This is a genomic window from Streptomyces sp. NPDC030840 (genome assembly GCF_055572015.1).
In genome coordinates, this window is record NZ_JBVIEE010000018.1 from 115,116 (window position 1) to 171,100 (window position 55,985).

Consider the following 55,985-nt stretch of genomic DNA (forward strand, 5'->3'; position numbering starts at 1 on the left):
ACGCGCGCGAACCGCAGGGCCTGCGCCCAGCCGTAGCCGATGCCCGCGACGACGGGGACACGCCCGTCGGCCGCCTCCACCGCGGCCGTGACGACCTGACGGTACTCGTCCTCGTCCAGCGCCGTGAACTCCCCGGTGCCGCAGGCGGGGAAGACCGCGCCCGGTTCGGCGGCGAGCTGGAGGGCGAGGTAGGAGCGGTACGCGTCCAGGTCCAGGGCACCGTCCTCGCGGAAGCTGGTGAGGGGGAAGGACAGAACGCCCCGGGCCATGCCCCGACCCAGGCGCCCGACGACGTCGGCTGTTTCCACCATGTTCACTCCATCGAATGCGGTCCTCATATGAAGACGTCGTCTACATATGAGGACGGAGGCTAGATGCATGGACGCGTCAGGTCAATGGGTGCGCGGGCGCTGATCGCGATCGGACGGCAAGGAGGTGGAGGGAGTGGCGTCGCGAGAATGCTATCGTTAGCACAGACATAGGGCTCCCTCGCGACGTCGGCGGGAAGCCGGACGCCGTTTCCAGGGAGCTTGAAGGCAGGGAGTGCCGCGATGGAGCTGCGCTGGCTGACGTCGTACGTGGCGGTCGCCGAGGACCTGCACTTCGGGCGCGCCGCCGACCGGCTGCATCTCGCCCCGTCCACGCTCAGCGCGCAGATCAAGGCACTGGAGACCGAGCTCGGCGTGCGGCTCATCGACCGCGGCCGCCGCTCCCGGCCGCGGCTGACCGCCGCCGGCGAGCTGTTCCTGGAAGAGGCCCGGCTCACCCTGGCGCAGGTGGCGAGGGCGGAGGCCGTGGACCGCAGGGCGGGTCGCGGCGAACTCGGCGGGGCGGAGATCGCCTACGTGGCCTCCGCCGCCTTCTCCGGTGTCCTCACCCGGGTCCTGGCCGACTGCGCGCGGCACGACGAGGACGTGACGATCAGGGTGCGGGAGCTGGAGACCCCGGCCCAGCTGGAGGCGCTGGCCTCCGGCCGGGTCGACGTGGGATTCCTGCGCTGGCGGCCGGAGTACCCGCCGGACCTCACGGCGGTCGGCCTGCTGCTGGAGGACATGGTCCTCGCCCTCCCGGAGGAGCACCGGCTGGCCGGGCTCGACGCCGTACCGGCGGCCGAGCTGGCCGAGGGCACGCACGGCACTTCGCGCACTACGCGATCGCGGGCGGGCAGGTCCTCGACGTCGTCGCCGTCGCCCGTGCCGGGGGCCTCGTCGAAAAGTCCCGGAGTGCCACGGCCACGGTCGAAGTTCCACGCCGAATTCGCCGGCTGTGTCGCGCGGCTGATGACCCCGGCTCCACCGGCGCAGAGGCGCCCGGTCCGGCAGCGCACCCTTGCTGAGCACCGGCCGGCCTTGTGACCACCACACCGAGGAGTTCCTCCTGGCCGCTTGGACGGTGCTCCGCCCAACTCCGGTCACGGGCAGGGACAGCCGCCGAGCGACTGACGAGCCACCTCGGCTCTCGCTGACACACCACACCGCTTGCGCGGCCGGGGCACGCCCGACCCCGTCCCCCCACGTGACCTTCGCTGCCTCAAGGTCGATACTGCCGACAGCAGCGCTTCAACCCACCGATGTCCACACAGCAGGGGATCGTGACGATCCGTCACCGAAGTCAGCGACAGGTCGGGCGCCCCTACCGCCGAAATCGTTTCCGAACCACCACCGAAACGTCAAGATCGAGAACTGGCCCCGCCCACTCTGACCAGCGATAATAGGGGCCAGTGGGCCATCTGCCACTCTCCCCAGGAGGTACCCATGAAGATGCTCATCAACGTCGCGGAGACGGTCGTCGCGGACGCGCTCCGCGGGCTGGCGGCGGCGCACCCCGAGCTGACCGTGGATGTCGACAACCGGGTGATCGTGCGACGGGACGCTCCGGTGGCCGGGAAGGTGGCGCTGGTCTCGGGTGGAGGCTCGGGACACGAGCCGTTGCACGGTGGGTTCGTGGGGCCGGGCATGCTGTCCGCGGCTTGCCCCGGTGAGGTGTTCACCTCGCCCGTGCCGGACCAGATGGTGCGGGCGGCGGCCGCGGTGGACAGCGGCGCGGGCGTGCTGTTCATCGTGAAGAACTACACCGGTGACGTACTCAACTTCGACATGGCGGCGGAGCTCGCCGAGGACGAGGGCATCCAGATCGCCAAGGTGCTCGTCAACGACGACGTCGCCGTGACCGACAGTCTCTACACCGCGGGACGGCGCGGCACCGGTGCCACCCTGTACGTGGAGAAGATCGCCGGAGCCGCCGCCGAGGAGGGGCAGCCCCTGGAGCGCGTCGAGTCGCTGGCACGCCAGGTCAACGAGAACTCCCGCACCTTCGGTGTCGCACTCAGCGCCTGTACGACCCCCGCCAAGGGCAGCCCCACCTTCGACCTCCCCGCCGGAGAACTGGAGTTGGGCATCGGCATCCACGGCGAGCCGGGGCGCGAGCGGCGCGCGATGATGACCTCCGGCGAGATCGCCGACTTCGCGGTGAACGCCATCCTGGAGGACATGAACCCGCGCAACCCGGTGTTGCTCCTCGTCAACGGAATGGGCGCCACCCCGCTGCTGGAGCTGTACGGCTTCAACGCCGAGGTACAGCGCGCGCTCACCGAGCGCGGAGTGGCCGTGGCGCGCACCCTCGTCGGCAACTACGTCACCTCGCTCGACATGGCGGGCGCGTCGGTGACGTTGTGTCAGGTCGACGAGGAGTTGCTGCGGTTGTACGACGCGCCGGTGAAGACGCCGGGGCTGCGGTGGGGTGTCTGAGCGGCGCCCACGCAGCCGCCGGCAGTCGCGCCCCAACTCGTTCAGCGCATCAGCTTTCATAAGGCAAGGAGATTCCGTGCTCGACGCCGACTTCTTCCGCCGTTGGATGACGGCCACCGCGGCTGCCGTGGACCGCGAGGCCGAGCGGCTCACCGCCCTCGACTCGCCGATCGGGGACGCCGACCACGGCAGCAATCTGCAGCGCGGGTTCACCGCCGTGGTGGCCGCACTGGAGAAGGAGTCCCCCGGGACGCCGGGCGCGGTCCTGGTGCTCGCCGGGCGGCAGCTGATCTCGACGGTGGGCGGCGCCTCCGGCCCGCTGTACGGCACGCTGCTGCGCCGTACCGGCAAGGCGCTCGGGGACGCTGCCGAGGTCACCGAGGAGCAGCTCACGGACGCGCTGCGCACGGGTGTCGACGCGGTGATGTCGCTCGGCGGTGCCGCCCCCGGCGACAAGACCATGGTCGACGCGCTGGTGCCGGCCGTCGACGCGCTCAGCGAGTCGTTCGCCGCGGCGCGGGCCGCCGCGGAGCAGGGGGCCGAGGCGACGACACCGCTGCAGGCCCGCAAGGGCCGGGCCAGCTACCTGGGTGAGCGGAGCATCGGGCATCAGGATCCCGGTGCCACGTCCAGTGCGCTGCTGATCGCGACACTCGTCGAGGCGGCGGAGGCTGCCGGTGAGTGACGCCATGGACGCCACGGACGCCGCGGGCACTCTGGTCGGCATCGTTCTCGTCTCGCACAGCGCCGCCGTCGCGTCCTCGGTCGCCGAGCTGGCGAAGGGCCTCGCGGGCGGCGGCCCCACCGCCCCCGTCGCCCCGGCGGGCGGCACCCCGGACGGCGGACTGGGCACGAGCCCCGAGCTGGTGTCGGCGGCGGCCGCCGCCGTGGACCGCGGCGCCGGAGTCGCGGTCCTGACCGACCTCGGCAGCGCCGTCCTCACCGTGAAGGCCCTGCTCGCCGAGGGCGACGAGCTGCCCGCGGGCACGCGCCTGATCGACGCCCCCTTCGTCGAGGGCGCGGTCGCCGCGGTCGTCACGGCCTCTGCGGGCGCGGACCTCGCGACCGTGGAGGCGGCGGCCACGGAGGCGTACTCGTACCGGAAGGAGTGACCCGGCCCGTGTGCGTGCCGGAGCCGCCGAGGGCGGGCTCCGGCGTCCGGCCGCGGCACGTCACCCTCCCCTGAACGCGCACGGCGTTTCGCCGCCGGGCGCACCCGGCTTCACTTCTGCCCCACCAGTTTCCGCACCAGCGCCTCCCCTCGGACTCGTCCAGCCTGCAACAGGTCGGTGACCCTGACCCCCTCGAACCCGACAAACGGCCGTGCGTGCGCCTCGGCGGACACCGTTCACGAGGGCGATCAGGGTGGCACCACCTAGGCCGGCACCAGCGACCGGGCACGCACGATGGGGCCCCTCGTCGGGGACATTGAAACGATCATCCGCACGCGGTGAAGCAAGGTCACGGCGCGAGGCGGTGCGGCGCGTCGGGATGAAGCACGGCCTCACCGTGGTGCACCCGTGCGGCCGAGCGCCCGGTCCGTTGCGGGCCGGGCGCTCGGCCACTGGCCTCGGCGCGGGATCAGCGACGACAGCGGGCCGCGCCGGGCAGCGTGAAGCGTCCTCGGACGAGGGCTAGTTCACGCCGCGTCAGAGCCTCAGCATACGTAGTCGTTGTCCCGATCCGGCGCAATGGTCGCGCGCGTGACCATCCGCCATCGGCCAGGTGAGCGACAGCTCGACGTCACAGCCCCCACTCCCTTGACGAGGACATGCAAAAGGCTGCCCAATAGGTACAGACCAATCCGCAGTCCGGGGAGGGCAGAGCCGTGCGTCGCGTTGCTGTGCTGGTGCTCTGTGGCTCGCTGTGCCTCGCCGTGGCGTGCACCCGGGACGAGGAGCCCGAAGGCCGCCCGCCCGGCGCGCCCGCCGGGGTCACCGCCGCGGCGGGCAGCGCCACCAGCGTGCACGTCATGTGGAACAGGGCGCCCGGGAAGCCGGAGGTCGCCGGGTACGAGGTGTATCGCGGCACCACGAAGGTGAAGGACGTGCCCGGCGGGGACCACATGGTGGACGTCACCGGACTCGAGCCGTCCACCACGTACGTGTTCACGGTCCGTGCGCGGGGCGGCGGAGGCGAGCTGGGACCGCCCAGCCCACGGGTGCGGGCCACGACGCCCGCCGCGGTCGCCGCCGACAGCAGGGCGCCGAGCCGGCCGGAGCGCCCGAGGGGCACGGTGGCCGGCAGCCGGGCGGTTCACCTGTCCTGGAGGAGGTCGGCGGACGACCGGGGTGTGGTCTCGTACGACATCCTGCAGGGCGGCTCGAAGGTGCACAGTGTGGGCGGTGCGCAGACCGCGACCGTGGTGACGGGGTTGCGGCCGGGCACGCGCTACGTGTTCTCCGTGCGGGCCAGGGACGCGGCGGACAACGTCTCGCCTGCGAGCGAGGCCGTGCGGCTCACGACCCCACCGGGAGCGGACGACGGCCGGGGCACGTCGCCCACCCGGTTCCGCGCGACGGCGCGGCGCACCGACGGGGCGTACTACATCGACCTGGCCTGGGTCCCGCCGCGTGCCGACGGGGTGATCACGGAGTACGAGGTCCACGTCGACGGGCAGGTCGCCACCTCGCTCGTCTGGGGTGGCACGGCGCCCCAGGACCGCGCCGAGTACGGCTTCTACGTGGGGCGCGAGGCCGGAGTGACGCACCGGGTGCGGATCAGGGCGAGACTTCCGGACGGAGAGTGGGGCGGCTTCTCGGCGGAGCGCACCGTGACCACGGGGCGATGAGTCCCTGAAGGCGCGCGGGGGCGGAGGTTCCCTCGGAGGAAGGAATCCGTCACCTGGCCGGGGGCGGTCCGCATGCGGCAGGGGCCGGGGGCACGTTGGCTGCCTCAGAGGGGGCACGGGGTTTCCCGATCCTCGGCGGCGCAAGGGACGTACCGCCAACCGTGCCGCCGGAGGGCAGTCCTATGCGCACCATTCAGCCACTCGTCCGCTCCTGCCTGACGGCGACCGCCGCCGCGGCGCTGCCGCTCGCCCTGGCCGCTCCGGCGCATGCCGCGCCGGGGATCTCGGTGAGCACCACCGGCTCCAACGTCACGGTCACCACCAGTGCGTGTCCCACCCAGGACGCCAACGGCGCGTTCGGCCGTGCCTCGCTGCTGGCCGGCGGACAGACGAGCTTCGCCCAGGGACGCCAGGCGACGCTGTCGGGGTCGAGTACCACCCAGTCCGCCGCCTGGGGCAACGTCAGTCCCGGCACCTACACCGTGATCGTGATCTGCAACAACGGCACCACGGCCGGCACGCAGTCCATCATCGTCTCCGGCACGCCCACGCCCACCCGCACACCCACGCCCACACCCACGCGCACCATCTCCGCGACGGCCTCACCCTCGCGCGGGGTCATGGGCGGTTTCGGCGGGGCCGCCAAGGACTACGGCACCCTCACGCTGGTGGGCGGCGGCGTCATGGTGGTCACGGGCCTGGGGGCGACGGTCTGGTACCTGCGCCGCCGGGCCAAGCCGCACCGCCTGTGACTCCTGGCGCGAACCTATGAGGAGCCCTCGGGCGCGAGCAGGCGCTCGAACTCCTCCAGGGCGTGGGTCAGCCACCGCGTCCAGAACGTCTCCAGGTCGATGCCCGCCCTCAGGATCAGATGCTGCAGACGGTCCTGCGGCGCGTCCCTGCCGGGTCCGAAGTCGCGCCGCTGGATCTCCTCGTACTCCTCCAACTGCCGTTTGTGCAGGGCAAGATGACGGCGCAGGTCGTGCTCGATGCCCGTTGTGCCGACCACTGCCGAGGCGCGCAGCCTCAGCAGCAGGGTGTCCCGCAGCGGCTTGGGGTCCTGGGAGGCGGCGGTCCAGCGGGCCAGCTCGGCACGGCCCGCGGGCAGCACCTCGTAACTCTTCTTCTGCCCGCGCGACGGCTGCTCGGCCGGAAGAGCCCGGATGTAGCCCTCGTTCTCCAGTCTTCCCAGCTCGCGATAGATCTGCTGGTGCGTCGCCGACCAGAAGTAGCCGATCGACCTGTCGAACCGTCGGGTCAACTCGAGCCCCGACGACGGCTTCTCGAGCAGAGCGGTGAGGATCGCGTGCGGGAGTGACATGAGCTCATCCTAGGTACGGCCGAGGGCGGCCCGAGGACGCCTAGAGCACCGCCGCCAGCTCGGTGCCCTGCTTGATGGCGCGCTTGGCGTCCAGTTCGGCTACCACGTCCGCGCCGCCGATGAGATGCGCGCTGCGGCCCGCGGCGACCAGGGCCTCGTACAGGTCCCGTCGTGGCTCCTGCCCCGTGCAGAGCACGACCGTGTCGACGGGGAGGACCTGACGGACACCGTCGACCGTGACATGCAGTCCGGCGTCGTCGATCAGGTCGTACTGGACGCCCGGGACCATGACGACCCCGCGGTGCTTGAGCTCGGTGCGGTGGATCCAGCCCGTCGTCCTGCCCAGCCCGGCGCCGACCTTGGTGGTCTTGCGCTGCAGGAGGTGCACGGAGCGCGGCGGGGTGGGCCGCTCGGGGGCGGCGAGGCCGCCGGGTGCGCGGTAGTCCATGTCGACGCCCCACTGCCGGAAGTACGCCGCCGGGTCCTCGCTCGCCTTGTCCCCGCCGTCGGTGAGGTACTCGGCGACGTCGAAGCCGATGCCGCCCGCGCCGAGGACCGCGACCCGTTCGCCCACCGGCGCGCCGTCGCGCAGGACGTCGAGGTAGCCGAGGACGCTCGGGTGGTCGACGCCGGGAATGTCGGGCGTACGCGGGGTGACACCGGTGGCGACGACGACCTCGTCGTACGAGGTGAGGTCGTCCGCGGTGACGTAGGCGCCCAGCCGCACCTCCACACCGCGCAGTTCCAGCTGAGCCCGGAAGTACCGCAGCGTCTCGTCGAACTCCTGCTTGCCGGGAACCTTGCGCGCGACGTTCAGCTGGCCCCCGATCTCCTGCGCGCCGTCGAGGAGCGTGACGTCGTGGCCGCGTTCGGCGGCGGAGACCGCGCAGGCGAGTCCGGCGGGACCGGCGCCGACGACGGCGATCCGCTTGCGACGCCGGGTCGGGGAGAGGACCAGTTCCGTCTCGTGGCAGGCGCGCGGATTGACCAGGCAGGAGGTGATCTGCCCGCTGAAGGTGTGGTCGAGGCAGGCCTGGTTGCAGCCGATGCAGGTGTTGATGGTGTCGGAGCGGCCGTCACGCGCCTTGGCGACGAAGTCGGGGTCGGCGAGCATGGGCCGGGCCAGCGACACCATGTCGGCGTGTCCCTCGGCGAGCAACTGCTCGGCGAGTTCGGGGGTGTTGATGCGGTTGGTGGTGACGAGCGGGACCGAGACGGCGCCCATGACCTTCTTCGTCACCCAGGCGTAGGCACCGCGCGGAACGGACGTGGCGATGGTGGGGATACGGGCCTCGTGCCAGCCGATGCCCGTGTTGATGATCGTCGCCCCGGCGGCCTCCACGGCCCTGGCGAGCGTGATCACCTCTTCGAGCGTGGAGCCGCCGGGCACCAGATCGAGCATCGACAGGCGGTAGACGACGATGAAGTCCTCGCCGACCGCCTCGCGCACCCGGCGCACGATCTCGACGGGGAAGCGCGTGCGGTTCTCGTACGAGCCGCCCCAGCGGTCCTCGCGCTGATTGGTCTGCCGGGCGGTGAACTCGTTGATCAGATAGCCCTCGGAGCCCATGATCTCGACGCCGTCGTAACCGGCCCGCCGCGCGAGCCGGGCCGTCCGCGCGTAGTCGTCGATGGTCTGCTCCACCTCGGCGTCGGTGAGGGCATGCGGCACGTAGGGGCTGATCGGCGCCTGGAGGGCGCTCGGGGCGACCAGGTCGCGGTGGTAGGCGTAGCGCCCGAAGTGCAGGATCTGCAGCGCGATCCTGCCGCCTTCGCGGTGCACGGCATCGGTGATCCGCCGGTGCTGCTCGGCCTCCGCGTCGGTGGTGAGCTTGGCGCCGCCCTCGTACGGCCGGCCCGCCTCGTTGGGCGCGATACCGCCGGTGACGATGAGGCCCACTCCCCCGCGCGCCCGGGCCGCGTAGAACTCCGCCATGCGCTCGAAGCCCCGCTCCGCCTCCTCCAGACCGATGTGCATGGAGCCCATGAGAACGCGGTTGGGCAGTGTGGTGAAGCCCAGGTCCAGGGGCTGAAGCAGGTGTGGGTAACGGTTCATCGGGCCCTCCGTGCGCGGCGTCGTCCGGACCGTTGTAGACGACGCCACGCGGTTTTTGCAATTAGTTGCACAATGGATGAGGGCAAGCCCACACCCGGCAGAGGGCGTCGCTAGCCGAGCCCCGGGGTTCTGGTGCCGATCACCACGTGGGCGTCCCACTCCTCCGACACCGCGAGGCGTGTGCTCAGCCCCCCGCGGGCGAGGGTCTCCACGGCGACGGGTGCCTGCCGTGCGCTCGTCTCGACGAGCAGGTGGCCGCCGGGCGCCAGCCAGCGGGACGCTTCGGCCGCGACCCGGCGCAGGATGTCGAGCCCGTCCGCACCCCCGTCCAGCGCGACCCACGGCTCGTGGTCGCGGGCCTCCGTCGGCAGGAGGGGGACCTCGCCGGTGGGGACGTACGGGACGTTCGCCGCGAGGAGGTCGACGCGGCCGAGCAGGGTGTCGGGCAGGGCGGCGAAGAGATCGCCCTCATGGACCTGCCCCCCGAAGGGGGCGACGTTGCGGCGGGCGCATCGCACCGCCGTCGGCTCGATGTCGGCGGCGTGCAGCACGGCGCCGTCGAGGGACGCGGCCAGCGCCGCCCCGACCGCGCCCGAGCCGCAGCACAGGTCCACGACGACGGACGCGCCGGGCGCCGCGGCCAGCGCCTGTTCGACGAGGAACTCGGTACGGCGGCGGGGTACGAACACGCCGGGTTCGACGGTGATGCGCAGCCCCCGGAACCGGGCCCAGCCGACGACGTGTTCGAGGGGGAGACCCGCGATGCGCCGTTCCAGCATGGCGGCGACCTCGTCGGGGGTGCGGGCGGTGGAAAGGATCAACTCCGCCTCGTCCTCTGCGAAGACGCAGCCCGCGGAGCGAAGCGCGGTGACGACGGCGGGAGTCGAGAGAAAACGCATGAAAGCCGAGAGCCTTTCGGTGGGCCGAAGGGTGCTCTGGGCGGTGACCGGTGTCAGCGCACCGTGCCGCTTCGAGGTGAGAGCACCCGACCTGACACAGCGGTGATGATTCCCACCTCCCCCGAAGACGTGACGACTGGCCGTCCACAGTACCCCACGGGCGCCCACCACCACTCCCATTTGGCTGACGGCCCGTCACGCCTCACCTCCCGACCGCCACGCGCTCCTCCCGCCCTTCGGTCACGGGCACGCGCACCGCCCTGAAACGGGTGGTGCGACGCAGCCGGAAGCCCAGCGCCTCGTACAGCCGTATGGCGCCGGTGTTGTCCGCACCGGTGTGGAGGAACGGGCTCTCGCCGCGCTCGCGGATGCCCTGGGCCACGGCGCGGATCAGCCGGGTCGCGAGGCCCTCGCCGCGGAAGTCCGGGTCGGTGCACACCGCGCTGATCTCGGTCCAGCCGGGCGGGTGCAGCCTCTCCCCCGCCATCGCGACGAGAGCGCCGCCTCTGCGTATCCCGAGGTAGGTGCCGAGTTCGACGGTGCGGGGCAGGAACGGGCCGGGCCTCGTGCGTGCGACCAGGTCGAGCATGTCGGGTACGTCGGCGGGGCCGAGCCGTACGGCCTCCGGGTCGGGGGCGGCGTCGGCACCGTCGCCGACGAGCTGGACACCGTCGAGGCTGAACGTCACGTCCCAGCCGTCCGGCAGCGCCCCGTGGAAGCCGGCCAGCGCGACCTCCGCGCCGGGGCCCGCCAGCGCCGCCACGTCCGCCCAGTCGGCGGCGTCGGGCTCGTCGGGCAGGGCCAGCCACGGGGACACGTCGGCGGGGTAGCGCAGGATCCGTCCGCGCCGCTCGGCGAAACGGGCGTGGGGGCCGGTCAGAGCGGTCAGTGCGGGGTTGTCCAGGACATGGGTCGCGGGGGCCGCGCCCGTACGGCCCATACCGCCCATATGACTCCGACTCATACGGCTCATGCGCCGACCTCGATCACGATCTTGCCCCGGGCGTGGCCCTCCTCGACCGTGCGCAGTGCTTCGGCGGCCCTGTCGAGGGGGAACGTCCGCGTCACGTGGGGCCGCAGACTGCCGCCGGTGACCAGTTTCGCCACCTCGTCCAGCACGGCGGCCGTACGGGCACGGGCGACGGGCGCCCCACCGAGCCGTCCCACGATGTCCTTGCCCCCAGCGGTGATCAGCTTGGTGCGGTCGCCCAACAACGCGGCCGCCGACTCCAGGACCGCGCCGCCGACCAGGTCGTAGACCGCGTCCACGCCGTCCGGCGCCGCGGCGCGTACGCCCGTCACGAAGCCGGGACCCGAGGCCACGTGCACGGCGCCCAGGGACTCGACGAACACCTTCTTGCCCTCGCTCGCCACACCGATGACCTTCGCTCCGAAGGCCCGGGCGATCTGCACGGCGGCCACGCCTACGCCGCCGCCCGCGCCGGTGACGACGAGGGTGGCACCGGCGGGCAGGTCCAGCTGGCGGACGCCGTCGTAGGCGGTCGCCGCCGCGACGGGCAGGGCGGCGGCGTCCGTGAAGGAGATCTCCGCCGGCTTGTGGGCGGTCACGGCGACGGGCAGCAGCGCGTACTCGGCGTATCCGCCGGCGACCGGGTTGCCGAACACCTCGTCACCGACAGCGAATCCCGTCACGTCCGGACCCACCCGCTCCACGACCCCGGCGACCTCGTTGCCGAACACGGCCGGCAGCTCCCGGGCGCTCTGGCCGGGACGGGCGTAGCCGCCGCGCTGCTTGAAGTCGACGGGGTTGACGCCGGCCGCGCGCACCGCGACGAGCAGTTCCCCGGGGCCGGGGCTCGGCTTGTCCTGCTCGACCAGGGCCTCCACCTCCGGGCCTCCGTACCGCGTGAAGACGTACGCCTTGGGCATGGGTTCGCACACTCTCCTTCACTGTCACCGGGTCACCGGTCGCGCCGCGGGCCACCGGGCCCGCACCTTGCGCCAAGGAAGATCGCGCGCCGGCTATTCCCGCGGGCCGGAGGGCCACGCCCCGCAAACGGTCAGCGTGGGACGTGTACGCCGAAGCGTGAGGTCAGTCGTACGGCACCACCGCTACGGGGCACGCGACGTGCTGGATCACGGAGCGCGCAGCGCGGCCCAGGCCCGCCCCGGTGGGCGGACGGCGGCCGATGACCAGGAGCCCGGCCCCGGCGCAGGCCCGCAGGAGGTGCGGGCCGGGATGCGCCTGGACCACCTCTTCGGAGACGGGTGTCGCGGGGTACTTCTCCCGCCACGGCTGGAGGATGCCGGTCAGGACCCGGCGCCGGTCGGCGGCGTGCTGCGCCGTGTCCCCGGGCAGCGGGACCGCCGGTGTGCGGCCGCCGACCGGCGGTGACGTCCAGGCGTGGACCACGTGCAGGGGTGCCGAGCGGATGGCGGCCGCGTCGAAGGCGTACGCGATGAGGTCGTCGGCCGGGCGGTCCGGGGCAGGGCCCCCGCCCCGTCCCGGGGCCCGGTCCACCTCCAGGCCAAGGTCCAGGCCGAGGACGACCGGCAGGTAGGGGGCCTGGTGCGGTGGGGTGCCGTCGAGCGCGGGCTGTCGTTCGTCCTCCGGCTGCCCTCCGGCGCGCACCACCACGACCGGTCGTTCGGCGCGCGACGCGACGGCCAGGGCGACCGACCCGGTGAGGAACCCGGTGATGCCGGTGGATGCGCGGGAGCCGAGGACCAGCGCCTGCGCCTCCGCGGCCGCCTCGATCAGCGCCGGGACGGCGGGGGCAGCGGTGCGGCGGACGACGATGGGCAACGCCGGGTGGGCGAAGGCCAGTTGGACGGCCGCGTGGTCCAGCACGGACGGATCGCTCCCCGCGTGCAGCAGCCGCAGCGGGAGACGGCGGCGCCCGGCCTCGCGGGCGGCCCAGTCGGCGGCTTGGAGGCCCTCGGCCGAGCCGTCGACGCCCGCGGTGATGGGACGGGTGCCCGGGTTCATGACTTCTGCCTTTCGCGTGGCCGGCGCATGCCTCGCGCGTGGTCCCGCCGGCCGTCGAGGGCTCGCGGGACCGCTACGGGTCCGCGTTTCGGGGGAACGCGGCTGGGAACTCCGGCGGCAGAGGAGAACCGCGGGAGCTGCCGTTGTCGGACGGCCGTGCTCCCGTCGGCGTACAGGCCCGGGTGCCGGGCCGCCCCCGGCCGGGGTGCGACGGCCTGTGAACCGGTGCGTGCCGGGCCGGGGCCGCGCGATCACGGGTCATGAGGGCTCCTCCTCGGTTCACCGGATGGAGGGCGAGTTCCACAGGGGGTGCGGATCAGTCGCTGGAGGGGTGCTCGGCCGGTCGTAGGAGGCCGTCGGCAGAAGGAGATGGAGATGCGAACCCGGGTGCGCGGCTGGCGCTGGCGCCCCAATCCGCTGCGCCGGCGCTCGGACGTGGTCGAGGCGTGGACGGCTCTCGTCGTCGCGGTCCTGCTCGTCGTGGGCGCGCCCCTGGCCGGGGTGGCCGCGGGTTCCTGGGCCCATGCCACCGCGCGGGCCGAAGCCGCGGATCAGCGGGCGGGGCTGCACCGGGTGCGTGCCGTACTGGTGGCGGACGCCCCGGCCGCCGCCCCCACCGCGCACGGCGGCAGGCAGCCCACCTACGCCGTGAAGGCCCGCTGGACGGATCCGCGTGAGGGCACCCGGACCGGGCCGGCGCGGGTGTCGGCGGGCGCCCGGAGCGGGGAATCCGCTCATGTGTGGCTGGACGGCCGCGGCCGCAGCGTCGACCCTCCGCCGACGAGCGAGGCGATCTGGCAGCACGCGACGGCGTTCGGGGCGTGCACCACGGCCGGCGCAGTCGCCCTCGTTCTCGCCGCGAACCTGCTGGTCCGCCGGATCGCCCTGCGGCACCGGCTGGCCGAGTGGGAGCGGGAGTGGGCACGCACCGGACCCGAGTGGGGGCGTCGCCGGGCCTGAGCCCGAGGCCTTCGCCAGGCCTGGGACGGGGACCGTCGCCGGGCCTGGGACCGAGGCTTTCGCAAGGCCGGGGACCGGGACCGTGGGCGGACCGGCGGAAAGCGGGCCGAGGCCGGTTCCCTGATCTCCGCGCCCTCCCAACTCACCTTGGGTGGACGGCGGTTGCTGGCGATCACGACTGTCCGTACGCTGTGGGTCACGCTGACGGCACCGAGGACGCCATCCGTCTTCTCGGAACAGCCATGGGTCACGCGCTTTCGGGTGCTCCAACGTCCGTATCTGAAGAGGCGCGTTTTCCATTCAGCGAGGCTGTTGATACTTGAATGGCCGCACTGCCATACTCCGGTTTCCCCCTCCCCCCCACGATCCGCACGAATACGTGGCGCCGCAGGCAGTCGGGACCCCACGCGGGCTTTTCCCGGCGCGGCGGAGTCACGTGCGTGACATAAGGCAGCGAAGAAGGTGCTTGTGTCCCAACACCACCCACCCCATGGTGGTTATGCCCCGCCTCCTCCCACTCCCCCCACCGGCTGGGAACCGACCGGCCCGCAGGCAATTCACCACGACCCGGAATTCGGCTCACTGCGGCGCGCATATCGCTCGTTCGGCGCGACAGCGGTCCTGCTGTCGGTTGGCGGATTTCTTTCGTACGTCCTGTTGTCGAGTTTCGCTCCGTCCCTGATGAACCAGCGGTTGCTGGGTGAACTCACCGTCGGACTGACGCTCGGACTCGTCCAGTTCGTTGTCATGGGTGTCGCGGCGTGGCGCCATGTGCTGCACATGCGTGACCGGGTCGACCCGATCGTCATCCGGCTGCGCGCCCAGCAGCGCGAGCGTGAGCGCGAGCAGCGGCAGACCCGTGCCACGGCCGGAAGGCGGTTCCGCGCATGGTGACGCAACTGGCGGCCGTCGTCGACCAGTTCAGCCTGCGGCTGACCTTCATCCTGTTCGTGTCCGTGGTCGTGGTCACCCTTTTCACGGCCTTGCTGACGGCCCCGCAGCGCGACGAGATCAGCGAGTTCTACCTCGGCAACCGCGACATGACGCCGTTGCGCAACGGGCTCGCGATGTGCGGTGCCTACCTGTCGGCCGCGACGCTGCTGGGCAGTACGGGACGAGTCGCGCTGAACGGGTACGACGGCCTGCTCTACCTGGGCGGCACGGTGGTCGCCTGGATGATGGTGCTCCTGGTCATCGCCGAACCCCTGCGCAACTCCGGCAAGTACACCCTGGGCGACACGCTGGCTCTGCGACTGCCGGACGGACAGCGGCAGGTCCGGCTGGCGCTCTCCCTGTGCACGCTCGCCGTGTGCCTTCTCTACCTGGTGGCCCAACTCGTGGGCAGCATCGCCCTGTTGACGCAGTTCATCGGCGATCCCACCGGGACGACGCGTACGATGTGCGTGGTGGTCATCGGCTCCATGGTCGTGGTGTACGCGGCGATCGGCGGCATGCCGGGCGCCACGTTCCTCCAGATCGTCAAGGCCGTGATGCTGGTCGCCGGGGTGGCGGTCACCGCCGTCATGGTGCTGCATCACTTCAGCTGGAACATCGACGACCTGCTGTCGGCCGCCGCCGACAACAGCGCCCTGGGCGGGCGCTTCCTTGAGCCCGGTCTGCAGTACGGCGGGACCACCACCAACAAGCTGGACTTCTTCAGTCTGCAACTGGCCATCGTGCTCGGGCTCGCCGCGCTGCCGCACGTCATGATGCGCCTGCTCGCCCCGCGCACCAACCGCGTCCTGCGCGGCTCGGTGGTGTGGTCCGTGGGGCTGGTCGGCTTCGTCTGCCTGATGGCGGGCGTGCTGGGCCTGGGCGCCACCGCGATCGTGGGCCGCGAGAACATCGCGGAGATCGACCCCAGGGGCGACGCGACCGTCCTGCTGCTCTCGCACAAGCTCGGCGGCGCCGTGCTCGAAGCGCTCCTGTCCAGCCTCGCCTTCATCACGCTGCTCGCCGTGGCGGCCGGACTCACGCTCGCGGCGGCCACCTCGCTGGCTCACGACCTCTACGGCGAAGTGATCCGCAAGGGGAAGGCGAAGCAGACGGAGGAGCTGGGTGTCGCCCGGCTCGCAGCGGTCGTCATCGGTGTCATGGGCATGCTGCTGGCCCTGCTGTCGTGGGGAACGAGCACGGCCACGCTGGCGTTCCTCGCCTTCGCGATCGCCGCCTCCGCCATCCTGCCGACGATCGTCTACGGCCTCTTCTGGCGCGGCTTCACCGCACGCGGCGCGCTGCTCAGCCTGTACGGCGGGCTGCTCTGCTCGGTGCTCCTCGTGGTGTTCTCCCCGATCATCTCCTCCCAGCCCACCTCGGTCTATCCGGACGCCGACTTCGCCTGGTTCCCGCTGCAGAACCCCGGCATCGTGTCCATCCCCGCGGGCTTCCTGCTGGGCTGGATCGGCTCCCTGGCCGACGGGCGCACACCCGCCACGGCCACCGACACCACGTTCGAGGAGTTCGAGGTCCGCGCTCTGGTCGGCACCGACCAGAAGTGACCGGACAGCGGCGATGACCCGAGGTCAGGGGTGACCGGAACGGATCGCCCGGCCCTGGCGGCCCGCGGCGATCACATCGTACGGTGTGATCAACCGCACCCCTGACCTCGAAGGTGGTCATACATGGCCCTGTTCGACCTGCCCCTGGACGAGCTTCGTGGTTATCGAAGCGCTTCACCGGAGCCGGAGGACTTCGACGCGTTCTGGGCGAAAACGCTCCAGGAGGCACGCGCCCACGACCTCGGCGCACGCTTCGAACCGGTCGAGACCCATCTGAAGACGGTCAAGGTGTACGACGTCACCTTCGCCGGGTTCGGCGGGCACCCGGTGAAGGGCTGGCTGGTCCTGCCGGCGGGGGCGGACACCCCTCTTCCCGCGGTCGTCGAGTTCATCGGGTACGGCGGCGGCCGGGGTCTCGCCCACACGCACCTGCTGTGGGCCTCGGCGGGCTACGCGCACTTCGTGATGGACACCCGCGGCCAGGGCAGCGGATGGGGCGGGGGCGGCGACACTCCCGACCCGGTGGGCGGCGCCCCCTCGTACCCCGGTTTCATGACGCGGGGGATCGACGCTCCCGAGAACTACTACTACCGGCGGGTGTACACGGACGCCGTTCGCGCCGTGGAGACGGCCCGGTCCCACCCGCTGGTCGACGCCGCGAGGACGGCGGTCTCCGGCGGCAGCCAGGGCGGCGGCATCTCCATCGCGGTCGGCGGCCTGGTGCCCGATCTGGCCGCCGTCGCCCCCGACGTGCCCTTCCTGTGCGACTTCCCGCGCTCGACGACGCTGACGGACCGTGACCCGTACCGGGAAGTCGGCAACTACCTCAAGACCCACCGCGGCCGCACCGAGCAGGTCCAGCGCACGCTCTCCTACTTCGACGGCGTCCACTTCGCCGCGCGCGGCCGGGCGCCCGCCCTGTTCTCGGCGGCCCTGGAGGACCAGACCTGCCCGCCGTCGACGGTCTTCGCGGCCTTCAACGCCTGGGCGCACAGCGACAGGCACATCGAGGTGTACGACTTCAACGACCATGAGGGCGGCGGCCCTTACCAGGAAGCGGCCAAGCTGGAGTGGCTGGCCTCACGCCTCTGAGGGACACGGGCACCGCACACGGACGGCCGGGGCCGCTCGCCCGGCACTTCGTCCAGCGCGGCGAAAAGAGGATCAAGCCGGGTACGAGGAGCCGTCCCGGCGCGTCGCCACGACCATCCGGCAGCGCGGGCTCCCGTCACGCCGCCGCCCGAACTCGGGCAGCGCGTACAGCTCGACATCGAAACCGGCCCGTTCCAGCTCGCGCCGTACCTCCCCCAGCCGGAACGGCCGGTAGTACATGACGAACGGCGGGCGCCACACCGCGTTGCGCACCCGCATCGCCGTGTCGAAGCCCAGCAGGGCCCAGTACCAGGGGGAACTCGGCGGCGCGGGCGCCGGCAGCGGGAACGCGAAGCGTCCGCCCGGCCGCAGCACGGAGTGGACCTGCCCGAACAGCTCCGGGAACTCGCGCGGGAGGAAGTGCCCGAACGCCCCGAAGCTCACGACCAGGTCGAAGGCGGACCCGAAGGGCAGGGCCAGGGCGTCGCCGCGCACCCAGGCGACACGGGGCCCGGGCTCCGCGGGACGTGGTGTCCGCTCCCTCCCCACCGCCAGCATGCCCGCGCTGAAGTCGACCCCGGTCGCGCTCTCGCGGCACACCGCGCGCAGGACGCCCATGCCCGCGCCGGTGCCGCAGCACAGGTCGAGCCCGTGGTCGAACGGCCCCATGGCGGACAGCGCCCGCTCCACGGCGTCCAGGACCGAGTCCGGCGTACGGAAGGGGGTGTGATCGAACTTGGGCGCGAGCAGGTCGTATCCGCGCTCGACAGAGGAGAGCGCCTGAACAGCCAGTTCGCGGAGGCTGGGGCCCTGCGGAGTGAACATCGCCTTCAGCTTAGACGCCGGCGGCCTTCGGTTCAGGGGCAGCCCACGATCAGGGAGGCCACCTATCGTGACAGCATGACTTCGTTCCGTCCCGCCCCCGCCTGGCTGGCAGACGCCGTCTTCTACCAGATCTACCCGCAGTCGTTCGCCGACTCGAACGGCGACGGCGTCGGAGACTTCAACGGCATCGCCGAGCACCTGGACCATCTGGCCTGGCTGGGCGTCAACACCGTGTGGCTCAACCCGTGCTTCGTCTCGCCGTTCCGCGACGCCGGGTACGACGTCTCCGACTACCTGAACGTCGCGCCCCGCTACGGCTCGAACGACGACCTCGCCAAACTCGTCGACGAGGCCCGCCGCCACCGCATCCGCGTCCTGCTCGACCTCGTGGCAGGGCACACCTCCGACGCGCACCCGTGGTTCACGGCGTCCGCGAACGACCCTGACGACCACCGCTACATCTGGGCACCCGAGGGCTGCCCCGACGGCTTCGTCCCCTCCCCCGGCAGCCGGCCCGGCGCGTACCTGCCGAACTTCTTCGACTCGCAGCCGGCCCTCAACTTCGGCTACGCGCGCCATAACCCGGCCGAACCGTGGCGCCGGCCGGTGGACGACGACGGCCCGCGCGCGAACCGCGAGGCTCTCCGCTCGGTCATGGACCACTGGCTGCGCCTCGGTGTCTCGGGCTTCCGCGTCGACATGGCCGCCTCCCTCGTCAAGGACGACCCGGACCGCGGCGAGACCGCCAGGATCTGGTCGGAGCTGCGCCGGTGGCTGGACACCGCGCACCCGGAGGCCGTCCTGCTGTCGGAGTGGGGCGAGCCCGAGGTCTCCGTCCCGGCGGGATTCCACGCGGACTTCTTCCTCCAGTTCGGCGGGCCCACCGACGGCCTCGCCCTGCGCTCCCTGTGGAGCAACGGCGAGGGCACCGTCAACGAGGACTGGGACCCGCTCGACTGCTTCTTCGACCCCGGCGGCAGGGGCTCGCCCCGCCCGTTCGTCGAGGCGTGGCAGCAGGCGTCCACCGCCGTCGGCACCAGCGGGTTCATCTCCCTGCCGACCGCCAACCACGACTTCTCCCGCCTCCACTGCGGCCCGCGCACCGCGGAACAGCTCCCCGCCGCCTTCGCCTTCCAGCTCACCTGGCCCACGCTCCCGGCCATCTACTACGGCGACGAGATCGGCATGCGCTACCTCGAGCACCTGCCCGACAAGGAGGGCAGCGTCCTCGGCCCCCGCTACAACAGGGCCGGCTCGCGCACGCCGATGCAGTGGGACAACACCGAGAACGCCGGCTTCTCCACGGCTCCCGCCGACCGCCTCTACCTGCCGGTCGACCCGGCTCCCGACCGCCCGACCGTCGCCGCCCAGCACGCCGACGAGGGCTCCCTCCTCCACCTGGTCCGCCGCCTCGTCCACCTGCGCGGCACCACCCCCGAGCTGGGCTCCGGCGGCTCGGTGGAGGTGCTGCACGCGGGCTACCCGTTCGTGTACGTCCGGGGCGGGCGGTACCTGGTGGTGGTCAACCCGCAGCGGAACGAGGCGCGTTGGGCGTACGACCCCGCCGCCGCACGCCCCGTGGAGGTGTCGGGCGTGAACCTCGACCGCGGCGGGATCACCGCCCACGGCTTCGGGTACGGGATCTTCGAACTGGGCCAGTGAACGGGCGACCTGCGCGCGCACCAGGCGCCCGGGCAAGGACACGAGGTCACGGGGTGGCACCGTTCCGCGGGCCGTACGCCGTGAGGAAGCGGTCGCGGAAGCGGTCCATCCGCCACACGGGGGCCTCGTTCGTGGGCTTCAGCCCGTCCGTCCAGCCCCAGCCGGAGATCCGGTCGAGAACCTTCCGGTCGTGGGCGACGATGCTGATGGGTACGTCGTGGTCGGCGCCGTTTCCGCTGACGCGGGCCATGGGCTGGTGGTCGCCGAGGAAGACGAGCACGGTGTCCTTGCTGCCGTACCGCTCCACGAACTCGGTGAGGCTGCGCACCGAGTACTGGATGGACCTGCCGTACTCCTGCTTGACCTTGGTGCCGTCGGAGAAGACGTCCGCGGGATCCTTGCCCGCCTTCTGGATGGGCTTGTAGACCGAGCCGTCGCCGACCTGGTCCCAACCGATCATCCTGGGCAGGGGTGCCCACGGCTGGTGGCTGGACGTCAGGATGATCTGCGACATCAGCGGCTTGTCGCGCTTCTTGCCGTGCTCCAGACGCTGGAAGGCGGTCAGGGCGTACTGGTCGGGCATGGTCGACCAGCTGAACTTCGGGCCGCGGTAGCCGAGGTCGCGGGCGTCGTAGACCTGGTCGAGTCCGTAGAACCTGCCCTCGGGCCAGTTGTACTGGACGCCCGGCACGATGCCGACGGTGCGCCAGGCTCCCGTGCGGTGGAAGGCACCAGGGAGGGTCAGCCGCTCGCCGGCGGTGACGGTGCGGTAGCGATCCTGGTTGTCGATCCACAGACCGCTCAGGAACGTGGAGTGACCGAGCCAGCTGCTGCCGCCGTACGTCGCGGAGGTGAGCCAGCCGCTCTTCGCCGAGAACCCGGCCTTGCGCAGGCCGTCGGTGGCGGCGTCGAGGGTCGCGTCCACGCCGGGTGCGATGGCGGGGTCCTGGATGGCGGCGCGGCCGTAGCTCTCGACGAAGGCGAAGATGACGTCCTTGCCGCGCAGGCCGGTCAGCAGTTGGTCGGGCGGTACGTCGGCGAAGGCGTCCTTCCTGGCCTCCTTCGCGAACGCGGCCTCGTCCCGCAGGGTCGCCTTGACCCGTGCGGCGCGGTCCTGGAGCAGGCCGATCGTGTTGTTGGTGGCGACCGGTGTGGTGCCGATGAGCTGCAGGCCGAGGGCCGAGCAGGTGATCCACACGGTTCCGGCGACGATCGTGGCCCGGCTCGCCGTGTGCCGGTCGCGGTGCAGGAGGTCGACGAGCCGGACGACCGACAGCGTCATCACGGCGAGCAGGGCGAGAACGAGGGCCATTACCCCGATCACGGCGCCCAGCGCGCCCGCGCCGCCGAGCGTGTCCTTGAGGTACGACTCGGCGTCGTCGAACAGCCCCCAGTCGAGCACCACGTTGAATCCGCGCCCGAGGAACATGTTGAAACCGATGTCCAGCAGCTTGAGGATCACCAGCAACCCGAGCCCCACCCCGGTGAGCACCGCCACGACGCGTCTGGGCCGCCTTGGCAGCACCAGGAGCAGAGCCGAGAGGAGGATCGGCTCCACCGGTATCCGAAGGAAGCTCCTCGCCTCGAAGTACTTGAGGTTCCCCGGCAGCAGCAGTGCCAGGAACACGAGCGCGGCGGCCGCCAGGGTGACCGTCCACCACAGGACCCGTGCGGCTGCGGGGTACATGACCCGCCGGCCGCGAGGGGTGCGGGAGCCGGCTTCGCCGGAGGTCCCGGCCACAACCGCCTCGGCGGGAGCGTCGACGGTGAGCGGCTCTTCGAGCGAGCCGTCGCCGTCCGTGTCGCCCTCGCCGGCCTTGTCGGTCTTCTCGTTCCTGCCCGGCAGCTGGTGAAAGCGCGTGAAGAGCGACACCCCGAGTGTCCTTCCGGTGCGAAGCGCGGTGGTGGCGCGGCGGTCCGGGTCAGGCGCCCTGGCCGCCGCCCTCCCCTGTACGTCCCGCAAACGGCTCCGGTTCAACGCACACAACAAAGCCAGCCAGTGTTTTCTCGCAGGTCAAGTGCGGTCCAAGCCCGGTTCAAGCACCACCCATGTGCCGCCCGGCGGACGCCCGTCCGGCAGCTCCCACTGGTCGGGCCGTGCCCGCGGTGCTACAGTGCGAGCAGCACGTGTGTTCGCCCCGTCGTGGGCGCCGGTGCCGGTTCCACCTCCTTCTTCTTCTTTCTTCGTCATCCTTCGCAGCGTCACTTCTCGTCTCGCACGGTCCTGAGCCCGACCGCCGCCGTGTGCCCGACGACGTGGCGTCCGGCCGCACCCAGGCGTGACCACTCCGCCTCGCGGCAATCCCCCTCCCTCTCCCCGCACCTGTCCGCTGAGCCCGGCCCGGTTCGGTTCGGCTCGGCTCGGCCCAGTCCCGAAAGGACTCCCATGACCACCACACTCGAATCCCCTCCCACGCAGCGCCGGCTCCCGGCCCACGTCTGCGGTGTCCTCGACATGGCACCGGGCGGGCAGGGTCATCTGCGCTCCGAGAGCTGCCTGTCCACGCCCGGCGACCCCGAGGTTCCCGCCGCGCTGATCCGCCGGTACGGCCTGCGCAAGGGCGACACCGTCGAAGGCGTGCGCGGCGCTGGACGGGCCCTCACCGAGGTCGAGCGGATCAACGGCCGCGCCCCCGAGGAGCTGCGCGACCGACCGAGCTTCCACGACCTCACCCCACTGCACCCGCGGGACCGGCTTCGCCTCGAACACCGGGCGAGCGGCCTCACCGGACGTGTCGTCGACCTGATCGCCCCCGTCGGCAAGGGCCAGCGCGGCCTGATCGTGGCCCCGCCCAAGACCGGCAAGACCGTGCTGCTCCAGCAGCTGGCCGCCGCGATCGCCGGCAACCACCCCGAGTGCCACCTGATGGTGGTCCTGCTCGACGAGCGCCCCGAGGAGGTGACCGACATGCGGCGCTCCGTGCGGGGCGAGGTGTACGCGTCGACGTTCGACCGGACGCCGAAGCAGCACATCGCGCTCGCCGAACTCGTCGTGGAGCGCGCCAAGCGCCTCGTCGAGCAGGGCGAGGACGTCGTGATCCTCCTGGACTCGATGACCCGGCTGTGCAGGGCGCACAACAACGCGGCGGCGGCCGGTGGCCGCACCCTCAGCGGCGGTGTCGACGCCGCCGCGCTGCACGGACCCAAGCGGATCTTCGGCGCCGCACGCCGGACCGAGGAGCGCGGTTCGCTCACCATCCTCGCCACGGCCCTGGTGGAGACCGGGTCCCGCGCCGACGACTTCTTCTTCGAGGAGCTCAAGAGCACGGGCAACATGGAACTCCGCCTGGACCGAGCCCTCGCCGCCCGGCGTGTCTTCCCGGCCGTCGACATCATCCCGACCGGCACCCGGCGCGAGGAACTCCTGCTTTCGGCGGACGAGTTGACCGCCGTACGAGGTCTGCGGCGCGCCCTGCGGTCGCGGGACGGTCAGGACGGGGCGAACCTCGAGACGCTCCTGGACCGGTTGCGCGCCACGCCGGACAACGCGGCCTTCCTGCGTCAGATCCAGCCCACGCTTCCGGTTTCCTGAGACGGCACGCGTCCGCCTTCCGAAACGAGCGGCCAAACCCATCGGCGCGCGTCTTGGTGCATCCGGGTGTTCCCTCCGCCCGCCCGGCCCTGATGGCCCGGCGGGACACGGCGCCCGTTCCTACGTTGACGCTATGACCACCGGACTTTCCTCCCGCGCAGCCACCTCCTGCTCCGCCATCTGTGTGATCGGGATGCTGACCCTCGCCCCGGGCTCCACCGCCCCGCCGGGCGCGCACCCGGACGCCGCGCGTGCGACGGCCTCACCGGGTCGGCAGTCGGCGCTGCACCGTGCGGGCACGCAGGTGCGGCCACGGTCCGGTGCGCCGGAGGTTCCCGGGGACCTGTCCGCGCTGTCGTGGGTGGTGGCCGACGCCGACAGCGGTGACGTGCTCGCCGCGCACGACGCGCACCGCAGGCTGCCGCCCGCCAGCACCCTCAAGACGTTGTTCGCGCTCGCGGTGCTGCCGTCCGTGCCGGGCGGCATCCGGCACACCGTCAGACCCGAGGAACTGGCCGGCGTCGGCGAGGGCAGCAGTCTGGTCGGGGTCCAGGAGAACCGCACCTACCGCGTCGCCGACCTGTGGCGCGGGGTCTTCCTGAGCTCGGGCAACGACGCCGTGCGCGTCCTGGCCTCGCTCAACGGGGGCTGGCGCACCACCGCGGCGCAGATGCAGGCGAAGGCCCGCGCCCTGGGCGCCCTCGACACACGGGTCGTGTCGCCCGACGGGTACGACGCGCCGGGACAGGTCTCGTCGGCCTACGACCTGGCGGTGTTCGGGCGGGCCGGACTGCGCAACGAGGAGTTCGCCCGGTACTGTGCCACGGCCGAGGCGCGGTTCCCGGCGGACGGCGGGGCGTATCCCATCCGGAACACCAACCGCCTCCTCACGGGCGCGCAGGGCGTCGAACGGTACCCGGGCCTGATCGGCATCAAGAACGGCTACACCAGCAAGGCGGGCAACACGCTCATCGCGGCGGCCAAGCGGAACGGGCGCACTCTGGTCGTCACCGTGATGAACCCTCAGGCAGGTGGCGGCTTCACCGTGTATCAGGAGGCCCGTTCACTGCTCGACTGGGGTTTCAAGGCGGCCGGGCGCGTCGACCCGGTGGGCTCGCTGCTGCCGCCGCACTCCCCGGCACCGGCACCGCGGCCCTCGGCGAGGGCGGGTTCCGAGCCGCTGCCCGTCGCCGAGCAGGAGTCCTCGCGCCCCGGCTGGACGGTTGCGGGCGTGCTCGTGGGGGCCGCCGGGGTCAGCGCGGGCACCATCGCCCTGACCCTGTGGCTCAAGGGTCGGCGGCCTGCCGGGGACTGACCGGCGGGCAGTCCGAACAGCAGGCCCAGCGTGATCCACACGTACGTGTTGCTGCCGAGGAAGCCGTCCAGGCCGGACGCGTCGTCGAACCACAGCCACACGACGCTGCTGCACAGCACCGCGTACAGTCCGCCCGCGAGCCACAGCAGCCGGCGGTGCCGGAGCAGTACCGCGAACGACGGCAGCAGCCACACCAGATGGTGCACCCAGGTGATCGGACTGATCAGACACGCCGTCAGCCCGGTGAGGGCGAACGCCCCCGTCCAGTCGTCGGCCGCGACCGCCCGGTGTGTCCGCCGGGCCCACACGCACAGCACCGCCAGCACCACCAGCGCCCATGCGGCACGGCTCGGTTCGGCCGGTTCCGCGAGCCGGGCCAGCACGCCCTGCAACGACTGGTTGGAGACGTAGGCGAGGCGGCCGATCCGGTTGGTGTCCCACAGCGCCTCGGTCCAGTAGAAGCGGGAGGCACCGGGCGCCACCCAGGCCGCCGCCGCGGTGGCGGCCGCGGCGACGGCCGTCGCGAGCCCGGCGGCACGCCACCTCCGGGCGATCAGGAGCAGACCGATGAACAGCGCGGGCGTCAGCTTCACGGCCGCCGCGAGCCCGATGCCCACGCCCGCCCAGCGGCCCCGGCCCGTGGACAGCAGCCAGGCGTCGCCGAGCACGAGCGCCAGCAACAGCAGGTTGACCTGCCCGAAGCTGAAGGTGTCCCGCACCGGTTCGAGCAGCGCGAGGACGCAGACCGCCAGCGCGACGCCGAACCAGCCGTGCCGGCGCAGCAGCGGCCCGGCCAGGACGCACAGCACGGCCGCCAGCGCCACGAGGTTGAGCAGCAGGCAGAGCGCGATCGCCGTGTCCAGTCCGACGAGCGCCATCGGAAGCATGCCGACGGCGGCGAACGGCGGGTAGGTGAATCCGTACGTCGTCCCGGGCACCCGGTAGTCGTAGAGGTGACCGCCGTGGTGCACCCAGGTGTTGACGGCTCCGTAGTAGACGCGCAGGTCGAACCAGTCCCGCAGGAGCGGGACCGTGGCGGTGAAGACGGTGACCGCCGAGGCGAGTGCGAGCACCAGCAGGACCCGTCGGCGGTCGGTTCTCCCGTTGTCCGCCCTTTCGGTGTCCGCCTTCTCGGTGTCCGCCGTGTCGCTGTAGGGCAGCGCCGGTGTCATGCCGTGCGCTCCAGCACGGGTGCCCCGGCCGCCTGGTGGGCCTGCCAGAGCACGACCAGCGCCAGCGCCCCGCCCGACACGGCCAGCGCGACCTGGTCGGCGTCCGGCGGTCCGCCACTCGGCAGGGCGGCGAGGGCGAGCACTCCGCTGGCGGCGGCGACACGCGTGCGCACGGAGCCGCTGGGCGCCGCCGCGGCGATGAGGAACAGTCCCCACAGCGCGTACCAGGGCCTGATCGCCGGGCCCAGCACCGCCACCACGGCGAGGCTGAGGCCCAGCGCGTACACGGGGCCGGGGCGCAGCTTCAGCCATATGTAGAGGACGACAGCGCCGGTCGCGACGAGTCCGGCGGCGTGCCAGACCGGCAGGGCCAGGGGGGCGAGTTCACTTCCCAGGTCGTCCAGTACGGCGCCGGTGGCGCGGCCGAGGACGCTGGTGGGCGACCAGTTGTCCGGGGACACAGGAGTGCGCAGTGCGGCGATCCAGCCGTATCCCGTCCCGGTCAGGGCGGTGGTCACCGCGGTCGTGGCGAGGGCGACCGCCGCGGTCGTCGCCGTCGTCCGCACGGCACGCGTGCGCCCCCGCATCACGACGATCGCCACCAGGCCCAGTGCGGCAGGCGCCTTGACCAGCGCGGCGAACGTCACGAGGACGACTCCGAGGATGTACGCGCGGCCGCGTGCCACGACGAGTCCGACGCCGAGCAGCCCCAGCATGACGGCGTCGTTGTGGGCCCCGGCCACCAGGTGCAGCAGTACCAGCGGGTTCAGTGCGCCCAGCCACAGGGCCGGGGCCGGCTCGACGCCGCTGTGCCGGGCGAGGCGGGGCAGCGCCACGGCCATCAGTGCCACGCCGAGCAGGGCGACCAGGCGCATGCCGATCAGCCCGGCGGGCAGCCCGCCGCTGGTCAGGCCCGCGAGCCCGGAGGCTATGGCGAGGAAGACCGGGCCGTAGGGCGTGGCGGTGTGCTGCCAGACCGGAGCGACCTCGGCCGCGAGGGGCCCGCCGAGGCGGGCGGGGCCGTGGGCGTACACATCGATGTGCGCCTCGACCATGGCGCCCTGCGCCAGGTAGCTGTACACGTCCCGGCTGAACAGGGGCGGCGCGAGCAGCAGTGGCGCCGCCCAGACGACCAGAACGCCCAGCAGGGCCCGAGGAGTCGGCGGCCTCGGCCCGCGTACGACCCGGCCCAGCAGCGCCCACGCGGCGATCAGCAGGACGACGCCGAAGTACACGCAGACCAAGCCCAGCGCCGCGCGCGCCGACGCGGGCGCGAGCAGGTCACGCACCGGGAGGGCCCCGGCTGTCTCACCCCCCAGCGCGAGAACAGCGGAGCCGGCGAGACCCAGCGCCTGACAATGGCGGAGATCGACGGGGAAAGCCATGGCCAACACTCCGCCAGCGTGTCGCTGCCGGGTGGCCGGCAGGCGACGTGCCGTGCACCGTGCGGCGGCCCGTACATGACCGCCGTGTGATCGGCGTCCCCGGGCGCCGGGGGCCGTGAAGGGCTCTAGAACACCGACAGTCCCGTGAGCGTCGTGAAGCGGTCGAGAGCCGCCACCCCGGCCACCGAGTTGCCGCGCTGATCCAGGCCCGGACTCCACACGCACAGCGTGCACCGGCCCGGCACGACCGCGATGATCCCGCCGCCGACACCGCTCTTGCCGGGCAGGCCCACCCGGTAGGCGAAGTCGCCGGCCGCGTCGTACGTCCCGCAGGTCATCATCACCGCGTTGACCTGCTTGGCCTGACTGCGCGTCAGCAGGCGGGAGCCGTCGGCGCGGACGCCGTGGCGGGCGAGGAAACCGGTGGCGAGGGCGAGGTCGGCGCAGGACGCCTCGACGGAGCACTGTTGGAAGTACTGCTCGAGGAGCACCGGCACCGGGTTGCCGACGTTGCCGTAGGACGCCATGAAGTGGGCGAGGGCAGCGTTGCGGTCGCCGTGTGCGGCCTCGGAGGCGGCGACGTCCTGGTCGAAGGCGAGGTCCGGGTTGCCGCTCTCGGCGCGGAGGAAGGCGAGGAGCGTGCCCGCCGCGTCGCCGCTGCGTGTGTGGAGGCGGTCGGTGACCACGAGAGCCCCCGCGTTGATGAACGGGTTGCGCGGGATGCCGTTCTCGTACTCCAGCTGAACCAGCGAGTTGAAGGGGTTGCCCGACGGCTCGCGGCCCACGTGCTCCCACAGGACGTCGCCCTCGCGCGCCAGGTCCAGCGCGAGCGTGAACACCTTGGTGATGGACTGCGCGGAGAACGGCTGACGCCACTCCCCCACCCCGTACACCGCGCCGCCCAGTTCCGCGACGGCCATCCCGAACCGCCGGGGGTCACGTGCCGCGAGCGCCGGAATGTAGTCGGCGGACCGACCGCGCCCGGGTGTCTCCGCGATCTCGGCGGCGATGCGGTCGAGCACCGGCTGGAAGGTCGACGACGATGTCATGATCACCATTCTCCCTGTGCGCCGGACGGGACACTCGCCGTGCCTCGCACCGGGCGACGCTCCTGCGCGCCTCAGCGCCCCTCGATGGGGGGTCTGGACCCCGTACCAGCCGGGGCCCGGCCCCCACCGGAGGAAAAAGAGGAAGACGAACGGCTCAGACCGCCTGCGGCGCCCCACTGCCCGCGACGACCTCCGGCCGGAGCAGCGCCTCAAGCCGGTCTGCGGGCAACAGGCCCTTCTCCAGGACGAGTTCGGCGACGCCGCGCCCAGTGGCGAGGGCTTCCTTGGCGATGTCGGTGGCGGCCGTGTAGCCGATGTGCGGGTTGAGGGCGGTGACCAGGCCGATGGAGTTCTCCACGGTCGCGCGGAGCCTGTCGGTGTTGGCGGTGATGCCGTCCACGCAGCGCTCGGCCAGTGTCAGGCAGGCCGCCCGCAGGTGGGTGATGCTCTCCGAGAGCGAGTGCAGGATGACCGGCTCGAAGGCGTTGAGCTGGAGTTGTCCGGCCTCCGCGGCCATGGTGATGGTGACGTCGTTGCCGATGACCTCGAAGGCGACCTGGTTGACGACCTCGGGGATGACCGGGTTGACCTTGCCCGGCATGATGCTCGAACCCGCCTGCACGGGCGGCAGGTTGATCTCGCCCAGCCCGGCGCGCGGACCGGAGGACAGCAGGCGCAGGTCGTTGCAGCTCTTGGAGAGTTTGACCGCTATCCGCTTGAGCACGCCCGACATCTGCACGAACGCGCCGCAGTCCTGGGTCGCCTCCACCAGGTTGGCGGCGGTCACGAGGGGCAGCCCGGTGATCGCGGCGAGGTGCCGGCGGGCCGACTCCGCGTACCCGGCGGGCGCGTTGAGCCCGGTCCCGATCGCCGTGGCGCCCAGGTTGATCTCGTGGACCAGCTCAACCGCCTCGGCGAGCCGGCTGCGGTCCTCGTCCAGCATCACGGCGTACGCGGAGAACTCCTGCCCCAGCGTCATCGGCACCGCGTCCTGGAGCTGGGTGCGCCCCATCTTCAGCACGTCACGGAACTCGACGGCCTTGCGGGCGAAGGAGTCCTGAAGGGCCGTTATCGCCTTCAGCAGCTCGCGCACCGCGTAGACCGTCGCGATCTTCACGGCGGTCGGGTAGACGTCGTTGGTCGACTGGCCGAGGTTGACGTCCTCATTGGGGTGGAGGTACTCGTACTGGCCCTTCTCGCGGCCCAGCAGTTCCAGCGCCCGGTTCGCGACGACCTCGTTGGCGTTCATGTTGGTCGAGGTGCCGGCGCCGCCCTGGATCACGTCGACGACGAACTGGTCGTGGAGCTTGCCGGCGCGGATCTCCTGGCAGGCCGCGACGATGGCGGACGCCTTCTCGGAGTCGAGCAGGCCGAGTTCCTCGTTGGCGCGGGCGGCGGCCTCCTTGACGGCGGCGAGGGCGTCGATCAGGTGCGGGTAGGCGGAGATCGGCGTCCCCGTGATGGGGAAGTTCTCCGTGGCGCGCAGGGTGTGGACACCCCAGTACGCGTCGGCGGGGACCTCGCGGTCGCCGAGCAGGTCGTGTTCGCTGCGGTGGGTCGCGGCGGTCATGGCTGTGCGGGCCTTCTTTCGTACGGCTGTACGGGGTTGGTGGTTGCCGCCTACGAGCTCGGGACTTGTCGGCTGTGGGCGGGTGCGGGTTTGCTGTGGTTGCTCGCGCTCATGCGGCGGAGCCGCATATCGACGCAGCCCCGCGCCCCTTACAGGGCGCGGGCCGGGCGGATATGCCCGACCACCTCCCCGCCGCCGAGCAGCGGCGCGCCCGCGAACTCGTCGAGTGCCGTCCGGTCGACACCCGCGCGGACGAGCGCCGCCGCCGTGACCGGTACGCGGGCCCGGTCGGCGCCGTCTGCGATCTTGACGGCGACGGCCCTCCCGTCCGGCAGCGCCGCGACCTGGACGCCCTCGAAGCCGTCCTTGGCCAGCAGTCCGGGCACGGCCCGCATCATCGCGGCGACGTCGCGCCCGGAGCCGGAGGCCATCTCGGCGTGCTCGCGCATCGCGTCGGCGACCAGACGCTCGGGCGTTCCCTCCGCCGCGGTGGTGATCCGGGCCGCGGCGCGCGCGAGCCCGTGCAGCGAGACGGAGAACAGGGGCGCGCCGCAGCCGTCCACCGTCACCGCGGCGACGGACTGCCCGGTGAGGTCCTCGACGATCTCGGCGATGGCCTGCTGGAGCGGGTGCTTGGGATCGAGATAGTCCTCGAGGGACCAGCCATTGAGCTTGGCGGTGTAGAGCATCGCCGCGTGCTTGCCCGAGCAGTTCTGCGCGAGCCGCGACGGCAGCCGCCCCTGGCGCACCCAGGACTCGCGGACGACCGGGTCGAAGGGCAGGTCGGGCACGTTGAGGAGGTCGTCCTCCGTGAGCCCCGCCATTTCCAGGATCCGCCGGGTGCCCGCCAGGTGCCGTTCCTCGCCGGAGTGGCTGGCCGCGGTCAGCGACAGCAGCTCGCCGTCGAGCGGCAGCCCGGCCCGCACCATGGCCACGGCCTGCACGGGCTTGAGCGCCGAGCGGGGGTAGAAGGCCGCCTCGATGTCACCGATCTGGAGCTCGACGCCGCCGTCGGCTGCCAGGACGGCCACCGAACCGTAGTGGATGCCCTCGATGACGCCACCGCGTACGAGGTGGGCGACGGGGGCGTGGAGGGGCTCCCGGATCGCGGGAGCCGCGGCCACCGGCGCCGACGGGGCGTCGATGGCCGCTGAACTGCCGTACGTCACTTCTTGTTTCACGCTTCCGTTCCGGTCGAACGGCGGGCGACCCGGGCTCGTATCCCGAACCAGCCCGCCACCAAAGCTCCCACGATCAGCGGGAGGCACAGCACCGTCGTGCGGCCGGCGCCGCCGTCGGCGTACATCAGGACGAGGACCGAGGCGAGGAAGAACAGCGTCACGAGCTCGGTCCACGGAGAGCCGGGCAACTGGTAGCTCGGCCTGGACAGTTCGCCGTTCTGGGTCTTCCGCCAGAACAACAAGTGACAGACCATGATCATTCCCCAGGTGGCGAGGATGCCGATCGCGGCGAAGTTCAGCACGATCTCGAAGGCCTCGGCCGGAACCACGAAGTTCAGCCCGACGCCCAGGACACAGATACCGCTGGTGAGCAGGATGCCGCCGTACGGGACCTGGCTGCGGCTCATCACGCTCGTGAACTTCGGCGCGGAGCCGGACATCGCCATGGAGCGCAGGATGCGGCCCGTGGAGTACAGGCCCGAGTTGAGCGACGACATGGCCGCGGTCAGGACGACCAGGTTCATGATGCCGCCGGCCGCCGGGATGCCGATGTTGGACAGCACGGTGACGAAGGGGCTCTCGCCCGCCTTGTACGAGGACCAGGGCAGCAGCATCGACAGCAGGACGACAGAGCCGACGTAGAACAGGCCCACGCGCCACATGATCGAGTTGATCGCCTTCGGCATGATCTTCTCGGGGTTCTCGGTCTCGCCGGCCGCGACACCGACCAGCTCGACGGAGGCGTACGCGAAGACGACGCCCTGGACGATCAGCAGCATCGGCAGCAGGCCGTTGGGGAAGAGACCGCCGTTGTCGGTGATCAGGGACGGGCCGGGGGCGTGGCCGTCGACCTGGTGCTGGGTGACCAGCAGGAAGATACCGATGCACATGAAGACGACGAGCGCGCCGACCTTGATGATCGCGAACCAGAACTCCAGTTCGCCGAAGATCTTCACCGAGATGAGGTTCACGGTCAGGACCACCGCGAGCGCGATGAGCGCGAGCACCCACTGCGGGATGTCGGAGAACATGCCCCAGTAGTGGGTGTAGGTGGCCACCGCGGTGATGTCGGCGATGCCAGTGGTCGCCCAGTTGAGGAAGTACATCCAGCCCGCGGTGTAGGCGCCCTTCTCCCCCATGAACTCACGGGCGTAGGACACGAAGGCACCGGAGGAGGGCCGGTACAGGACGAGTTCGCCGAGGGCGCGCACGACGAGGAAGGCGAAGACTCCGCAGACCGCGTAGGCGATGAACAGGGACGGGCCCGCGTCGGCGAGCCGGCCGCCGGCGCCGAGGAAGAGGCCGGTGCCGATCGCGCCGCCGATGGCGATCATGTTGACGTGCCGGGACTTGAGGGACTTGCTGTAGCCCGCGTCGCCGGCGTCGACGTGCGCCGGTTTCTGTACGGCTTCCTGGAGTGACTCGCTCACGCGGGTCCGCCTTCCGTGGAACTGTCCGTGCGTGGGGCACGCACGATGTCTGTGAGGGTGGTTTCGACGCGGTCGAGGTGGTGGGACATGGCCTCCACCGCGTCGTGTTCGGAACCGTCGGTCAGCGCCTCGACGATGGCCCGGTGCTCGCGGTTGGACTGCTCGCGGCGGCCACCCAGTTCGTTGAGGAAGGCCGACTGGCGGGCCAGCGCGTCCCGGATCTCCTCGATGACCCGGCGGAACACCGGGTTCTGGGTGGCCTCGGCGACGGCCAGGTGGAACAGCGTGTCCATCGCGACCCACGCGGTCGTGTCGGTCTCGCGCTCCATCCGGTCCAGCAGGTGCGCCAGGTGGTCCAGGTTCTCCGGGGTGCGGCGCAGCGCCGCGTACCCGGCGACCGGGATCTCCACGTGCCGGCGCACCTCCAGCAGGTCGCTCGCCGTGAAGTCGCCGAAAGTGGGGTCCTCGACGGCATGGGCGATCACGAAGGTGCCCTTGCCGGTGCGGGACTGGGTCAGCCCCATCACCTGCAGGGCCCGCAGTGCCTCGCGCAGGACCGGCCGGCTCACTTCGAGCCGCCGGCACAGCTCCGCCTCGGAGGGGAGCTTGTCGCCGATGGCGTACTCGCCGCGCTCGATGGCGCCACGGAGGTGGGTGAGCACCGCTTCCATGGCGCTGATGCGCCGGGGCGCCGAGCCAGCTGTCTGGCTGTCTGACAGGTTCACGGTGGTGATCCTGGGGGTGACGTAAGGGTGCTGTCAAGGGGTGCCGAGCCGGCGGTCCGCCCTGCCACCTCCTCCCGGTGATCAGCTGAGGACGCCCGTGCCCAGCAGTCCGAACAGCAGCAGACCGATCGCGATCCGATAGATCACGAACGCGTTGAAGGAGTGTCTGGCCACGAACTTCAGCAGCCAGGCGATCGACGCGTACGCGACCGCGAACGACACGACGGTGCCGACGGCGAGCGACGCCGCGCCCACCCCGGCACCCAGGGCGTCCTTCAGCTCGTACAGGCCGGCACCCGTCAGGGCGGGAATTCCGAGAAAGAAGGAGAGCCGGGTGGCCGCGACGCGGTCCAGGTCGAGGATCAGCGCGGTCGACATGGTGGCGCCGGAGCGGGAGAAGCCGGGGAAGAGCAGGGCGAGGATCTGCGAGCCGCCCACCAGCATGGCGTCCCTGAACGAGGTGTCGTCCTCCCCCCGCTTGTGCCGCCCCATCTGGTCCGCCGCCCACATCACCCCGCTGCCGGCGATCAGCGAGGCCGCCACCACCCAGAGCGAGGCGAGCGGCCCCTCGATGAGCGGCTTCGCGGCGAGCCCCACGACGACGATCGGGACGGTCGCGGCGATCACCCACCAGGCGAACCGGTAGTCGTGGCGGTGCCGCTCCTCACGGTGGGTGAGCCCCCGGAACCAGGCGGAGACGATGCGTGCGATGTCCTGGCGGAAGTACACGAGCACGGCGGCGATGGCACCGACCTGGATGACCGCCGAGAACCCGACCACCGAGTCGTCGTCGACCGGGATCCCCATGAGCCCCTCGACGATCTTGAGGTGACCGGTCGACGACACCGGCAGGAACTCGGTCACCCCCTCGACGGCTCCGAGGACGACGGCCTGACCGAGGGAGATGGCGCTCATGTGGTCCTGTTCTGGTGGGCGTCGGGTTCGGCAGCGGTACGGGCATCGGATACCGCGCCGACAGTCGTACTACGACGAGGTAAGGACCCCTCTCACCGCAGCGCCCCTAGCCCCAGACAGCCCCGGCGAACGCCATCCCCGCGAAGGCGGCGCCCAGCCCCGCCACCACGCTCGCGACCACGTTGGCGACGGCGTAGAAGCGGGCGCCGTCCTGGGCGAGTCGCAGGGTCTCGTAGGAGAAGGTCGAGTACGTGGTCAGCGCGCCGCACAGCCCGGTGCCGATCAGCAGCTGGAGGTGGGAGCCCGCGGCTCCCGCGGCCACCGCCCCGGTGAGCAGACCGAGGACGAGCGACCCGGCGACGTTGACGGTGAAGGTGCCCCACGGGAAGACCGAGTCGTGCCGGGACTGTACGGCGCGGTCGGTGAGGTAGCGCAGGGGGGCACCGGCCATGCCGCCGACGATGACGAGCAGCCAGTTCACAACGACCTCTTACCCTCCGGGCCCGCCTCGCCGGGCGTGTCGTCCGTGCCGCCGTACCTGATGACCTCGCACGCGTCGAGGACCGCCAGCCCCTCGGTGACGAGCCCGTCGAGTTCCGGCAGGAAGGCGCGTACGCGGCTCTCGTCGTCCACGATGACGACGGCGACGGGCAGGTCCTCGCTCAGCGACAGCAGCCGCGAGGTGTGGACGATCGAGGAGGCGCCGAAGCCCTCGATGCCCCGGAACACACTCGCGCCCGCCAGGCCGGCGGCGTGAGCGCGGTGGACGATCTCGCTGTACAGGGGCCTGTGGTGCCAGGTGTCGTGTTCACCGACGAGCACGGTCAGGCGCAGGGCACGGCCCGTGAGCGGGGTGGTTCGCGTCATCGCTGCCTCACCGCCAGGATCCGGCGCGACACCGCCGCCGCGAGCCCCACCGAGGCGAGGGCCGCGAGAAGCGTGGCGGCGAGATAGGCGAGGCCGGTGCCGGGGCGGCCCGCGTCGGCCAGCCGCTCGATGTCGACGGCGTACGTCGAGAAGGTGGTGAAGCCGCCGAGCACCCCGGTGCCGAAGAAGGGCCGCACCAGCCGGTGGGCCGCCCACACGTCGGTGATCACCACCATGAAGACCCCGATCACGGCGCAGCCGACGACGTTCACCCAGAACGTCGTCCAGGGGAAGCCACCGGTCTGCGTGGGCCACAGCAGCGACGCGCCGTAGCGGGCGACGGCGCCGATGCCACCGCCGAGAGCGACCACGGCCACCACGGGCGCCTGGCCGTGCCGGAGGGACGGCCGACGGGCCGGGCGGCCGACGGGATCGGCGGCGCCGGGGACACCGAGTCTGTCGGGATGCGGAGCTGTCACATTGCTCAGAGTGCCATGCCGGGCGGTTCGCACACGGCGACCCCCCGTTCCCACAGGCTCCCCAGCACCAGTCGTCCGTCGGCCACGCAGGCGCTGGTGACCATGCGGAACCCGGAGCGCCGGCGCACCAGGTCGTGAACGATCTGTCCCGTGTCGTCCACCGCCACGACCCCGGCGAAGCCCTTCGGCCGGAAGGGGGCGCGCACGGCGATCCGGGCGGCGGCGCGCCGGGCGCCCCGGCCCAGGCGATGGATCGCCTCCAGGGGCGCGACACGCGGTCCGGCCAGCGCCACCCACATCAGCCCGTCCGGGCCGCGCCACATGTTGTCCGGCATACCGCGCAGGTTCTCGACGAACGGTTCGCTCGTCCCCGCGTCCGGCCCGGTGAGCCAGTAGCGGGTGAGCATGCGCCGGCCGGTCTCGGCGACGACGAGGAACGACTCGTCGGCGGAGGCCGCGACGCCGTTGGCGAACTGCAGCCCGTCCAGCAGCACTTCGGGCCGCTCACTCCCGGGTGCGAGACGCAGCAGCCGCCCCGTGCCGCTGTGTTCGACCACGTCGCCGATCCAGTTCTCCAGCGGATGGCTGCGGCTGGAGACGGTGAAGCAGATCGTGCCGTCGGTGAGCGCGACGACGTTGCTGCAGAAGCGCAGTGGTTCGCCGTCGACCGAGTCGGCGAGCACTCTCACGGTCCCGTCCGCGGTCGCGACCCGCAGCACTCCCATGCGGGCGTCGCACACCAACAGGTCGCCGTCCGGGAGGAGTTCGAGCCCGAGGGGGCGGCCTCCGGTCTCCGCGAGCACCTGGACGCGGGTGCGGGCCGCCGGGTCCGCGACGCCGTCCACACGCAGGATGCGCCCGTCCTCGACACCGGTCAGGACGCGGCCCCGCTCGTCGGCGACCACGTCCTCGGGCCCTCGCCCGCCGATTTCCACGTAGCGGAGCGGTGTGAGTCCCGTGTTCTTCGCCTTTTCCATGTCCGCCTCCCGTAGCCCGGCTCCGGCGGGCATCCTCGCGGGTACCCCTGGGGCCGGGGATGCTCACACGCGGCAGGGCCCGGCCGCCCACGGCGACCGGGCCCACGCCACAGGGGTGCTCAGCGGTGGCTGAACCACGACATCGACGAGAGCGCCCTGTCGTCGTAGCCGAACAGGGCCTGGTTCTCCCAGCCGTTCCCGGAGGACGCGTCGGTCGGGTCCCAGCCGTTGCCGGTCACCGCGGTCCAGGTCGCCTCCCAGTAGAAGACGCCGAGGCCACGGCCGTTCGGTACGGCCTCCACGATGCCCGCGACGGTGTTCATCCACGCCAGCTGGCCGGCCGCGGAGGCGGGGTAGCCGGAGACGAGCTCGCCGGTGGTGTCGATCTGGTTGGTGAGCGAGTCGTCGCTGTCGAGGCGGAACGGGTAGGACGTCTCGGCGACGAAGACGGGCTTGCCGTAGCGGGAGGCCGCGTCGTCGAGGGTGGTCTGGAAGTCGGACAGCGGCCCGTGCCAGTAGCCGTAGTACGACAGGCCGATGGCGTCGAACCTGACACCGTTGGACACCGCGTTGTCGAACCACCAGCGGGTGCCCGACAGGTCACCGCCCTTGGCGAGGTGCAGTGCCACGGCCGTGCCGGAGTTGACCGCCTTGGCCGCGTCGTAGCCGGAGTTGAGCAGCCCGGCGAGCTGCGACCAGTTGCTCGTGGAGCCCTCGTTCCACATCATGCCGCCGTTGATCTCGTTGCCGACCTGCACCATGTCGGCGGTGGTGCCCTGCGCCTTCAGGGCGTTCAGCACGTCGTACGTGTGGTTGTAGACGTCGGTCCTCAGCTGGCTGTATGAGTGCCCGGCCCAGGCGGCGGGCTTGTCCTGGCGGCCGGGGTCCGCCCAGAAGTCCGAGTAGTGGAAGTCGACCAGCAGCTTCATTCCGGCCGACTTGACGCGCTTGGCCATCGCCAGGACGCGCGTCTTGTTGTTGTAGCCGTCGGCCGGGTTGACCCAGACCTTCAGGCGGGCGTAGTTCATGCCGGCGTTCTTCAGGATGGTGACCGCGTCACCGGTGGTGCCGGAACTGGTCCTGTAGACACCGCCCTTGGCCTCGCTCTTCGCGAGGGAGGAGATGTCGGAGCCCTTGACGGCCAGGCCCGTCGAGCCCGAGGTGAAGGTCAGGTCGTCGACGTTGATCCAGTTCCCGGCGCCCGCGTCGGAGTTGATGCTGATGGTGCACTGGTTGTTCGTCACCGCGACGGACGTGACGAACCGGATCCAGCCGCTGGAGGAGACGGGGAGGTCGGTGCGTTGCTCCGCGCTGCCGCAGTTCTTCAGGGCGAGGTACGCGGACTTCTGGCCGCCGCCGGAGCGGACCCACGCGGTGAGCTTGTAGGTGCCGTTGGCCAGGCCGGACAGGTACTGGTACGTCTCCACCTTGTACGCGGAGGACGACCAGTGGGTCAGGCGGTAACCGCCGCTGTGGCCACCGGACTCGGTGAACGAGGCGGCGTTCTGTCCGCCCGCCGAGTACGTCGACCAGCCGGCCGCGGTGGCGGTCCCCGTGCCGTCGGACTCGAAGCCGCCGTTGGTGAGGGTGCTGGCGGCGTGGGCGCTCTGGGCGGGCAGGGTGGTGAGGGCCAGCCCGGCGGCGAGGGGCAGGAGCAGGGTGCGCAGTACGCGTCTGGGATGGAACATCGTCGTCCGTCGTCCCTTCGACGTGGTGTGGGTGTGGGGTGTTGATGTCCCCGGTGGGGTCCGGGGCAGGGGGTTCTCGCCCCCGCCGCCCCTACCCGTCCCATCCCTGGGGGCTGCGCCCCCAGACCCTCGCCTATCGGCCTGACGGCCTCGTCCTCAAACGCCGGGCGGGCTGGATATGCCTGGCCCCGGCCGGGAAGATTCAGCGCCGCCCGCACCATCCAGCCTCTCCGGCGTTTGAGGAGCGGGGTTCGGGGGCCTGCCTCCCGAAAACAGGGTCCGGGGCGGAGCCCCGGCGGGGTCGAAGGGGCGGAGCCCCTGGGGACGGGAACGGGTAGGGGCGGCGGGGGCCAAACCGACCAGCGCGGCTCAGCTGTCGAGTCGTACGACCCGCACGGCCCCCGCGGGCACCGCGAGGCGCCCCGCGGAGCGTTCCCCCGTCAGCAACTCGGTCCCGTGGCCGTCCACCGGCACCTTGACGTCCGAGGAGCTGTGGTTGATTGCGAACAGATAGGCACCCGACTCCCCCGCCCGCCGCACGACCTCGACGTCACGCGGCAGACCGGCCCGCGCCGGGATGCCCGCGTCGTCGGAGGCCCAGCCCAGCAACACGTCCAGCCCCTGGGCGTCCAGCCGCGTCGACACGTACCAGGCCGCGCCCTCGCCCAGCCGGTGCCGGGTCACCGCGGGGTGCCCCGCGGCCGGTCCGTCGTCGTACGTCCAGACGGTCTCGGCTTTGCGCGGCACCACGAACTCGGTCCACACGTCACCGGTGAGTTCGGAACCGTCGGGCCCGGTGACCCGGACGCTCTGGCCGGGCAGCAGCGGCGAGAACTCCTCGACGGTCAGGCCCAGCGCCTCCCGCAGGGCACCCGGGTACGCGCCCTCGTGCACGGCGTCGTGCTCGTCGACGATGCCGGAGAAGTACGAGACGACGAGGGTGCCGCCGTTCTCGACGTACGCGCGGACGTTGTTCCCGGCGGCTTCCGTCATCAGATACAGGGCGGGAACGACCACCAGGGGATAAGACGACAAGTCGGCTTCCGGGTGGGCGAAGTCGACCGTGAGGTGGCGGTCGTAGAGGGCCTCGTAGAAGGCGTCGGCCCGCTCACGGGCGTCGTGGTCCTCGCTGGGGCGCCACGCCAGGTTCTGCGCCCACCACGAGTGCCAGTCCCACAGGACGGCCACGTCGGCCTGTGTGCGGGTGCCGCGGATCGTGCTCAACGAGCCGAGGGACGCGCCGAGTTCGACGACCTCGCGCCACACGCGCGACTCGGTGCCCGCGTGCGGCACCATCGCCGAGTGGAACTTCTCGGCTCCGCGCCGGGACTGCCGCCACTGGAAGAACATGGCGCCGTCGGAGCCGCGCGCCACGTGCGCGAGGGAGTTGCGGGCCATCTGGCCGGGAGCCTTGGCCGGGTTGCGCGGCTGCCAGTTGATCCCGGACGTGGAGTGCTCAAGGAGCAGCCAGGGGGCGCCGCCCGCGACGGAGCGGGTGAGGTCGGCGGCCATGGCGAGGTTGACATGGGTGCGCCGGCCGTCGGTGATGAGGTAGTGGTCGTTGGTGACGAGGTCGACCTCACGGCCCCAGGCCCAGTAGTCGACCGAGTCGCACTGGCTGAGCGCGGTCATGAAGTTGGTGGTGACCGGGATGCCGGGGGCGAGACGGCGCAGGATGTCGCGCTCCGCCACGAAGTTCTCGCGCATGGTGGCGTCGGCGAACCGCTTGTAGTCGAGCGCCTGGCCGGGGTTGCCGACCGTGGGGGCCACCCGGGGCGGGTTGATCTGCTCGAAGTCCGTGTAGCGCTGGCCCCAGAAGGCCGTCCCCCAGGCTTCGTTGACCGCCTCGACCGTCTCGTACGTGGCCGCCAGCCAGCGGCGGAAGTGGGTGGCGCACGAGTCGCAGTAGCAGGCCGACACCGGGACGCCGTACTCGTTGTGCACGTGCCACAGGGCGAGGGCCGGGTGGCCGGCGTACCGCTCGGCGAGCTTGGTGGTGATGCTCGCGGCGGCCGCGCGGTAGTCGGCGTTGCTGTGACAGATGGCGCCGCGCGAGCCGAACTCGTAGCGCGTGCCGTCGGCGGCCACGGGCAGGGCCTCGGGGTGCTCGCGATAGAACCAGACGGGCGGTACGACGGTGGGAGTGCCCAGGTCGGCGCGTATGCCGTTGCCGTGAAGCAGGTCCAGCAGGCGGTCGAGCCAGCCGAAGTCGTACTCCCCCGGTGAGGGCTCCAACAGGGCCCAGGAGAAGATCCCGACGCTCACCATGGTGACGCCCGCCTCGCGCATCAGCCGGACGTCCTCGTGCCAGACGCTTTCCGGCCACTGCTCGGGGTTGTAGTCCCCACCGAAGGCGAGCCCGGTGAGGCCCGTGGGGGTGGTCTCCGGCATGGATTTCTCCCGTTGAGTCGGTCATCTGGGAACGTGCACACACGACGCCGGACGGCGCGGGCCCAACATAACCGCACAGCGACAACCATTGACAAGTGTCCTGGATGTTTCTCTACTGTGAACGCTCACAGAGCACAGCACCGCGCATGGCCGGTCTGCTGATCCAACGCCTTCAGGCCCTTGTCAGGGGAGAACAACCATGCAGTTCACGATGCGCCGCCGCCTCGTGGCCACCTCGATCGCCGTCGCCCTCGGCGCCACGACTCTCGCCGCGTGCAGCTCCGGCTCCGACGGCAAGGACACGGCAGACTCCGGGCCGGTCTCCCTGACCTACTGGGCCTGGGCGCCGGGCATGGACAAGGTCGCCGCCATCTGGAACAAGAAGAACCCCGACATCCAGGTCACGGTGAAGAAGCAGGCGTCCGGCGACGACCTGGTCACCAAGATCATCACCGCGGCCAAGGCCAAGAAGGCACCGGACCTGGTGCAGGCCGAGTACCAGGCGCTCCCCACGCTCGTCAGCAACAACGTCCTCGCCGACATAGCGGACGACGTCAAGGGCGCGGAGAAGGCGTTCGCCCCCGGCATCTGGCAGCAGACCACGCTCGGCACCGACGCCGTCTACGCGGTGCCACAGGACTCCGGGCCGATGATGTTCTACTACCGCGAGGACCTCTTCAAGAAGTACGGGCTGACCGTCCCGACCACCTGGGACGAGTTCGCCGAGACGGCCCGCGAGCTGAAGAAGAAGGACTCCTCCAAGGCGCTCACCACGTTCTCCTCCAACGACTCCGGTCTCTTCGCCGGTCTCGCCCAGCAGGCCGGCGCCAAGTGGTGGACCACCGAGGGCGACAAGTGGAAGGTCGGCATCGACGACGCGGCCACCAAGAAGGTCGCGGACTTCTGGGGCGGCCTGGTCGAGGAGGGCGCCATCGACAACCAGCCGATGTACACCCCGGCCTGGAACAAGGCGCTCAACACCGGCAAGCAGATCGCCTGGGTGAGCGCGGTCTGGGCGCCCGGCACCCTCGGCACCGCCGCGCCCGACACGGCGGGCAAGTGGGCGATGGCCCCGCTCCCCCAGTGGTCGAAGGGCGACAACGCCACCGGCAGCTGGGGCGGCTCCTCCACCGGCATCACCAACGACTCCCGGCACAAGGAGGCCGCGGCCAAGTTCGCCACCTGGCTGAACACGGACCAGGAGGCCCTCGCCGCGCTGGTGAAGGAGGGCGGCATCTACCCCGCCGCGACCGCCGCCCAGACCGGTGGCGCGCTGGCCACCGCGCCGGAGTTCTTCTCCAACCAGCCCGACTTCTACACGAAGGCCGCCGAGATCGCGAAGACCACCGCGCCCTCGGCCTGGGGCCCGAACGTCAACGTCGCGTACACCGCCTTCAAGGACGCCTTCGCCAAGGCCGCGAAGGCCAAGAGCGAGGCCGAGTTCGGCACCGCCCTCACCGCCATGCAGGACGCCACAGTCGCGGACCTCAAGAAGACGGGCTTCGAGGTCGCCGAGTAATGAGCACGGTCAATGACACCACCTCGGTGCAGGCGCGCGGCTCCGGTCGCGCGCCCCGCGCCCGTTCGACGAGCGGGCGGGTGCGCCGCGCCCCGTACGCGTTCCTCGCGCCCGCCGTCGTGCTCTTCCTGCTGTTCTTCGCGCTGCCCATCGGCTACGCGTGCTACCTGAGCCTGCGCAAGGTCGAGGTGAAGGGCCTGGGGCTGGGCGCCGGGGCCCGCGAGGAGGTCTGGGCGGGCCTGTCGAACTACACCGCCGCGCTCTCCGACTCGGAGCTGATCGACGGCGCCCTGCGCGTCCTCGGCTACGGGGCGATCGTCGTGCCGGTGATGCTCGGCTCGGCGCTGCTCCTCGCGCTGATGCTGGACACCGACCGGGTGCGGCTCACCTCCTTCACCCGGCTGGCGATCTTCCTGCCCTACGCCGTCCCGGGGGTGATCGCGGCCCTGCTGTGGGGCTTCCTGTACCTCCCGGACGTGAGCCCCTTCTACTTCGTGCTCGACAGGCTGGGGCTCCCGGAGCCGAACCTGCTGGACGGCGGGCCGCTGTTCCTCGCACTGTCCAACATCGCGATCTGGGGCGGCACCGGCTTCAACATGATCGTCATCTACACCTCGCTGAAGTCCATCCCGGTCGAGGTGCACGAGGCGGCGAGGCTGGACGGAGCCTCGCAGCTCCAGATCGCGCTGCGCGTCAAGATCCCGATGGTGGCGCCCTCGCTGGTGCTCACCTTCTTCTTCTCGATCATCGCCACACTCCAGGTGTTCGCCGAGCCGACCACCCTCAAACCGCTCACCAACTCCCTGTCCACCACCTGGAGTCCGCTGATGAAGGTGTACCAGGACGCCTTCGGCACCAACGACATCTACGCGGCCGCCGCGCAGGCCGTGATCATCGCCGTGGCCACCCTGGTGCTGTCCTTCGGCTTCCTGCGCGTCGCCAACTCCCGTTCCAGGCAGGAGGAGGCCCGATGAGTTCCCTCGCCGTCCGCAAGGCCGTGCCCGCCGCCGGGACCACCCCGGGGACCGCCCGGGGGCCTCGTGCGCGCCGCCGTGCCGCCCTCGCCCCGACGATCACGCTGCTGCTCGGGGCCGTCTACTGCCTGCTGCCCGTCGCCTGGGTGGTGATCGCCGCCACCAAGTCGGGGAGCGAACTGTTCTCGACGTTCACCTTCCTGCCAGGCACCGGCCTCGCGGAGAACCTGTCCGACCTGTCGGCGTACCGCGACGGCGTCTACTGGAAGTGGATGGCCAACTCGGCCTTCTACGCCGGGTTCGGCGCCCTGCTGTCGACGGCGGTCTCCGCCGTCTCCGGGTACGCGCTGGCGATCTACCGCTTCCGCGGCCGCGAGACGGTCTTCAACATCCTGCTGGCGGGTGTGCTGATGCCGCCGGTCATCATCGCCATCCCCCAGTACCTGCTGCTGGCCGAGGCGAACCTGACGGACTCGTACGCCTCGGTGCTGCTGCCGCTGGTCCTGTCCCCGTACGGGGTCTACCTCGCGCGGATCTACGCGGCCGCCTCCGTGCCGGCCGATGTGGTGGAGGCCGGGCGGATGGACGGGGCCGGCGAATGGCGGATCTTCACCCGGATCGGGCTGCCGATGATGGTGCCCGGACTGGTGACGATCTTCCTCTTCCAGTTCGTCGCGATCTGGAACAACTTCCTCCTGCCGTACATCATGCTCAGCGACGACGAGAAGTTCCCGATGACGGTGGGGCTGCACACCCTGCTGCTCCAGGGATCCAACCAGGCCTCGCTCTACACCCTCGTCATCACCGGCGCGCTGCTGGCGATCATCCCCCTCATCGCCTTGTTCCTGGTCATCCAGCGGTTCTGGAGCCTCGATCTGCTGTCCGGAGCCGTAAAGTCATGACCATGAGCAACACCGGCGGCCGGCGAAAACCGCCGACCATTCACGACGTGGCTCGCGTGGCGGGAGTCTCCCGCGGCACCGTGTCACGCGTTCTCAACGGCGGCCACTACGTCAGCCCGGCGGCCCAGGAAGCGGTCAACGCCGCGATCCGCAAGACGGGGTACGTCGTGAACCGGCACGCCCGCTCGCTGATCACGGGCCGCTCCGACTCGGTCGGCTTCCTGCTGACCGAACCGCAGGAGAAGCTGTTCGAGGACCCCAACTTCAACGTCCTGCTGCGCGGTTGCACCCAGGCGCTGGCCGCGCACGACATCCCGCTGCTGCTGATGGTGGCGGGCACTCAGGACGAGCGGCGCCGGATCACGCGGTACATCACGGCGGGCCACGTCGACGGAGTGCTGCTGGTGTCCAGCCACTCAGGGGACCCGGTCGCCGAGGAACTGCGCGAGGCGGGCGTGCCGCTCGTGCAGTGCGGCAAGCCCATGGGGCCCGGCTCGAAGGTGAGCTACGTGGCGGCCGACGACCGGGACGGCGCCCGTGACATGGTGCGCCACCTGCTGTCGCTGGGCCGCCGCCGTATCGGCCTGGTGACCGGTGCGCTGGACCTCCCGGGCGGTGTCGATCGCCTCGCCGGCTACAAGGAGGTGCTCACGGAGGCGGGCATGGAGATCGACGAGCGGCTCATCGTCACCGGCGACTACAGCCGGGCCAGTGGCGAGGCGGGCGCCGAACGGCTGCTGGCGCAGGCCCCGGACATGGACGCCCTGTTCGTGGCCTCCGACCTGATGGCCCAGGGCGCCCTGACAGCGCTGCGCCGGGCGGGCCGCCGGGTCCCGGAGGACGTGTCCCTGGGCGGCTTCGACGACTCCGCCGCGGCGACGGAGTCCACCCCCGCCCTCACCACGATCCGCCAGCCCTACGACCGCATCAGCGCCGAGATGGTGCGGGTGCTGCTGGCGCTGATCGGCGGCGACGACCCGGCCGCGGTGATCCTGCCGACGGAGCTGGTGCGCCGCGACTCGACCTGAGGGGCTCCGCTTCTTCGAGCGTGGCCGGTCCGCTGGTGGAGCACGCGCGGGTTCCCGTCGAACGATCGACGACCGCGAAGCCGCATCTCAGCAGGTAGATCACCACATCGGTCCGCCCTGACCTCCGAAACGAGATCTCCGCAGCAACTCGTAAAATCTGCGAGTCATCGCTGTAATATGCCGCCGTGCCGGAGCCCATCGCGAGCGAGGTGGGCACCTGGGTGAAAGTCATGCGCGAGCGGGCCGCCGCGAAGGCGAGCCCGCGGGTGCGACGGCATCCGCCATTACCTCACCGTCCTCCAGCCCACCCTCACCGCGTGGACCACGACAGCGGGCGTGAACTCACTGAGCGGTGTGCATCGTGAAGTCGCAGGTCGCGGGTCTGGTGTGAATGGCGAGTGGGGTACTCGTGCCGGTCGGCGGCGTCCGTGAGCAAGTCGGCACGCCGTGAGAACGCGGGAGGGCGCGGGGGATGCAGGAGCGGCAGTGGATCACCACCCGCCGGTGCGAACCTGGACGCCCTCGCCGAGGAGTCGGCCGAGCAACTCCAGGAGGTCGAAGCCGAGCGGGATGAACTGGCGATCGCGGAGCGGGTGTTGAACCGTCTGGCCGAGCAGGCCCTCGCCGGCGCCGCGACTGTCGCTCCGGTACCGGCGAAGGTGGCCGGGCGGGCAGTCCTGCTCATCCCGCACCGCAGCGACGCGGCCGAGAGGGCGCGCTGCCTGACGGCTACCGCAAGATCCTGGCGATCGTGCGGGAGGCCGACGGCCCGGTGCAGGTCAGGGCGGTCGGCGAGCGGCTGGGCCTGGACGCCTCGGTGCGCGGCAAGCTGGAACCTCTGCAGGCGAAGATGACCAGGCTCGCCGACCGCGGCCGGCTGCACAAGCGGGGCGACGGGCGGTTCACGGCACGTCCGTAGTCGCGCGGGGGGCGCCCATAACTGACGGGCCCCCGACGGCAGTTGAGTTTGGTGTGAAGAAAGACAACAGTTCCGTCGAGGGCCCTGACGGCCTTGTCTGCACCGCCCGCCTGCCGCTGTCGAGTGCCACCCTGAACTGGCTCGCCGACCTGATACGCGGCCACCTCGAGAAGATCGGCTCGCGGTGGCGCGCCCTGCCCGCGGGGAAGATCGCCACCATCGTGCTGGCAGTGCTGCGCTGTGACCAGCGGCCCGGCGACCTGGCCGGCGGCAACGGCATCCACCGCACCACCGTGACCCGATGGGTCCGGGAAGTCGTCAGCCTGCTCGCCGCCCACGCCCCACGCCTGGACCGGGCCCTGAAGAAGATCGCCCGAAAGGGTGGCAGCATCGTACTGCTGGACTGATCGGTGATCCGCACCCGGCGCAGAACCGGGAAGGAGAACCGGAAGAACTACTCCGGCAAGAACAAATGCCACGGCCTGCTCGCGATCGCCCTCACCGACGACCGGGGCCGACTGCTGTGGATATCGGCGGCCCGCCCCGGGCGCACCTCGGAGATCACCGCCTGCCGGCACGACAAGCGCACCCGTAAACTGCGGGAAGCCGGGCTCGGCGCCATCGCCGACCTGGGGTTCGTCGGCCTCGACGACGGCGGCCCGACGCCGACCCGGCGGTGATCACCGGCTACAAGACCGCCCACAACCGGCCCCTGACGCGAGGCCAGAAGCTGTCCAACACGGCACTGGCGGCCGTCCGGGCACCCGTCGAGCACGGCTTCGCCCACCTCGAGAACTGGTGCGTCCTCCGCAAGGTACGCACCGACCCCTCCTGGGCGACCGCCCTGGTCCGGGCCCTGCTGGTCCTCACGAACCGCGAGGAAGGCGCATCGCGCGGGCGTATATGGACTGATCCGGGTGCCGACGGCGAGCACCCGCGGCGGGCGGCCGGGGCGAGGCGGCCGCCCGGGGCGGGTGTGAAGCCTTCTTGCCGGGGCAGGTCGCCCCGGGCCCAGTCGTGGACGGTGGAGTAGGCGCCGCGGAAGCCGCGTGCGGAGATCTCGCGGTGGAGTTCGAGAATCGCCACCCGGCCCTCGGTCTCGGCCCGGCGTCGTTCGAGGTAGGGCTTGAAAGGGTCGAGTTTGCTGGGGCGTTGGCGCTTGTGCCCTTTGACCATCTCCTGCCGGCGGGCGGCGCGGGCGTACCGCTGGACAGTGTGGTGTCCCCAGCCCAGATGATGGGCTGCACCTACTCGTTCTGGAGGTTCAGCCAGTGCATCGCGTCCAGGGCGATGCCGACATTGGTGCCGTGCCGGTCCAGAGTGACGGGCAGGCGGTCTTCGGCGCGGCGAATGCGTTGCAGGATGGTGTTTCGGTGGGTGAACAGCAGCTCTGCTGTCCGGGATGCGTTGTACCGCTGGTGGATAAACATTCGCAGCGTGTCACGTAGGTCCTGTGGGCCTGAGGCCAACGGGCCGAGAGTCGCGTAGATGAATTCGCGTAGCCGGGCTTCATCTCGGGCCAGCAATATGACGGCGGCGACGTCGTCATAGAAGGCGACCCGGTGCGCGTTGTTGCTCTGCACCAGCCGTTGGGTCTCCACCGCGCGGTCGTGGGTGCGTCGGAACCCGTCCACTCCCTCGTCCAATGAACCGATCGCAAGCCTGACGTCGCGGTGCGGGGCCAGAGCGGTCTCGAGCGCCTCGGCCGAAACTGGGATCCCGGGCGTCAGCCACAGCCACAGCGACGAAGCGCTGGCATGAACGAGCAGCCGGCTTCTGGACTCCGCGATCCGGCCGAGCTCGCTCGCCACCTGCACGAGGGCCGCGCGATCGGCGAACTGTGGTGGCGCCCAGAGGATCACTCCCAAATGTCTGGCTGAAAGCGAGTATCCGAGACTCTGATCAACACCGGTCACAGGAACGGGTGCTCCACCCAGGATGAGATTGACCAGCTCGAGGCGTCTTACGTGCTCGTCGCCCGACAGAGCTGCGCGCTCCTGCTCCAGAATGTCGATCACGGCAGTGACTGTGCGGTCGACCCAGAGCGACAGTGAGCGCGAGGCCCGGTCAAGAGCGGGCTGCAGGACGGCGGTTTCATCGCACAGTGAAAATGCGATCCGCATCAAGACGGACCACATCGCCTGTTGAGCGGCGTGGTTGGAAGCGCGGAAGGTGTCCTCCTCACCCCAGCGATACCCGTCGCGCGCGATGTTGACGATCTGGCTTGTCAGGTGGGGCTCCACGTCCCGCCACGGGTCCTCGTACATCGAGCGTGCCCAATGATGGGAGTGGGCCCGGGTCGCCTCACCGATCGCCTCTGCAATGGAGGGGTCCGATCCGAAGCGGGGATCGATCGCGTTGACAAGTGCGTCCTGGATCGGACGCAAAACGGAGGGATCGGCCAGGAATTCCTTGCACATGGTGCGTAGCAACTTTTCGGAGTCGCCCCGCAAACCGGCGCCATGCATAGCGCCCACACTACCCCTCCTCCCTGTGCCCTGCGCCTGTGCACTATGCACTGGTATCTCGGGTAATGCTGTGCACTCCAACATTGAGTGGCGCCTGTCACAGGTCGACCATGAGTCCGTCGGTGCGCTCGGCCGGCCCCACGATCGGACAAAGGCGAACGGCGATGGGAGAGTCAGGTGACTCGTGTGTCAGGGCCCCGGACTGAAGCGCTATTCAGGTCCGGTGATGGCGAGTGTGAAGCAACGATCTTCCGTCCCGCCGTTTCCGACGATCGAGGGGCCTTACCGATCGTCTTGCTCGCGCACGGAATCTCTGGGGCCAAGAGCCACCCGCGAGTCGAGACCCCCGCGCTGCTCTCGCTCTACCAGGCCGGCCGGTTGAACCTGGACGAGCTGATCACCACCAAGTACCGGTTCGAAGACATCAATCAGGAGTACCAGGACATGAAAGAAGGCAAGAACATTCGCGGCATGGTGATCTACACGGACGCCGACCGTTGAGCGCCCCGGCCTACACCGGCACCCCCGCAGGCGGCCAGGTGCTGGACCGGACGTCCCTGTACATCGACGGTGAGTGGGTGGCCTCGGCCGGGACCGACCGGATCGAGGTGCTGAACCCGGCCACCGAGGAAGTGATCGCCCAGGTCGCGGCCGGGACACCGGCGGACGTGGATCGCGCGGTGGCCGCTGCGCGCCGGGCGCTGCCGGCCTGGTCGGCCCGGCCGCCGGGCGAGCGGGCGGACTACCTGGAGAAGGCCCACGAGGCGCTGGTGGCCCGGACCGACGAGATCGCCGCGCTGATCTCCCGAGACATGGGGATGCCGCTGCAGGCCGCCGCATCCATACAGGTCGGCCTGCCTGCCTTCAACCTGGCGAACTTCGCCCGGCTGGCCCGGAGCTTCACGTTCGACGGCCCCGAGGTCGGCAACTCCCTGATCGTGCGGGAACCGATCGGTGTGGTCGGCTGCATCACCCCCTGGAACTTCCCGCTGCACCAGATCGTGCTGAAGGTGGCGGCTGCGCTCGCGGCCGGCTGCACGGTGGTGGTCAAGCCGACCGAAGTGGCTCCGCTGGCGGGTCATGCGCTGGCCTCGATCTTTGACGACGTCGGCCTGCCGGCCGGGGTTTTCAACCTGCTCAGCGGGTTCGGCCCGGTGGTCGGCGAGGCGCTGGCGGCGCATCCCGGGGTCGACATGGTGTCGTTCACCGGCTCCACCCGGGCCGGGAAGCGGGTCGCGGTGGTGGCGGCCGAGACGGTCAAGCGGGTCGCTCTGGAGCTCGGCGGGAAGTCGGCCAACGTGCTGCTCGACGATGCCGACTTCGAGCGGGCGGTAGCCGACGGCCTGGCCAAGTGTTACGTCAATTCCGGTCAGACCTGCTCGGCGCTGACCCGGATGCTGGTGCCGGTCGACCGGCTGGCCGAGGCGGAGCAGATCGCCGCCCGGGTGGCCGGCGAGTACCAGCACGGCGATCCGTCCGACCCGGGGACCCAGCTGGGGCCGCTGGTCAGCTCGGTCCAGCTGGAGCGAGTCCGGTCGTACATCCAGAAGGGTATTGACGAGGGCGCAACCCTGGTCGCCGGCGGGGTGGAGAGCGGGCGCGACCCTGCCGGCCTGGGCCGGGGGTACTACGTGCCGGCCACGGTGTTCTCCGGCGTCACCCCGGAGATGACGATCGCCCGCGAGGAGATCTTCGGCCCGGTCCTGTCGATCATGCCGTACCAGGATGAGGACGACGCCGTCCGGATCGCCAACGACACCGAGTACGGCCTGGCCGGCGGGGTCTGGTCGGCCGATCCAGAACGAGCGCTGCGGGTGGCCCGGCGCCTGCGGGCCGGTCAGATCGAGGTGAACGGGGGCGCGTTCAACCCGGGCGCGCCGTTCGGCGGGTACAAGCAGTCCGGCGTCGGCCGCGAGGGCGGCGCCCAGGGACTGGAGGAGTTTCTGGAGACCAAGGCGATCCAGCGCTGATGCTTTGACGAAATCACCAGGCCCGATCAGGAACTCGAGGAGGACACGTGGCCACCAGGGAGAAACCGCGCAAGTGGATCGACGCCGAGATCGAGGCGCTCGACCCAGACGTCGACCATGCCCGGATCTGGCAGCTCGGCAACGCCTACCGGACCAGCCCGATGATCCTCAACATGGCGGTGTGCCAGGGCTTCCTGCGGCTCGTCGGGCCGGGCAGCGGCGCACGCACACTCGTCCGCGGCGGCACGGGCAAGGTCGTCCTGCACCAGCAGCGTCGTATTGAGGGCACCATGCGCGAGGTGTGGACCTGGTACCTCGGCGAGGGTGCGCACGACCCGCGCGTGCGTGAGTCCGTCGAACGGGTCAACCGGCAGCACGACGCCTGGGCGGGGAAGTACCCCGACGCGATCCTGGACGTACGCCAGTACACGTACACGATCTGCATCCTCGCCGCCGAGCCGCACCGGGTGATGCAGCGGCTCGGCCTGCCCGGCTTCAGCGCCAAGGAGCAGCGGGCCGCCCACCGGCACTGGTCGCAGATCGCCGGGCTGTTCCGTATCGGTTCGGACCAGGGCGTCCCGGTGCCGGCGGACTTCGAAGGGATGCTCGCCTTCCTCGCCGACTTCGAGCGCAACGACTACTCGACCGCTCCGGAGAGCAACGTCGTCGCCGAGGCGATGCTGCAGCAGTTCTGCGACCGCTGGTTCCCCCGCCCGTTGCACGGGCTCGGTCGTGCCCTCGTGCTGTCCCTTGCCACCCCGGACCTGCTCGCCGTCCACGGGCTCAAGGGCCCGCGACCGCTCGTGACCCGGACCCTGCGGCGGACACTGCGCACGCTCATCACCGTCCAGGTCCGGTGGGCGCCCGACCCGGTCGAGGTGGCGCCGATCCGCGCCGCGTTCGCCGAGCCCCGCCCGGAGAACCCGATGGGCGGCCGGCTGAAGGCCGCTCTGTCCGGCATGAGGGGACAACGGCCCGCGCCGGACGGGTCGACGAGTACGGACGTCTGACTTGTCGGCCGGGACCGGTGCACGGTCGTCGGGATCCTCGCCCCGTCCGCACCGGCTCCCGAACTCGACCCCGCGGCGGTCGTCGGCCGGCTACCGTCCCCAGCCGGCGGTCGCGGGCGGCCTCGCCTCGACCCTTGTGATGGGCCGCTGCCGACCTGTACCCGGCGGTCCGTGCTGCCCGGATCGCTCCGACCGAGGCGCTGGCGACGCCATCAGCCGACACCCCGCGGCCCGCCGCCTCACCCACCGGTTCGTTGCGAAGGCTCACGGCGTGCCGACGTCACCGTTCACCACTCGGGTGGCGTCCGTGATCGTGCTGACCTCATGCCGACGGATCTTCCGCAGCAGCCGGATCAGGGTGCCGCGCTCGCGGGCGGTCAGGGCTCGGGCCCATTCGGCCTCGCGGGCGTTGTTGCGCGCGAAGAGCTCACCGACCACGTCGTGTCCGTAGCCGGTGAGCTGAATGGTGACGGACCGGCCGTCCTTGTCCGACCTGCTGCGCTGGATGAGTCCCTTGCGTTCCAGGGTGTTGAGCACCGCCGAAACGCTGGCCTGGGAGACGTTGGTCAGCCGGGCGAGCTGCAGCGGAGTCAGTTCGCCGACCGTCTTGACCGCGAACAGGGCACGAAAGCCCGCCCAGGTGAGGCCGGCCGGGCGCTGGACGCTGACCTCGAAGTCCTGCTGGAGCCGTTCAGCCGCTCTTACCAGTCCGAAGATCATGAGCATGGCGTCGATGTCCGCGTCCGGCGCGAAGGATCGTATGGCCTCGGCGGCCTGGGCGTCGGCCTCGGCCGGATCGCCGGGGATCGGGAGCGGGGACTGGCTCGGCTGCATGAAGGGACTCTGTCCTCAAGATAGGAGAAGTTACTGAGAGGTCTCAGCATATCGCCGGCTGGCCGTACATCCTGCCCGGTTACGACGCGGTGGCCCCCGCGTCCACGGGCAGAGCGGTCCCCGTGACGAAGGACGACGCGTCGGAGCAGAGCCAGAGCACGGCATCGGCGATCTCCTCCGGTTCAGCGAACCGCTTGATCACCTGGGGGGCTACGGCCTGCGCCTGGAGTTCGGGCGGCAGAGCAGCGGTCATGTCGGTGCGGACCGCCGCCGGGCAGACCGCGTTGACCCGGATGTTCCGGTCCGCGCACTCGATGGCGGCGGTCTTGGTCAGACCGACCACGGCATGCTTGCTCGCGGAGTAGGCGGCGCCCTGCGGAAGGCCGATGAGCCCGGCGAGCGAAGCGGTGTTGACGATCGCACCGCCACCCGACGCGGCCATGAGGGGGATCTGGGCCCGCAGACCGTACCAGACCCCTTTCAGGTTCACGGCGAGGCAACGGTCGAAGGCCGCCTCGTCGGTGTCGGTGACGCTGCCCTGCACGGCGATACCCGCGTTGTTGTGCGCGAAGTCCAGCCGCCCGTACGTCTCGGCCACGGTCGCCGCGAGTGCGGTGCACTCGTCGGCCTCGGTGACGTCGCACGCGACGAACAGTGCCCGTCCGCCGGCCTGCTCGACCAGCCGCACGGTCTCCAGCCCGGCGGCGCGTCGACTACCCAGATCGGCGACGACCACTGCCGCGCCGGCGCGCCCGAATGCCACGGCGGCGGCTCGTCCGATGCCGCCTGCCGCGCCGGTGACCAGCCCGGCCTTGCCCTTCATGGTGATCTCCATGCCTCCGAGACTAGCTCGATGTCTTAGCAATTCACACCCGCCCAGTACCTAGACCTCTAATTAATTGGTTGCTACGTTGAGGCCGCTTCAGAGTGAGAGGAACGCACCATGCGCCTCATTCCGGCCGTCGTGCCGCGACTGGACGTCCTGAACGTCCCGCGCGAGGCAGAGCGCCAGCTCGGCCTCGCGACCGATCCCCGCCAACGGGCGATCCTGACCAACTTCCGCCGCCACGCCATGCTGGAGGTGTCCGGCCGCTGGCCGGAGATCCTCGACCCGGATCTGACCGTGCCCCACCCCGTCTACCGCATCGTCGAAGGCGACAACACCGCCGTCTTCGACGGCCATGACGCCGTCGCCGGCTTCTACCGCACGATGACCGACGCCGGACTGAACGTGCTCGTCCCGCTCACCGAGCGCATCGCGGTCGCGGACTGGGGACTGGCCATAGAGTCACTGCTGGGGCAGATCGTCCCGGGTGCGCTGATGAAGCCCGCGATGGGCGAGGACGTCGACGACCTCGACGCCCACTACCTCGTCACCCATAAAGTGGCCAATGTCTGGCCCTATGACGAGGCCGTCAAGCTGCTCGGCGAACACGTCTACATCGACCGCGCCTCACGCGAGGTCCACCGCATGGATCCAGCGGACGTCGTCACACCGCAGCAGGCCGCTGACCTGCTGGCACCGTTGCTCGACACCCCTATTGACGTGGGTGTGACCCCGGCGTAGCTTCCAGAAATCGGTTAGATCTCTCAGTATTTTTCTGCACCCGCGGGTCCGAGCCGGCCCGCATGTCCGGGAGGCCCGACGTGCCTTTCCAGCCACCTTCCAACACCACCGTCCGCCCACTCCCCGACGCCGCCGCCAACGCCTTCGTCGCGGCGCTCGGCACGGACGCGGTCCTCACCGCCCCCGAAACCGTCGACGACTTCCGGGACCCCTTCTCCCACCCGGGCTGGAGCGACCACACCGCGGCCGCCGTCGTCATGCCGGCCACCGTCGAAGAGGTCCAGGCGGTCGTCCGCATCGCCGGCGAGCACCGCGTCCCGCTGTGGACCTTCTCCCAGGGCCGGAACAACGCCTACGGCGGACCCGCCCCCCGCGTCCCCGGATCTGTGCAGGTCAGCCTGCGCCGCATGAACCGCGTCCTCGAAGTGAACGACGAACTGGCCTACGCGGTCGTCGAGCCCGGTGTGCGCTTCTTCGACCTGTACGACCACCTGCGTGCCGGCGGTCACAAGGTCTGGTCCTCCGCCCCCGACCTCGGCTGGGGCAGCGTCATCGGCAACGCCCTCGACCACGGGATCGGCTACACCATCGACGGCGACCACGCCGCCCGGCTGTGCGGCCTGGAGGTCGTCCTGCCCGACGGGAGTCTGCTGCGCACCGGCATGGGCGCGATGTCCGGCAACCGTGCCTGGCACGCCTACCCCCGTGGCTTCGGTCCCACGGCCGACGGTCTGTTCAAGCAGTCCGGACTCTCCATCGTCACCCGGGCGGGAGTGTGGTTGATGCCCGAGCCGGAGTGCTATCTCTCCGGCGGCGTCCAGGTGCCCCGCAAGGAGGACCTGCCCGTCCTCATCGACGCGCTTCGCCCCCTCCTGCTGGACCGCACCATCCAGAACCACCCCGCCATCGGCCATCCGCTCTTTATCGCCTCCGTCATGGACGGCGCACCCACCCGTGCCGAGGTGTACGACGGTCCCGGCCCCGCACCCGAGGAGGCGGTTCTCCGGCTCGCCCGACGGATGGGCCTCGGCCGCTGGAACATGCGCTTCGCGCTGTACGGCACCGAGGGCATCGTCGACGCCCGCCTCGCCCGGATCAGGAAGGCACTGTCGGTCATCCCCGGCGTCCACGTCGTCGGCGAGAAGTTCGCCGGACACGCCGTACACGACACCGCCCGCGATCAGAACGCCCAGGTCCAGGCGGGCATCCCCAGCCTGGACCTGATGCGGGCACTGTCCTGGTACAGCGGCGAGGGAGGCGGCCATCTCGACTTCTCCACCGTCTCACCCCTGCGCGGGGAGGACGTCGTACGGGTGCATGCCCTGCTGGACGACCAGCTGAGCGGCAGCGGGCTGGACTACGACCCCGCCATGATCCTTGGCCAGCGGCACGTCACCAACGTCGCCCAGCTCTACTTCAACCCCTGCGACGAGAAGCAGACCGGCGACGCCTACCGGCTCTACCCCGAACTGGTCCGTGCCCTCGCCGGGGCCGGCTACGGCGTCTACCGCACGCACGTCGACTTCATGGACGCCGTCGCCGACACCTTCGACTTCGGCGATCACGCGCTGCGCCGCTTCAACGAGCGACTCAAGGACGCGCTCGACCCACACGGCATTCTCTCCCCCGGCAAGCAGGGCGTCTGGCCTTCCGGACTGCGCCACCTGCGCGACGTGTCGCCCAGCCGCTGACCCGCTTCCGCCCGCGCGCCCTCTCTCCCTTCCCCTTTGCCCCAGCCGACCACCGTGAGCAACGGAGCCCATTGTGAAGACCAACGGCAATCGCCCGCACAGATCCACGAGCACCCGCGTGCTCACCGTCGCCGCCTGCGCACCCCTCCTGGCCCTGCTGGCCACCGGCTGCGCCTCCACCGGCACCGGCGCCGCCGCGGCCTCCTCTGCGAAGCCGTCCAAGGCCTCCAAGTGCGGCCTCGGCAACGGCAAGACGGCCACCGGGCCGGCCATCAAGCTCGGTGCCATCGTCTCTGACACCCCCGGGCTGAGCTTCACCGACGTCACCGACATGGCGAACGCGTACTTCTCCTGCGTCAACGCCAACGGCGGCATCAACGGCCGCCCCGTGAAACTCGTCGTGGAAAAGGACGCGCTCGACCCGCAGTTGACCGCGTCCCTGGCGACCAAGCTGATCGACACCGAGAAGATCGTCGGCTTCACCGCCAGCAGCAGCGTCCTGGACTGCTCGGTCAACGCCAAGACCTACGAGAAGAAGGCCGTCTACGGCATCGACGCGGGCCTGGCCCTCGACTGCTTCAACTCCCCCGCCATCGCGCCGGTCAACGTCGGCGCAGGTTACAGCG

53 protein-coding genes and 1 pseudogene (2 of these 54 cut by a window edge) are annotated in these 55,985 nt (G+C 71.0%); 27 read left to right on the plus strand and 27 right to left on the minus strand.

From position 1 onward, the window contains the following. Positions 1-311: the start of a 5-dehydro-4-deoxyglucarate dehydratase gene (locus tag ACZ49J_RS31670; protein ID WP_467453976.1), read on the minus strand. The gene continues 628 nt to the left of window position 1, outside the view; only the first 311 of its 939 coding nucleotides appear in the window; it begins with the start codon at positions 309-311; its stop codon lies beyond the left edge, outside the window. 240 nt (positions 312-551) lie between these two features. Between ACZ49J_RS31670 and ACZ49J_RS31675 the strand changes: the two genes are divergently transcribed. The 6 genes from ACZ49J_RS31675 (at position 552) to ACZ49J_RS31700 (ending at position 6,290) form a co-directional block, all read left to right on the plus strand. Beyond that, a complete protein-coding gene (locus ACZ49J_RS31675; RefSeq protein WP_467453975.1) occupies positions 552-1,355 on the plus strand; it encodes a LysR family transcriptional regulator in 804 nt (267 codons plus the stop codon). A 399-nt stretch (positions 1,356-1,754) separates the two neighbouring features. Next, on the plus strand, positions 1,755-2,747 hold the full coding sequence (gene dhaK / locus ACZ49J_RS31680; RefSeq protein WP_467453974.1) for a dihydroxyacetone kinase subunit DhaK: 993 nt from the start codon (positions 1,755-1,757) through the stop codon (positions 2,745-2,747). A 76-nt stretch (positions 2,748-2,823) separates the two neighbouring features. Beyond that, a complete protein-coding gene (gene dhaL, locus ACZ49J_RS31685; protein WP_467453973.1) occupies positions 2,824-3,432 on the plus strand; it encodes a dihydroxyacetone kinase subunit DhaL in 609 nt (202 codons plus the stop codon). Between the two features lie 4 nt (positions 3,433-3,436). Then, complete coding sequence (locus ACZ49J_RS31690; RefSeq protein ID WP_467454083.1) at positions 3,437-3,859, plus strand: PTS-dependent dihydroxyacetone kinase phosphotransferase subunit DhaM; 423 nt, start codon at positions 3,437-3,439, stop codon at positions 3,857-3,859. Between the two features lie 716 nt (positions 3,860-4,575). Continuing rightward, on the plus strand, positions 4,576-5,538 hold the full coding sequence (locus ACZ49J_RS31695; RefSeq protein WP_467453972.1) for a fibronectin type III domain-containing protein: 963 nt from the start codon (positions 4,576-4,578) through the stop codon (positions 5,536-5,538). 182 nt (positions 5,539-5,720) lie between these two features. Further along, positions 5,721-6,290 carry a hypothetical protein gene (locus tag ACZ49J_RS31700; RefSeq protein WP_467453971.1) on the plus strand — a complete coding sequence of 190 codons (570 nt, stop codon included), beginning with the start codon at positions 5,721-5,723 and terminating at the stop codon, positions 6,288-6,290. Between the two features lie 14 nt (positions 6,291-6,304). On the opposite strand, the gene ACZ49J_RS31705 is transcribed toward ACZ49J_RS31700, so the two are convergent. From ACZ49J_RS31705 to ACZ49J_RS31730, 6 genes are all read right to left on the minus strand, one after another. Next, positions 6,305-6,859: a PadR family transcriptional regulator gene (locus ACZ49J_RS31705; protein ID WP_467453969.1), complete on the minus strand. Its 555-nt coding sequence runs from the start codon at positions 6,857-6,859 to the stop codon at positions 6,305-6,307. 40 nt (positions 6,860-6,899) lie between these two features. Further along, positions 6,900-8,915: an oxidoreductase gene (locus tag ACZ49J_RS31710; protein WP_467453967.1), complete on the minus strand. Its 2,016-nt coding sequence runs from the start codon at positions 8,913-8,915 to the stop codon at positions 6,900-6,902. Between the two features lie 110 nt (positions 8,916-9,025). Next, positions 9,026-9,814 (minus strand): putative protein N(5)-glutamine methyltransferase, encoded by a 789-nt coding sequence (locus tag ACZ49J_RS31715; protein ID WP_467453966.1) that lies wholly within the window; start codon positions 9,812-9,814, stop codon positions 9,026-9,028. A gap of 202 nt (positions 9,815-10,016) precedes the next feature. Next, positions 10,017-10,778 (minus strand): GNAT family N-acetyltransferase, encoded by a 762-nt coding sequence (locus ACZ49J_RS31720; RefSeq protein WP_467454082.1) that lies wholly within the window; start codon positions 10,776-10,778, stop codon positions 10,017-10,019. Between the two features lie 5 nt (positions 10,779-10,783). Then, on the minus strand, positions 10,784-11,704 hold the full coding sequence (locus tag ACZ49J_RS31725) for an NADP-dependent oxidoreductase (RefSeq protein ID WP_467453965.1): 921 nt from the start codon (positions 11,702-11,704) through the stop codon (positions 10,784-10,786). A 163-nt stretch (positions 11,705-11,867) separates the two neighbouring features. Beyond that, positions 11,868-12,764: a universal stress protein gene (locus ACZ49J_RS31730; RefSeq protein WP_467453964.1), complete on the minus strand. Its 897-nt coding sequence runs from the start codon at positions 12,762-12,764 to the stop codon at positions 11,868-11,870. A gap of 375 nt (positions 12,765-13,139) precedes the next feature. Between ACZ49J_RS31730 and ACZ49J_RS31735 the strand changes: the two genes are divergently transcribed. The 4 genes from ACZ49J_RS31735 to ACZ49J_RS31750 all read left to right on the plus strand — a co-directional run bounded on the left by ACZ49J_RS31735 (position 13,140) and on the right by ACZ49J_RS31750 (position 17,314). After that, complete coding sequence (locus ACZ49J_RS31735; protein ID WP_467453963.1) at positions 13,140-13,724, plus strand: Rv1733c family protein; 585 nt, start codon at positions 13,140-13,142, stop codon at positions 13,722-13,724. A gap of 468 nt (positions 13,725-14,192) precedes the next feature. Then, the gene (locus ACZ49J_RS31740) at positions 14,193-14,618 is read left to right on the plus strand and encodes a DUF485 domain-containing protein (RefSeq protein ID WP_468351083.1); all 426 of its coding nucleotides are present in this window, start codon (positions 14,193-14,195) and stop codon (positions 14,616-14,618) included. Continuing rightward, positions 14,612-16,222, plus strand: a complete 1,611-nt coding sequence (locus ACZ49J_RS31745) for a sodium/solute symporter (RefSeq protein ID WP_467453960.1) — start codon at positions 14,612-14,614, stop codon at positions 16,220-16,222. The genes ACZ49J_RS31740 and ACZ49J_RS31745 overlap by 7 nt, the downstream gene beginning before the upstream one ends. 123 nt (positions 16,223-16,345) lie before the next feature. Continuing rightward, complete coding sequence (locus ACZ49J_RS31750; protein ID WP_467453959.1) at positions 16,346-17,314, plus strand: acetylxylan esterase; 969 nt, start codon at positions 16,346-16,348, stop codon at positions 17,312-17,314. A 72-nt stretch (positions 17,315-17,386) separates the two neighbouring features. Here ACZ49J_RS31750 and ACZ49J_RS31755 read toward each other — a convergent pair whose 3' ends face one another. After that, the gene (locus ACZ49J_RS31755; RefSeq protein ID WP_467453958.1) at positions 17,387-18,139 is read right to left on the minus strand and encodes a class I SAM-dependent methyltransferase; all 753 of its coding nucleotides are present in this window, start codon (positions 18,137-18,139) and stop codon (positions 17,387-17,389) included. A gap of 75 nt (positions 18,140-18,214) precedes the next feature. Between ACZ49J_RS31755 and ACZ49J_RS31760 the strand changes: the two genes are divergently transcribed. Further along, entirely contained in the window at positions 18,215-19,801 is a 1,587-nt protein-coding gene (locus tag ACZ49J_RS31760) for an alpha-amylase family glycosyl hydrolase (protein ID WP_467453957.1), read from the plus strand. 46 nt (positions 19,802-19,847) lie between these two features. Here ACZ49J_RS31760 and ACZ49J_RS31765 read toward each other — a convergent pair whose 3' ends face one another. Beyond that, on the minus strand, positions 19,848-21,674 hold the full coding sequence (locus ACZ49J_RS31765) for an alkaline phosphatase family protein (RefSeq protein WP_467453955.1): 1,827 nt from the start codon (positions 21,672-21,674) through the stop codon (positions 19,848-19,850). Between the two features lie 513 nt (positions 21,675-22,187). On the opposite strand from ACZ49J_RS31765, the gene rho reads away from it, so the two are divergent. Further along, the gene (gene rho / locus ACZ49J_RS31770) at positions 22,188-23,333 is read left to right on the plus strand and encodes a transcription termination factor Rho (RefSeq protein ID WP_467453954.1); all 1,146 of its coding nucleotides are present in this window, start codon (positions 22,188-22,190) and stop codon (positions 23,331-23,333) included. A 193-nt stretch (positions 23,334-23,526) separates the two neighbouring features. Then, positions 23,527-24,297, plus strand: a pseudogene (locus ACZ49J_RS31775) (D-alanyl-D-alanine carboxypeptidase family protein); the annotation flags it as partial. An 86-nt stretch (positions 24,298-24,383) separates the two neighbouring features. On the opposite strand, the gene ACZ49J_RS31780 reads toward ACZ49J_RS31775, so the two are convergent. The 14 genes from ACZ49J_RS31780 to ACZ49J_RS31845 all read right to left on the minus strand — a co-directional run bounded on the left by ACZ49J_RS31780 (position 24,384) and on the right by ACZ49J_RS31845 (position 40,477). Beyond that, positions 24,384-25,820 (minus strand): glycosyltransferase 87 family protein, encoded by a 1,437-nt coding sequence (locus tag ACZ49J_RS31780; RefSeq protein WP_467453953.1) that lies wholly within the window; start codon positions 25,818-25,820, stop codon positions 24,384-24,386. Then, positions 25,817-27,247, minus strand: coding sequence for a polyprenol phosphomannose-dependent alpha 1,6 mannosyltransferase MptB (mptB, locus tag ACZ49J_RS31785; protein WP_467454080.1), 1,431 nt, complete (start codon positions 27,245-27,247; stop codon positions 25,817-25,819). Before mptB ends, ACZ49J_RS31780 begins: the two co-directional genes overlap by 4 nt. Positions 27,248-27,330: 83 nt before the next feature. Then, entirely contained in the window at positions 27,331-28,263 is a 933-nt protein-coding gene (locus ACZ49J_RS31790; RefSeq protein WP_467453952.1) for a glutaminase, read from the minus strand. Positions 28,264-28,408: 145 nt separating this feature from the next. Continuing rightward, a complete protein-coding gene (gene aspA / locus ACZ49J_RS31795; RefSeq protein ID WP_467453950.1) occupies positions 28,409-29,824 on the minus strand; it encodes an aspartate ammonia-lyase in 1,416 nt (471 codons plus the stop codon). A gap of 149 nt (positions 29,825-29,973) precedes the next feature. Continuing rightward, on the minus strand, positions 29,974-31,005 hold the full coding sequence (locus tag ACZ49J_RS31800) for an asparaginase (protein ID WP_467453949.1): 1,032 nt from the start codon (positions 31,003-31,005) through the stop codon (positions 29,974-29,976). Further along, entirely contained in the window at positions 31,002-32,435 is a 1,434-nt protein-coding gene (locus ACZ49J_RS31805) for an amino acid permease (RefSeq protein ID WP_467453947.1), read from the minus strand. The genes ACZ49J_RS31800 and ACZ49J_RS31805 overlap by 4 nt, the downstream gene beginning before the upstream one ends. After that, positions 32,432-33,160, minus strand: coding sequence for a FadR/GntR family transcriptional regulator (locus tag ACZ49J_RS31810; protein ID WP_467453946.1), 729 nt, complete (start codon positions 33,158-33,160; stop codon positions 32,432-32,434). The genes ACZ49J_RS31805 and ACZ49J_RS31810 overlap by 4 nt, the downstream gene beginning before the upstream one ends. 81 nt (positions 33,161-33,241) lie before the next feature. Further along, a complete protein-coding gene (locus tag ACZ49J_RS31815; protein ID WP_467453945.1) occupies positions 33,242-34,075 on the minus strand; it encodes an undecaprenyl-diphosphate phosphatase in 834 nt (277 codons plus the stop codon). A 106-nt stretch (positions 34,076-34,181) separates the two neighbouring features. Beyond that, complete coding sequence (gene crcB, locus ACZ49J_RS31820) at positions 34,182-34,556, minus strand: fluoride efflux transporter CrcB (protein ID WP_467453944.1); 375 nt, start codon at positions 34,554-34,556, stop codon at positions 34,182-34,184. Further along, positions 34,553-34,942 (minus strand): DUF190 domain-containing protein, encoded by a 390-nt coding sequence (locus ACZ49J_RS31825; protein ID WP_467453943.1) that lies wholly within the window; start codon positions 34,940-34,942, stop codon positions 34,553-34,555. The genes crcB (ACZ49J_RS31820) and ACZ49J_RS31825 overlap by 4 nt, the downstream gene beginning before the upstream one ends. Next, complete coding sequence (gene crcB, locus ACZ49J_RS31830; protein ID WP_467453942.1) at positions 34,939-35,421, minus strand: fluoride efflux transporter CrcB; 483 nt, start codon at positions 35,419-35,421, stop codon at positions 34,939-34,941. The genes ACZ49J_RS31825 and crcB (ACZ49J_RS31830) overlap by 4 nt, the downstream gene beginning before the upstream one ends. 5 nt (positions 35,422-35,426) lie before the next feature. Then, positions 35,427-36,398, minus strand: a complete 972-nt coding sequence (locus ACZ49J_RS31835) for an SMP-30/gluconolactonase/LRE family protein (RefSeq protein WP_467453941.1) — start codon at positions 36,396-36,398, stop codon at positions 35,427-35,429. Between the two features lie 119 nt (positions 36,399-36,517). Further along, a complete protein-coding gene (locus tag ACZ49J_RS31840) occupies positions 36,518-38,086 on the minus strand; it encodes a glycoside hydrolase family 53 protein (RefSeq protein ID WP_467453939.1) in 1,569 nt (522 codons plus the stop codon). A gap of 369 nt (positions 38,087-38,455) precedes the next feature. Next, entirely contained in the window at positions 38,456-40,477 is a 2,022-nt protein-coding gene (locus ACZ49J_RS31845; RefSeq protein WP_467453938.1) for a beta-galactosidase, read from the minus strand. 199 nt (positions 40,478-40,676) lie between these two features. On the opposite strand from ACZ49J_RS31845, the gene ACZ49J_RS31850 reads away from it, so the two are divergent. Genes ACZ49J_RS31850 through ACZ49J_RS31865 form a run of 4 tightly spaced genes read left to right on the plus strand, consistent with a single transcriptional unit; the run spans position 40,677 to position 44,900 of the window. After that, complete coding sequence (locus ACZ49J_RS31850) at positions 40,677-41,996, plus strand: ABC transporter substrate-binding protein (RefSeq protein ID WP_467453936.1); 1,320 nt, start codon at positions 40,677-40,679, stop codon at positions 41,994-41,996. Beyond that, positions 41,996-42,970 carry a carbohydrate ABC transporter permease gene (locus tag ACZ49J_RS31855; protein ID WP_467453934.1) on the plus strand — a complete coding sequence of 325 codons (975 nt, stop codon included), beginning with the start codon at positions 41,996-41,998 and terminating at the stop codon, positions 42,968-42,970. Before ACZ49J_RS31850 ends, ACZ49J_RS31855 begins: the two co-directional genes overlap by 1 nt. Then, entirely contained in the window at positions 42,967-43,872 is a 906-nt protein-coding gene (locus ACZ49J_RS31860) for a carbohydrate ABC transporter permease (RefSeq protein ID WP_467453933.1), read from the plus strand. The genes ACZ49J_RS31855 and ACZ49J_RS31860 overlap by 4 nt, the downstream gene beginning before the upstream one ends. After that, positions 43,869-44,900 carry a LacI family DNA-binding transcriptional regulator gene (locus ACZ49J_RS31865; RefSeq protein ID WP_467453931.1) on the plus strand — a complete coding sequence of 344 codons (1,032 nt, stop codon included), beginning with the start codon at positions 43,869-43,871 and terminating at the stop codon, positions 44,898-44,900. Before ACZ49J_RS31860 ends, ACZ49J_RS31865 begins: the two co-directional genes overlap by 4 nt. Positions 44,901-45,391: 491 nt before the next feature. Here the strand turns inward: ACZ49J_RS31865 and ACZ49J_RS31870 are convergent, their stop codons facing one another. Beyond that, on the minus strand, positions 45,392-45,592 hold the full coding sequence (locus tag ACZ49J_RS31870) for a hypothetical protein (RefSeq protein ID WP_467453930.1): 201 nt from the start codon (positions 45,590-45,592) through the stop codon (positions 45,392-45,394). Between the two features lie 59 nt (positions 45,593-45,651). Here ACZ49J_RS31870 and ACZ49J_RS31875 point away from each other — a divergent pair, with 59 nt between their 5' ends. Genes ACZ49J_RS31875 through ACZ49J_RS31890 form a run of 4 tightly spaced genes read left to right on the plus strand, consistent with a single transcriptional unit; the run spans position 45,652 to position 46,852 of the window. Further along, positions 45,652-45,819 (plus strand): hypothetical protein, encoded by a 168-nt coding sequence (locus ACZ49J_RS31875; RefSeq protein ID WP_467453929.1) that lies wholly within the window; start codon positions 45,652-45,654, stop codon positions 45,817-45,819. A 53-nt stretch (positions 45,820-45,872) separates the two neighbouring features. Then, the gene (locus tag ACZ49J_RS31880) at positions 45,873-46,226 is read left to right on the plus strand and encodes a helix-turn-helix domain-containing protein (RefSeq protein WP_467453928.1); all 354 of its coding nucleotides are present in this window, start codon (positions 45,873-45,875) and stop codon (positions 46,224-46,226) included. A 3-nt stretch (positions 46,227-46,229) separates the two neighbouring features. Beyond that, positions 46,230-46,499: a transposase family protein gene (locus tag ACZ49J_RS31885; RefSeq protein ID WP_467453927.1), complete on the plus strand. Its 270-nt coding sequence runs from the start codon at positions 46,230-46,232 to the stop codon at positions 46,497-46,499. Continuing rightward, positions 46,496-46,852, plus strand: a complete 357-nt coding sequence (locus ACZ49J_RS31890; RefSeq protein WP_467453926.1) for a transposase family protein — start codon at positions 46,496-46,498, stop codon at positions 46,850-46,852. The genes ACZ49J_RS31885 and ACZ49J_RS31890 overlap by 4 nt, the downstream gene beginning before the upstream one ends. A 214-nt stretch (positions 46,853-47,066) precedes the next feature. On the opposite strand, the gene ACZ49J_RS31895 is transcribed toward ACZ49J_RS31890, so the two are convergent. After that, the gene (locus ACZ49J_RS31895) at positions 47,067-48,287 is read right to left on the minus strand and encodes a PucR family transcriptional regulator (RefSeq protein WP_468351123.1); all 1,221 of its coding nucleotides are present in this window, start codon (positions 48,285-48,287) and stop codon (positions 47,067-47,069) included. 186 nt (positions 48,288-48,473) lie between these two features. On the opposite strand from ACZ49J_RS31895, the gene ACZ49J_RS31900 reads away from it, so the two are divergent. From ACZ49J_RS31900 to ACZ49J_RS31910, 3 genes are read left to right on the plus strand one after another with little or no spacing between them, the layout of a single operon-like run. Continuing rightward, complete coding sequence (locus ACZ49J_RS31900) at positions 48,474-48,788, plus strand: hypothetical protein (protein WP_467453923.1); 315 nt, start codon at positions 48,474-48,476, stop codon at positions 48,786-48,788. Then, entirely contained in the window at positions 48,785-50,257 is a 1,473-nt protein-coding gene (locus ACZ49J_RS31905; protein ID WP_467453922.1) for an aldehyde dehydrogenase family protein, read from the plus strand. The genes ACZ49J_RS31900 and ACZ49J_RS31905 overlap by 4 nt, the downstream gene beginning before the upstream one ends. A 47-nt stretch (positions 50,258-50,304) precedes the next feature. Next, positions 50,305-51,267, plus strand: a complete 963-nt coding sequence (locus tag ACZ49J_RS31910; protein WP_467453921.1) for a hypothetical protein — start codon at positions 50,305-50,307, stop codon at positions 51,265-51,267. Between the two features lie 264 nt (positions 51,268-51,531). Here ACZ49J_RS31910 and ACZ49J_RS31915 read toward each other — a convergent pair whose 3' ends face one another. Together ACZ49J_RS31915 and ACZ49J_RS31920 are read right to left on the minus strand one after the other, a co-directional pair. Beyond that, a complete protein-coding gene (locus tag ACZ49J_RS31915; protein ID WP_467453920.1) occupies positions 51,532-52,101 on the minus strand; it encodes a MarR family winged helix-turn-helix transcriptional regulator in 570 nt (189 codons plus the stop codon). Between the two features lie 79 nt (positions 52,102-52,180). After that, positions 52,181-52,936: an SDR family oxidoreductase gene (locus ACZ49J_RS31920; protein WP_467453919.1), complete on the minus strand. Its 756-nt coding sequence runs from the start codon at positions 52,934-52,936 to the stop codon at positions 52,181-52,183. Between the two features lie 108 nt (positions 52,937-53,044). Here ACZ49J_RS31920 and ACZ49J_RS31925 point away from each other — a divergent pair, with 108 nt between their 5' ends. From ACZ49J_RS31925 to ACZ49J_RS31935, 3 genes are all read left to right on the plus strand, one after another. Continuing rightward, entirely contained in the window at positions 53,045-53,668 is a 624-nt protein-coding gene (locus ACZ49J_RS31925) for a hypothetical protein (protein WP_467453918.1), read from the plus strand. Positions 53,669-53,748: 80 nt separating this feature from the next. Continuing rightward, positions 53,749-55,359: an FAD-binding oxidoreductase gene (locus tag ACZ49J_RS31930; RefSeq protein WP_467453917.1), complete on the plus strand. Its 1,611-nt coding sequence runs from the start codon at positions 53,749-53,751 to the stop codon at positions 55,357-55,359. Positions 55,360-55,432: 73 nt separating this feature from the next. Then, positions 55,433-55,985, plus strand: partial view of an ABC transporter substrate-binding protein gene (locus ACZ49J_RS31935; RefSeq protein ID WP_467453916.1) — the 5' end (the start) only. Its footprint extends 779 nt past the window's final position; the window shows 553 of its 1,332 coding nt (coding positions 1-553); the start codon lies at positions 55,433-55,435; the stop codon falls past the right edge of the window.

What these genes read in the sequence shown, in the direction of transcription:
- ACZ49J_RS31730 (WP_467453964.1), bottom strand. Translation starts at nt 12,764, where the DNA reads ATGAACCCGGGCACCCGTCCCATCACCGCGGGCGTCGACGGCTCGGCC.
- ACZ49J_RS31840 (WP_467453939.1), bottom strand. Translation starts at nt 38,086, where the DNA reads ATGTTCCATCCCAGACGCGTACTGCGCACCCTGCTCCTGCCCCTCGCC.
- ACZ49J_RS31835 (WP_467453941.1), bottom strand. Translation starts at nt 36,398, where the DNA reads ATGGAAAAGGCGAAGAACACGGGACTCACACCGCTCCGCTACGTGGAA.
- ACZ49J_RS31895 (WP_468351123.1), bottom strand. Translation starts at nt 48,287, where the DNA reads ATGCATGGCGCCGGTTTGCGGGGCGACTCCGAAAAGTTGCTACGCACC.
- ACZ49J_RS31705 (WP_467453969.1), bottom strand. Translation starts at nt 6,859, where the DNA reads ATGTCACTCCCGCACGCGATCCTCACCGCTCTGCTCGAGAAGCCGTCG.
- ACZ49J_RS31825 (WP_467453943.1), bottom strand. Translation starts at nt 34,942, where the DNA reads ATGACGCGAACCACCCCGCTCACGGGCCGTGCCCTGCGCCTGACCGTG.
- ACZ49J_RS31860 (WP_467453933.1), top strand. Translation starts at nt 42,967, where the DNA reads ATGAGTTCCCTCGCCGTCCGCAAGGCCGTGCCCGCCGCCGGGACCACC.
- ACZ49J_RS31690 (WP_467454083.1), top strand. Translation starts at nt 3,437, where the DNA reads ATGGACGCCACGGACGCCGCGGGCACTCTGGTCGGCATCGTTCTCGTC.
- ACZ49J_RS31760 (WP_467453957.1), top strand. Translation starts at nt 18,215, where the DNA reads ATGACTTCGTTCCGTCCCGCCCCCGCCTGGCTGGCAGACGCCGTCTTC.
- rho (WP_467453954.1), top strand. Translation starts at nt 22,188, where the DNA reads ATGACCACCACACTCGAATCCCCTCCCACGCAGCGCCGGCTCCCGGCC.
- ACZ49J_RS31750 (WP_467453959.1), top strand. Translation starts at nt 16,346, where the DNA reads ATGGCCCTGTTCGACCTGCCCCTGGACGAGCTTCGTGGTTATCGAAGC.
- ACZ49J_RS31920 (WP_467453919.1), bottom strand. Translation starts at nt 52,936, where the DNA reads ATGGAGATCACCATGAAGGGCAAGGCCGGGCTGGTCACCGGCGCGGCA.
- ACZ49J_RS31675 (WP_467453975.1), top strand. Translation starts at nt 552, where the DNA reads ATGGAGCTGCGCTGGCTGACGTCGTACGTGGCGGTCGCCGAGGACCTG.
- ACZ49J_RS31925 (WP_467453918.1), top strand. Translation starts at nt 53,045, where the DNA reads ATGCGCCTCATTCCGGCCGTCGTGCCGCGACTGGACGTCCTGAACGTC.
- ACZ49J_RS31845 (WP_467453938.1), bottom strand. Translation starts at nt 40,477, where the DNA reads ATGCCGGAGACCACCCCCACGGGCCTCACCGGGCTCGCCTTCGGTGGG.
- ACZ49J_RS31865 (WP_467453931.1), top strand. Translation starts at nt 43,869, where the DNA reads ATGACCATGAGCAACACCGGCGGCCGGCGAAAACCGCCGACCATTCAC.
- ACZ49J_RS31780 (WP_467453953.1), bottom strand. Translation starts at nt 25,820, where the DNA reads ATGACACCGGCGCTGCCCTACAGCGACACGGCGGACACCGAGAAGGCG.
- ACZ49J_RS31710 (WP_467453967.1), bottom strand. Translation starts at nt 8,915, where the DNA reads ATGAACCGTTACCCACACCTGCTTCAGCCCCTGGACCTGGGCTTCACC.
- ACZ49J_RS31815 (WP_467453945.1), bottom strand. Translation starts at nt 34,075, where the DNA reads ATGAGCGCCATCTCCCTCGGTCAGGCCGTCGTCCTCGGAGCCGTCGAG.
- ACZ49J_RS31715 (WP_467453966.1), bottom strand. Translation starts at nt 9,814, where the DNA reads ATGCGTTTTCTCTCGACTCCCGCCGTCGTCACCGCGCTTCGCTCCGCG.
- dhaK (WP_467453974.1), top strand. Translation starts at nt 1,755, where the DNA reads ATGAAGATGCTCATCAACGTCGCGGAGACGGTCGTCGCGGACGCGCTC.
- ACZ49J_RS31855 (WP_467453934.1), top strand. Translation starts at nt 41,996, where the DNA reads ATGAGCACGGTCAATGACACCACCTCGGTGCAGGCGCGCGGCTCCGGT.
- ACZ49J_RS31850 (WP_467453936.1), top strand. Translation starts at nt 40,677, where the DNA reads ATGCAGTTCACGATGCGCCGCCGCCTCGTGGCCACCTCGATCGCCGTC.
- ACZ49J_RS31700 (WP_467453971.1), top strand. Translation starts at nt 5,721, where the DNA reads ATGCGCACCATTCAGCCACTCGTCCGCTCCTGCCTGACGGCGACCGCC.
- ACZ49J_RS31725 (WP_467453965.1), bottom strand. Translation starts at nt 11,704, where the DNA reads ATGCCCAAGGCGTACGTCTTCACGCGGTACGGAGGCCCGGAGGTGGAG.
- ACZ49J_RS31720 (WP_467454082.1), bottom strand. Translation starts at nt 10,778, where the DNA reads ATGAGTCGGAGTCATATGGGCGGTATGGGCCGTACGGGCGCGGCCCCC.
- ACZ49J_RS31915 (WP_467453920.1), bottom strand. Translation starts at nt 52,101, where the DNA reads ATGCAGCCGAGCCAGTCCCCGCTCCCGATCCCCGGCGATCCGGCCGAG.
- aspA (WP_467453950.1), bottom strand. Translation starts at nt 29,824, where the DNA reads ATGACCGCCGCGACCCACCGCAGCGAACACGACCTGCTCGGCGACCGC.
- ACZ49J_RS31745 (WP_467453960.1), top strand. Translation starts at nt 14,612, where the DNA reads ATGGTGACGCAACTGGCGGCCGTCGTCGACCAGTTCAGCCTGCGGCTG.
- ACZ49J_RS31790 (WP_467453952.1), bottom strand. Translation starts at nt 28,263, where the DNA reads ATGGTGATCATGACATCGTCGTCGACCTTCCAGCCGGTGCTCGACCGC.
- ACZ49J_RS31755 (WP_467453958.1), bottom strand. Translation starts at nt 18,139, where the DNA reads ATGTTCACTCCGCAGGGCCCCAGCCTCCGCGAACTGGCTGTTCAGGCG.
- ACZ49J_RS31735 (WP_467453963.1), top strand. Translation starts at nt 13,140, where the DNA reads ATGCGAACCCGGGTGCGCGGCTGGCGCTGGCGCCCCAATCCGCTGCGC.